General features: G+C 71.2%; 55 protein-coding genes and 5 pseudogenes (1 of these 60 cut by a window edge). 26 read left to right on the top strand and 34 right to left on the bottom strand.

What is annotated here, in order from left to right; all coding sequences use genetic code 11:
- Positions 1-173: the 3' portion of a hypothetical protein gene (locus ABZ937_RS38915; RefSeq protein WP_361699418.1), read on the top strand. 886 nt of this gene lie to the left of the window's left edge; only the last 173 of its 1,059 coding nucleotides appear in the window; its start codon lies beyond the left edge, outside the window; it ends in the stop codon at positions 171-173.
- Between the two features lie 48 nt (positions 174-221).
- Here the strand turns inward: ABZ937_RS38915 and ABZ937_RS38910 are convergent, their stop codons facing one another.
- From ABZ937_RS38910 to tuf, 3 genes are all read right to left on the bottom strand, one after another.
- On the bottom strand, positions 222-401 hold the full coding sequence (locus tag ABZ937_RS38910; RefSeq protein ID WP_361699416.1) for a hypothetical protein: 180 nt from the start codon (positions 399-401) through the stop codon (positions 222-224).
- 111 nt (positions 402-512) lie between these two features.
- The gene (locus ABZ937_RS38905) at positions 513-1,358 is read right to left on the bottom strand and encodes a fused MFS/spermidine synthase (RefSeq protein WP_361699414.1); all 846 of its coding nucleotides are present in this window, start codon (positions 1,356-1,358) and stop codon (positions 513-515) included.
- Between the two features lie 24 nt (positions 1,359-1,382).
- A complete protein-coding gene (tuf, locus tag ABZ937_RS38900; protein WP_361699412.1) occupies positions 1,383-2,552 on the bottom strand; it encodes an elongation factor Tu in 1,170 nt (389 codons plus the stop codon).
- 316 nt (positions 2,553-2,868) lie between these two features.
- On the opposite strand from tuf, the gene ABZ937_RS38895 reads away from it, so the two are divergent.
- Both ABZ937_RS38895 and ABZ937_RS38890 read left to right on the top strand, forming a co-directional pair.
- Positions 2,869-3,636 (top strand): VTT domain-containing protein, encoded by a 768-nt coding sequence (locus ABZ937_RS38895; RefSeq protein WP_361699410.1) that lies wholly within the window; start codon positions 2,869-2,871, stop codon positions 3,634-3,636.
- A gap of 33 nt (positions 3,637-3,669) precedes the next feature.
- A complete protein-coding gene (locus ABZ937_RS38890) occupies positions 3,670-4,113 on the top strand; it encodes a protein kilB (protein WP_361699408.1) in 444 nt (147 codons plus the stop codon).
- Positions 4,114-4,150: 37 nt separating this feature from the next.
- Here the strand turns inward: ABZ937_RS38890 and ABZ937_RS38885 are convergent, their stop codons facing one another.
- Positions 4,151-5,320, bottom strand: a complete 1,170-nt coding sequence (locus ABZ937_RS38885; protein ID WP_361699406.1) for a thiolase family protein — start codon at positions 5,318-5,320, stop codon at positions 4,151-4,153.
- Between the two features lie 116 nt (positions 5,321-5,436).
- On the opposite strand from ABZ937_RS38885, the gene ABZ937_RS38880 reads away from it, so the two are divergent.
- From ABZ937_RS38880 to ABZ937_RS38870, 3 genes are all read left to right on the top strand, one after another.
- Positions 5,437-5,907 (top strand): helix-turn-helix domain-containing protein, encoded by a 471-nt coding sequence (locus ABZ937_RS38880; protein ID WP_361699404.1) that lies wholly within the window; start codon positions 5,437-5,439, stop codon positions 5,905-5,907.
- Between the two features lie 786 nt (positions 5,908-6,693).
- Positions 6,694-7,569, top strand: coding sequence for an undecaprenyl-diphosphate phosphatase (locus ABZ937_RS38875; RefSeq protein WP_361699402.1), 876 nt, complete (start codon positions 6,694-6,696; stop codon positions 7,567-7,569).
- A 194-nt stretch (positions 7,570-7,763) separates the two neighbouring features.
- Positions 7,764-7,943: a hypothetical protein gene (locus ABZ937_RS38870; protein ID WP_361699400.1), complete on the top strand. Its 180-nt coding sequence runs from the start codon at positions 7,764-7,766 to the stop codon at positions 7,941-7,943.
- 41 nt (positions 7,944-7,984) lie between these two features.
- On the opposite strand, the pseudogene ABZ937_RS38865 reads toward ABZ937_RS38870, so the two are convergent.
- Together ABZ937_RS38865 and ABZ937_RS38860 are read right to left on the bottom strand one after the other, a co-directional pair.
- Positions 7,985-8,443 (bottom strand): annotated as a pseudogene (locus tag ABZ937_RS38865) (DUF4291 domain-containing protein); the annotation flags it as partial.
- 814 nt (positions 8,444-9,257) lie between these two features.
- Positions 9,258-10,781 carry a restriction endonuclease gene (locus ABZ937_RS38860; protein WP_361699398.1) on the bottom strand — a complete coding sequence of 508 codons (1,524 nt, stop codon included), beginning with the start codon at positions 10,779-10,781 and terminating at the stop codon, positions 9,258-9,260.
- Positions 10,782-11,112: 331 nt separating this feature from the next.
- On the opposite strand from ABZ937_RS38860, the gene ABZ937_RS38855 reads away from it, so the two are divergent.
- A complete protein-coding gene (locus tag ABZ937_RS38855; RefSeq protein WP_361699396.1) occupies positions 11,113-13,173 on the top strand; it encodes a restriction endonuclease in 2,061 nt (686 codons plus the stop codon).
- 111 nt (positions 13,174-13,284) lie between these two features.
- Here the strand turns inward: ABZ937_RS38855 and ABZ937_RS38850 are convergent, their stop codons facing one another.
- From ABZ937_RS38850 to ABZ937_RS38840, 3 genes and pseudogenes are all read right to left on the bottom strand, one after another.
- A complete protein-coding gene (locus tag ABZ937_RS38850; protein ID WP_361699394.1) occupies positions 13,285-13,851 on the bottom strand; it encodes a hypothetical protein in 567 nt (188 codons plus the stop codon).
- Between the two features lie 157 nt (positions 13,852-14,008).
- Entirely contained in the window at positions 14,009-14,794 is a 786-nt protein-coding gene (locus tag ABZ937_RS38845; protein WP_361699393.1) for a recombinase family protein, read from the bottom strand.
- 287 nt (positions 14,795-15,081) lie between these two features.
- Positions 15,082-15,249, bottom strand: a pseudogene (locus tag ABZ937_RS38840) (DUF4291 family protein); the annotation flags it as partial.
- Between the two features lie 92 nt (positions 15,250-15,341).
- On the opposite strand from ABZ937_RS38840, the gene ABZ937_RS38835 reads away from it, so the two are divergent.
- Both ABZ937_RS38835 and lnt read left to right on the top strand, forming a co-directional pair.
- The gene (locus ABZ937_RS38835; RefSeq protein ID WP_361699391.1) at positions 15,342-15,824 is read left to right on the top strand and encodes a nuclear transport factor 2 family protein; all 483 of its coding nucleotides are present in this window, start codon (positions 15,342-15,344) and stop codon (positions 15,822-15,824) included.
- A 71-nt stretch (positions 15,825-15,895) separates the two neighbouring features.
- Entirely contained in the window at positions 15,896-17,461 is a 1,566-nt protein-coding gene (gene lnt / locus ABZ937_RS38830) for an apolipoprotein N-acyltransferase (protein WP_361699390.1), read from the top strand.
- Here the strand turns inward: lnt and ABZ937_RS38825 are convergent.
- Positions 17,379-18,290 carry a Gfo/Idh/MocA family oxidoreductase gene (locus ABZ937_RS38825; RefSeq protein ID WP_361699389.1) on the bottom strand — a complete coding sequence of 304 codons (912 nt, stop codon included), beginning with the start codon at positions 18,288-18,290 and terminating at the stop codon, positions 17,379-17,381. The two genes, lnt and ABZ937_RS38825, sit on opposite strands and share 83 nt — an antisense overlap.
- A 10-nt stretch (positions 18,291-18,300) precedes the next feature.
- Entirely contained in the window at positions 18,301-19,476 is a 1,176-nt protein-coding gene (locus ABZ937_RS38820) for an FAD-dependent monooxygenase (RefSeq protein ID WP_361699388.1), read from the bottom strand.
- A gap of 74 nt (positions 19,477-19,550) precedes the next feature.
- Between ABZ937_RS38820 and ABZ937_RS38815 the strand changes: the two genes are divergently transcribed.
- Together ABZ937_RS38815 and ABZ937_RS38810 are read left to right on the top strand one after the other, a co-directional pair.
- On the top strand, positions 19,551-20,168 hold the full coding sequence (locus tag ABZ937_RS38815) for a TetR/AcrR family transcriptional regulator (protein WP_361699387.1): 618 nt from the start codon (positions 19,551-19,553) through the stop codon (positions 20,166-20,168).
- A 114-nt stretch (positions 20,169-20,282) separates the two neighbouring features.
- Positions 20,283-20,753, top strand: a complete 471-nt coding sequence (locus ABZ937_RS38810) for a hypothetical protein (protein ID WP_361699385.1) — start codon at positions 20,283-20,285, stop codon at positions 20,751-20,753.
- 42 nt (positions 20,754-20,795) lie between these two features.
- Here the strand turns inward: ABZ937_RS38810 and ABZ937_RS38805 are convergent, their stop codons facing one another.
- The 7 genes from ABZ937_RS38805 to ABZ937_RS38775 form a co-directional block, all read right to left on the bottom strand.
- Complete coding sequence (locus tag ABZ937_RS38805) at positions 20,796-21,311, bottom strand: hypothetical protein (RefSeq protein ID WP_361699383.1); 516 nt, start codon at positions 21,309-21,311, stop codon at positions 20,796-20,798.
- Between the two features lie 130 nt (positions 21,312-21,441).
- Positions 21,442-22,125 (bottom strand): uracil-DNA glycosylase, encoded by a 684-nt coding sequence (ung, locus tag ABZ937_RS38800; RefSeq protein ID WP_361699381.1) that lies wholly within the window; start codon positions 22,123-22,125, stop codon positions 21,442-21,444.
- Positions 22,126-22,245: 120 nt separating this feature from the next.
- The gene (locus ABZ937_RS38795; RefSeq protein WP_361699379.1) at positions 22,246-23,823 is read right to left on the bottom strand and encodes an ABC transporter substrate-binding protein; all 1,578 of its coding nucleotides are present in this window, start codon (positions 23,821-23,823) and stop codon (positions 22,246-22,248) included.
- A 195-nt stretch (positions 23,824-24,018) separates the two neighbouring features.
- Positions 24,019-24,780 carry an SDR family oxidoreductase gene (locus ABZ937_RS38790; RefSeq protein WP_361699377.1) on the bottom strand — a complete coding sequence of 254 codons (762 nt, stop codon included), beginning with the start codon at positions 24,778-24,780 and terminating at the stop codon, positions 24,019-24,021.
- 20 nt (positions 24,781-24,800) lie between these two features.
- On the bottom strand, positions 24,801-25,562 hold the full coding sequence (fabG, locus tag ABZ937_RS38785; protein WP_361699375.1) for a 3-oxoacyl-ACP reductase FabG: 762 nt from the start codon (positions 25,560-25,562) through the stop codon (positions 24,801-24,803).
- Between the two features lie 147 nt (positions 25,563-25,709).
- On the bottom strand, positions 25,710-26,159 hold the full coding sequence (locus ABZ937_RS38780; protein WP_361699373.1) for a DUF3037 domain-containing protein: 450 nt from the start codon (positions 26,157-26,159) through the stop codon (positions 25,710-25,712).
- Positions 26,156-26,932: a HipA family kinase gene (locus ABZ937_RS38775; protein WP_361699371.1), complete on the bottom strand. Its 777-nt coding sequence runs from the start codon at positions 26,930-26,932 to the stop codon at positions 26,156-26,158. The genes ABZ937_RS38780 and ABZ937_RS38775 overlap by 4 nt, the downstream gene beginning before the upstream one ends.
- A gap of 175 nt (positions 26,933-27,107) precedes the next feature.
- On the opposite strand from ABZ937_RS38775, the gene ABZ937_RS38770 reads away from it, so the two are divergent.
- Positions 27,108-27,545: a Rieske (2Fe-2S) protein gene (locus ABZ937_RS38770; RefSeq protein WP_361699369.1), complete on the top strand. Its 438-nt coding sequence runs from the start codon at positions 27,108-27,110 to the stop codon at positions 27,543-27,545.
- 6 nt (positions 27,546-27,551) lie between these two features.
- Here ABZ937_RS38770 and ABZ937_RS38765 read toward each other — a convergent pair whose 3' ends face one another.
- Positions 27,552-28,196, bottom strand: a complete 645-nt coding sequence (locus ABZ937_RS38765; protein ID WP_361699367.1) for a cysteine hydrolase — start codon at positions 28,194-28,196, stop codon at positions 27,552-27,554.
- Between the two features lie 97 nt (positions 28,197-28,293).
- Here ABZ937_RS38765 and ABZ937_RS38760 point away from each other — a divergent pair, with 97 nt between their 5' ends.
- Complete coding sequence (locus tag ABZ937_RS38760; RefSeq protein ID WP_361699365.1) at positions 28,294-28,764, top strand: pyridoxamine 5'-phosphate oxidase family protein; 471 nt, start codon at positions 28,294-28,296, stop codon at positions 28,762-28,764.
- A gap of 4 nt (positions 28,765-28,768) precedes the next feature.
- Here the strand turns inward: ABZ937_RS38760 and ABZ937_RS38755 are convergent, their stop codons facing one another.
- Complete coding sequence (locus ABZ937_RS38755; protein ID WP_361699363.1) at positions 28,769-29,671, bottom strand: LysR family transcriptional regulator; 903 nt, start codon at positions 29,669-29,671, stop codon at positions 28,769-28,771.
- Positions 29,672-29,745: 74 nt separating this feature from the next.
- Here ABZ937_RS38755 and ABZ937_RS38750 point away from each other — a divergent pair, with 74 nt between their 5' ends.
- Positions 29,746-30,687 (top strand): DMT family transporter, encoded by a 942-nt coding sequence (locus ABZ937_RS38750; RefSeq protein WP_361699361.1) that lies wholly within the window; start codon positions 29,746-29,748, stop codon positions 30,685-30,687.
- 85 nt (positions 30,688-30,772) lie between these two features.
- Here ABZ937_RS38750 and ABZ937_RS38745 read toward each other — a convergent pair whose 3' ends face one another.
- Positions 30,773-32,104: an aminotransferase class I/II-fold pyridoxal phosphate-dependent enzyme gene (locus ABZ937_RS38745; RefSeq protein ID WP_361699359.1), complete on the bottom strand. Its 1,332-nt coding sequence runs from the start codon at positions 32,102-32,104 to the stop codon at positions 30,773-30,775.
- A 62-nt stretch (positions 32,105-32,166) separates the two neighbouring features.
- On the opposite strand from ABZ937_RS38745, the gene ABZ937_RS38740 reads away from it, so the two are divergent.
- Positions 32,167-32,847 carry a pyridoxamine 5'-phosphate oxidase family protein gene (locus ABZ937_RS38740; protein WP_361699357.1) on the top strand — a complete coding sequence of 227 codons (681 nt, stop codon included), beginning with the start codon at positions 32,167-32,169 and terminating at the stop codon, positions 32,845-32,847.
- Positions 32,848-32,854: 7 nt separating this feature from the next.
- Here the strand turns inward: ABZ937_RS38740 and ABZ937_RS38735 are convergent, their stop codons facing one another.
- The 3 genes from ABZ937_RS38735 to ABZ937_RS38725 form a co-directional block, all read right to left on the bottom strand.
- Positions 32,855-33,805: an EamA family transporter gene (locus ABZ937_RS38735; RefSeq protein ID WP_361699355.1), complete on the bottom strand. Its 951-nt coding sequence runs from the start codon at positions 33,803-33,805 to the stop codon at positions 32,855-32,857.
- 193 nt (positions 33,806-33,998) lie between these two features.
- Complete coding sequence (locus ABZ937_RS38730) at positions 33,999-35,003, bottom strand: EamA family transporter (protein WP_361699353.1); 1,005 nt, start codon at positions 35,001-35,003, stop codon at positions 33,999-34,001.
- A gap of 69 nt (positions 35,004-35,072) precedes the next feature.
- Positions 35,073-35,672 carry a Clp protease N-terminal domain-containing protein gene (locus ABZ937_RS38725; RefSeq protein ID WP_361699442.1) on the bottom strand — a complete coding sequence of 200 codons (600 nt, stop codon included), beginning with the start codon at positions 35,670-35,672 and terminating at the stop codon, positions 35,073-35,075.
- 304 nt (positions 35,673-35,976) lie between these two features.
- Between ABZ937_RS38725 and ABZ937_RS38720 the strand changes: the two genes are divergently transcribed.
- Positions 35,977-36,405 (top strand): SRPBCC family protein, encoded by a 429-nt coding sequence (locus ABZ937_RS38720; protein WP_361699351.1) that lies wholly within the window; start codon positions 35,977-35,979, stop codon positions 36,403-36,405.
- A gap of 64 nt (positions 36,406-36,469) precedes the next feature.
- On the opposite strand, the gene ABZ937_RS38715 is transcribed toward ABZ937_RS38720, so the two are convergent.
- Both ABZ937_RS38715 and ABZ937_RS38710 read right to left on the bottom strand, forming a co-directional pair.
- On the bottom strand, positions 36,470-37,093 hold the full coding sequence (locus ABZ937_RS38715) for a PadR family transcriptional regulator (RefSeq protein ID WP_361699349.1): 624 nt from the start codon (positions 37,091-37,093) through the stop codon (positions 36,470-36,472).
- A 180-nt stretch (positions 37,094-37,273) separates the two neighbouring features.
- Positions 37,274-37,456: pseudogene (locus tag ABZ937_RS38710) on the bottom strand (MerR family transcriptional regulator); the annotation flags it as partial.
- Positions 37,457-37,546: 90 nt separating this feature from the next.
- On the opposite strand from ABZ937_RS38710, the gene ABZ937_RS38705 reads away from it, so the two are divergent.
- Positions 37,547-37,861 (top strand): hypothetical protein, encoded by a 315-nt coding sequence (locus ABZ937_RS38705; RefSeq protein WP_361699347.1) that lies wholly within the window; start codon positions 37,547-37,549, stop codon positions 37,859-37,861.
- Positions 37,862-37,906: 45 nt separating this feature from the next.
- A complete protein-coding gene (locus tag ABZ937_RS38700; RefSeq protein ID WP_361699345.1) occupies positions 37,907-38,719 on the top strand; it encodes a PhzF family phenazine biosynthesis protein in 813 nt (270 codons plus the stop codon).
- Between the two features lie 8 nt (positions 38,720-38,727).
- Here the strand turns inward: ABZ937_RS38700 and ABZ937_RS38695 are convergent, their stop codons facing one another.
- The gene (locus ABZ937_RS38695; RefSeq protein ID WP_361699440.1) at positions 38,728-39,528 is read right to left on the bottom strand and encodes a type II CAAX endopeptidase family protein; all 801 of its coding nucleotides are present in this window, start codon (positions 39,526-39,528) and stop codon (positions 38,728-38,730) included.
- Positions 39,529-39,716: 188 nt separating this feature from the next.
- A complete protein-coding gene (locus ABZ937_RS38690) occupies positions 39,717-41,234 on the bottom strand; it encodes a glutamate--cysteine ligase (RefSeq protein WP_361699343.1) in 1,518 nt (505 codons plus the stop codon).
- A 571-nt stretch (positions 41,235-41,805) separates the two neighbouring features.
- On the opposite strand from ABZ937_RS38690, the gene ABZ937_RS38685 reads away from it, so the two are divergent.
- Both ABZ937_RS38685 and ABZ937_RS38680 read left to right on the top strand, forming a co-directional pair.
- On the top strand, positions 41,806-42,390 hold the full coding sequence (locus ABZ937_RS38685) for a hypothetical protein (RefSeq protein WP_361699341.1): 585 nt from the start codon (positions 41,806-41,808) through the stop codon (positions 42,388-42,390).
- A gap of 280 nt (positions 42,391-42,670) precedes the next feature.
- Complete coding sequence (locus tag ABZ937_RS38680; protein WP_361699339.1) at positions 42,671-42,877, top strand: DUF5999 family protein; 207 nt, start codon at positions 42,671-42,673, stop codon at positions 42,875-42,877.
- Positions 42,878-42,975: 98 nt separating this feature from the next.
- On the opposite strand, the gene ABZ937_RS38675 is transcribed toward ABZ937_RS38680, so the two are convergent.
- The 5 genes and pseudogenes from ABZ937_RS38675 to ABZ937_RS38655 form a co-directional block, all read right to left on the bottom strand.
- Positions 42,976-44,019 carry an endo-1,4-beta-xylanase gene (locus ABZ937_RS38675; RefSeq protein ID WP_361699337.1) on the bottom strand — a complete coding sequence of 348 codons (1,044 nt, stop codon included), beginning with the start codon at positions 44,017-44,019 and terminating at the stop codon, positions 42,976-42,978.
- Between the two features lie 31 nt (positions 44,020-44,050).
- Positions 44,051-44,815, bottom strand: a complete 765-nt coding sequence (locus tag ABZ937_RS38670; RefSeq protein ID WP_361699438.1) for a carbohydrate ABC transporter permease — start codon at positions 44,813-44,815, stop codon at positions 44,051-44,053.
- Between the two features lie 53 nt (positions 44,816-44,868).
- Positions 44,869-45,867 carry a sugar ABC transporter permease gene (locus tag ABZ937_RS38665; protein WP_361699335.1) on the bottom strand — a complete coding sequence of 333 codons (999 nt, stop codon included), beginning with the start codon at positions 45,865-45,867 and terminating at the stop codon, positions 44,869-44,871.
- A gap of 6 nt (positions 45,868-45,873) precedes the next feature.
- A complete protein-coding gene (locus tag ABZ937_RS38660) occupies positions 45,874-47,169 on the bottom strand; it encodes an extracellular solute-binding protein (RefSeq protein WP_361699436.1) in 1,296 nt (431 codons plus the stop codon).
- Positions 47,170-47,559: 390 nt separating this feature from the next.
- Positions 47,560-48,069, bottom strand: a pseudogene (locus ABZ937_RS38655) (hypothetical protein); the annotation flags it as partial.
- Positions 48,070-48,101: 32 nt separating this feature from the next.
- On the opposite strand from ABZ937_RS38655, the gene ABZ937_RS38650 reads away from it, so the two are divergent.
- From ABZ937_RS38650 to ABZ937_RS38630, 5 genes and pseudogenes are all read left to right on the top strand, one after another.
- Positions 48,102-48,632 (top strand): universal stress protein, encoded by a 531-nt coding sequence (locus ABZ937_RS38650; protein ID WP_361699333.1) that lies wholly within the window; start codon positions 48,102-48,104, stop codon positions 48,630-48,632.
- A gap of 111 nt (positions 48,633-48,743) precedes the next feature.
- Entirely contained in the window at positions 48,744-49,301 is a 558-nt protein-coding gene (locus ABZ937_RS38645; RefSeq protein ID WP_361699331.1) for a hypothetical protein, read from the top strand.
- Between the two features lie 322 nt (positions 49,302-49,623).
- The gene (locus tag ABZ937_RS38640) at positions 49,624-51,573 is read left to right on the top strand and encodes an amino acid transporter (RefSeq protein ID WP_361699328.1); all 1,950 of its coding nucleotides are present in this window, start codon (positions 49,624-49,626) and stop codon (positions 51,571-51,573) included.
- A 107-nt stretch (positions 51,574-51,680) separates the two neighbouring features.
- Complete coding sequence (locus ABZ937_RS38635; RefSeq protein ID WP_361699326.1) at positions 51,681-52,076, top strand: helix-turn-helix transcriptional regulator; 396 nt, start codon at positions 51,681-51,683, stop codon at positions 52,074-52,076.
- 379 nt (positions 52,077-52,455) lie between these two features.
- Positions 52,456-52,937, top strand: a pseudogene (locus ABZ937_RS38630) (molybdopterin cofactor-binding domain-containing protein); the annotation flags it as partial.
- Here the strand turns inward: ABZ937_RS38630 and ABZ937_RS38625 are convergent.
- Positions 52,852-53,340, bottom strand: a complete 489-nt coding sequence (locus tag ABZ937_RS38625) for a molybdopterin-dependent oxidoreductase (protein ID WP_361699324.1) — start codon at positions 53,338-53,340, stop codon at positions 52,852-52,854. The pseudogene ABZ937_RS38630 and the gene ABZ937_RS38625 sit on opposite strands and share 86 nt — an antisense overlap.
- Positions 53,341-53,543: 203 nt before the next feature.
- Between ABZ937_RS38625 and modA the strand changes: the two genes are divergently transcribed.
- Complete coding sequence (gene modA, locus ABZ937_RS38620) at positions 53,544-54,362, top strand: molybdate ABC transporter substrate-binding protein (protein WP_361699322.1); 819 nt, start codon at positions 53,544-53,546, stop codon at positions 54,360-54,362.
- The last annotated feature ends 110 nt before the right edge of the window (positions 54,363-54,472 follow it).

The following is a 54,472-nucleotide window of genomic DNA, read 5'->3' as shown; positions in this document are numbered from 1 at the left end:
ACAAGTGTGACACCGACGGCAAGGCCACCACGTTCGCCTTCAAGAACTCCACGGGCAGCTTCGTCTCGTGGACGTTCTACGGCGCCAAGGGCGTCAAGGACGAAGTGCCGGACGCGACCGTCGACAAGATCCTCAGCACGGTGCGGCTGCACGGCGACCCGACCGTGCAGTGACCGGCTCCCGGTCCCGGCCGCCGGAGCGCGGGCCGGGGCCGGGGCCGGCTACAGGCTCACCGGGGCGCCCACCAGGCCTCGGACGTCTTCCAGGACGCCGGGATCGGCGTCGAGAGCGCGGGCCTGTTCCCCATGGCCGATGTTCCGGGCGTGGGCAGCGGTCGGCGTGACCGCCAGCAGTAGACCGACAGCCACACCTGTCGCCATCGTTCGCAGCACCTTGATCATGCTCCTCTCCCCGACTCGCAGGTTGCACCTGGATCAAGGTTCGGTGCCGAGCAATGGCGGGGCGAGTCCGGCGGGCTGAATGGCTGACGGCCGCTCGGCGAACCGCCCGCGTCAGCCGATGCCGAAAGCCCCGTCGGGGGGCTCGGGTGACGGTACGGCGTCGGCCTCCTCGACCGGCCGGGCCGAGCCGATGAACTCCCGTACCGCCGCGCCGTGTTCGACTCGCGCCGGAAACGCGTCCGACGCGGTGCGCCGGGCCAGCGCGGCGATGTCCGGCGGCCGGTGCGCGGCCACGACCACCGCGTTGCCGAACCGCCGCCCGCGCAGCACCGCCGGCTCCGCGATCAGCGTCACCTCCGCGAACACCGCCGCGAGCGTGGCCAGTTGGGACCGCAGGAAGCCGAACGGCGCCGCGTCGGCGAGGTTCGCCAGGTAGACCCCGCCGGGCCGCAGCACCCGCTCGGCCGTGCGGACGTAGTCGAGCGTGGTGAGGTGCGCGGGCACCCGGGACCCGCCGAACACGTCGGCGATCAGCACATCGGCATGGTCGTCCGGCGCGTCCTCCAGCCAGGCCCGGGCATCGGCCGCGTGCAGCGCGATGCCCGAGCCCGCCGGCAGCGGCAGCTGCTCGGTGACGAGTTCCAGCAGCCCCCGGTCGGCCTCGACGACGTCCTGCCGGGAGCCGGGCCGGGTGGCCGCCACGTACCGGGGCAGCGTCAGCGCTCCCCCGCCGAGGTGCACCACGTCCAGCGCCCGCCCGGCCTCGGCCACGGTGTCCAGCACGTACCCCAGCCGCCGCGCGTACTCGAACTCCAGGTACGCGGGGTCGTCCAGGTCGACGTACGACTGCGGCGCCCCGTCGACCGTGAGCAGCCAGGCCCGCTCCCGGTCGACATCGGGCATCAGCTTGGCCGTGCCGTGATCGGTGGTACGGGAAACGGGTATCTGCTCTGTCACCCGTTCATTGTGACGCGCCCCGCCTCACTCCACCGACGTCACCGTCCCCGCTCCCACGGTCCGCCCGCCCTCGCGGATGGCGAAGCCGAGCCCCGGCTCCAGCGGCACGTCCCGCCCCAGTTCGACGGTCATCTCCACCGTCTCACCGGGCCGCACGACCGCCGCCTCCCCGAGGTCGACGTCCCCGACCACATCCGCGGTGCGGATGTAGAACTGCGGCCGGTACCCCGTCGACACCGGTGTCGTACGACCGCCCTCGCGCCCGGACAGCACGTACACCCGCGCGGTGAAGCGACGACGGGGCACGACACTGCCCGGCGCGGCCACCACGTGCCCGCGCCGTACGGCGTCCCGTGGCACGCCCCGCAACAGCAGCGCCACGTTGTCCCCGGCCTGCGCCTCCGTCATCGGCCTGCCGAAGGTCTCCAGCCCGGTGACCACGGTCTCGGTCTCCGCGCCGAGCACCGACACCCGGTCCCCGACGCGGATCGTGCCCCGCTCCACGGCGCCCGTGACGACCGTGCCCCGCCCAGTGATGGTGAGCACGTTCTCGACGGGCAGCAGGAACGGCGCGTCCAGATACCGCTCCGGCATCGGCACGTAGGTGTCCACCGCGTCGAGCAGCGCCTCGACGGACGCCGTCCAGCGCGGGTCGCCCTCCAGCGCCTTCAGCCCGGAGACGCGTACGACGGGTACGGCGTCGCCCGGATACCCCTGGGCGGTGAGCAGGTCGCGGACCTCCAGCTCGACCAGGTCGGTCAGCTCCTCGTCCCCGGCGTCGGCCTTGTTCAGCGCGACCACGATGTGGTCGACGCCCACCTGCCGGGCGAGCAGCACGTGTTCGGCGGTCTGCGGCATGATCCCGTCGAGCGCGGAGACGACGAGGATCGCCCCGTCGAGCTGCGCGGCCCCGGTGACCATGTTCTTGACGTAGTCGGCGTGGCCCGGCATGTCGACGTGGGCGTAGTGCCGGGTGTCGGTCTCGTACTCGACGTGCGCGATGTTGATGGTGATGCCGCGGGCCGCCTCCTCCGGGGCGCGGTCGATGCGGTCGAACGGCACGAACGTGCCGGTGCCGCGCTCGGCGAGGACCTTGGTGATGGCGGCGGTCAGGGTGGTCTTGCCGTGGTCGACATGACCCATGGTGCCGATGTTCAGGTGCGGCTTGGTGCGCACGTAGGCGGTTTTGGACATGGCTGTACCTCGAAGCCTCTCCGGCCGTGCTGGAATGCGGGACCCCCGGGACCGGCCGACCCTCCCCCTGCGGGGTCCGCCGGACGATCCGGGGAGGGTCAGCTTCGGGCGCCGTCGACAGCGGCCACGAGGAGCGGTACGGCAGCCTTCGGGGCATCCGCGACCGCGGATGCTGCGAGGAGGAAGGCGTACCGGAACATGCGGTAGATCATCGCCGACGGTTTGCCCGGCGTCGAATGGTTTTTCGCGGTAAGCGAGTTCAGGACGAGTTCAGGACATACGGCGATCACACAAGGGTGTCGGTTACTGTCTTCGGATGCTCGATGCCAACCGCTCTGGCACCGCCACGGCCTCTCCCCGGGCCGCCGCCACACAGCTCGCCGTCCCCGTGTCCCCGCTGCGCGGCCGAGGGTTCACGTCCGCCTGCACCCGGGTGCTGCTCTCCCCGTACGCCCGGCTCTCCCTGCTGCTCGCGCTGCTGGCCGGCGCGGCCGGCTGCGTGCTGCTGTTCGAGCCGCAGCGGCTGCTGACGCACGGCGGGCCGGAGCAGCTCGGCGGGGCCGCGGCGGCCGTCGTGTTCGCGGCGGTGTACGGGCTGTGCACCGTGGCGTTCGTCCCGCGCCCCCTGCTGAACCTGGCCGCGGGCGCGCTGTTCGGCTCGCAGCTGGGGCTGGCGACGGCGCTCGCGGGCACGGTGCTCGGGGCCGGGGTGGCGTTCGGGCTGGGCCGGGTGCTCGGGCAGGAGGCGCTGCGCCCGCTGCTGCGGGGCCGCTGGCTGAAGGCGGCCGACGGGCAGCTCAGCCGGCACGGGTTCCGCTCCATGCTGGCCGTCCGGCTCTTCCCGGGGGTGCCGTTCTCGGCGGCGAACTACTGCGCGGCCGTCTCCCGCATGGGCTGGCTGCCCTTCCTGCTGGCCACCGGCCTCGGCTCGATCCCGAACACGGCCGCCTACGCGGTCGCCGGCGCCCGCGCCTCGGCACCGACGTCCCCCGCCTTCCTGATCGCGATGGCCTGCATCGCCGTACCGGCGCTGGCGGGCACCGTGGTGGCCTGGCGCAGGCGTCACCAGCTGCGCGGCCGGTGAGCGGGCGCGCCTACCGCCGAGGAGGGCTTTCCGATGTGGTCCAGCATCATCGCCGTGGCCGGCACCCTGCTCGGCGGCGCGCTCACCGGGCTGCTCCAGATCCGGCGCGAGCGGGCCGCCCGCGGCGAGCGGAGGGCGGAGGCGCTGCGCGTGGCGCTCGGCGAACTGGTGGCGGCCCTGGGTGACCATCGGCGGGCCCTGTGGCACCGCGAGGACCTCGTCCTGAACGGCGCGGGCCAGGACGCCGTGGAGGCGGCCCGGGCGGTGTCCCACGCCACCCGCTCCGCCGTGACCGCCCCCTTGGTCTCGGTCTCCGTCCTCGAACCGTCCCTGGCCGAACCGGCCCGCAGGGCCGCCCTGGCCGCGTTCGGCATCCGCGACGCCGGCGATCACACCGAGCTGGCCGCCCGCCGCGAAGCCGCCATCGCGGCGACCGACGAACTGGTCGCCGCCGCCGGACGGCTCATGGCCTGGTGACCGGTCCGCGGACCAGCGGTCCCGGGACTCCCGGGACTCAGACTCCTTCCAGGATCATCGCGTTGGCGAGACCGCCCGCCTCGCACATGGTCTGCAGGGCGTAGCGAGCACCGCGTTCGCGCATCGCGTGCACCAGGGTCGTGGTCAGCCGGGTGCCGCTCGCGCCGAGCGGGTGGCCGAGTGCGATGGCGCCGCCGTGCACGTTGACCTTGGCGAGGTCGGCGCCGGTCTCCTGCTGCCAGGCGAGCACCACGCTGGAGAAGGCCTCGTTGATCTCGAACAGGTCGATGTCGTCGAGGGTCAGCCCGGCCCGGCGCAGCACCTTCTCGGTGGCCGGTATGACCCCGGTGAGCATGAGCAGCGGGTCGGAGCCGGTCACGGCGAAGCTGTGCAGCCGGGCCAGCGGGCGCAGGCCGAGCCGGGCCGCGGTCTCGCTGGAGGTGATCAGCACGGCGGAGGCGCCGTCGTTGACCGGGCTCGCGTTGCCCGCGGTGACGTTCCACTCGATCTGCGGGAAGCGCTCGGCGAAGCCGGGGTCGTAGTAGGCGGGCTTGAGGCCGGCGAGGATCTCCGGGGTGCTGCCGGGCCGTACGCACTCGTCGCGGGTGACGCCGTCCAGCGGCGCGACCTCCGCGTCGAACAAGCCGGCCTCCCACGCGGCGGCGGCCTTGTGGTGCGAGGAGACCGCGAACTCGTCCATCCGCGCGCGCGTGAGGGACCACTTGGCGGCGATGAGTTCGGCGCTGATCCCCTGCGGGACCAGGCCCTCCGGGTAGCGCTCGGCGACACCGGGCCCGAACGGGTCCTTGCCGGCGGGCACGTTGGACCACATCGGCACCCGGCTCATCGACTCGACACCGCAGGCGACGACGAGGTCGTACGCGCCCGAGATGACGCCCTGCGCGGCGAAGTGCACGGCCTGCTGGGAGGAGCCGCACTGGCGGTCCACGGTGGTCGCCGGCACCGACTCGGGGAAGCCGGCGGAGAGGACGGCGTACCGGGTGGTGTTCATGGCCTGCTCGCCGACCTGGTCGACGGTGCCGCCGATCACGTCGTCGATCAGCGTGGGGTCGACGCCGGAGCGCTCGACCAGGGTGCGCAGGGTGTGCGCGAGGAGTTGCACGGGGTGGACGTGGGCGAGGGAGCCGTTCGGCTTGCCCTTGCCGACGGGAGTGCGTACGGCTTCGACGATGACTGCGTCTCGCATGGTGCGGGCCTCCTTGGCCGCCCTGGCTTCCCATGGGGAGCTACCGGTGAGTAGGAAATCCAAACTCACCATAGCCGGGTGGGTTGGAAAATCAAACCCTCCTCTAGACTGACCGCATGGCTGCCACCAAGCACCCGCGCCCCTGCTCCATCGCCGACGCCCTCGCGCTGGTCGGCGAGAAGTACTCGCTGCTCGTCCTGCGGGAGGTGTTTCTGGGCAACGGCCGCTTCGACCAGCTCGTGCGCAACGTCGGCGCCCCGCGCGACATCCTGGCCGCCCGCCTGCGCCGGCTCGTGGAGGCCGGCATCCTCACCAAGCGGGTCTACAGCGAGCGCCCGCAGCGCTTCGAGTACCGGCCCACGCAGGCGGGTCTGGAACTGGAGCCGGTCCTGATGACCCTCAAGGACTGGGGCGACCGCCACCTCCGCAAGGGCACCGACCTCCCCATGGCGGTCGAGCACGCCTGCGGCAACGAACTGGTACCGGTGGTCACCTGCCAGGCCTGCGGCGACCCCGTACGCCACGAGGACCTCACGGCCCACCCCCAGGCCCCGGGCTGGACGCTCACGGGACCTACGGCTGCGTGAACAGGCGGGAAGCGGGACCGACTGCTGCGTGAGCGGGCCGGGCCGATGGCGGACCGATGGCCCGCACGAACGAGCCGATGACGGGACCGACAGCCGCGCGAGCCGACCGACGACGAGCGGGACGGCCGCCCAGGCAGGCCCATGACGAGACCGCCAGCCTCGCCGGCGGACCGGAAGCGAAACAGACAGCCACCTGAGCGGGCCGGAGGCGGGAGTGACCTCGCGAAGGGGCCGGGCCAAGGACGGGACCGACAGCCGCGCAGCCCCGGGCCGATGAGGGGAGCGGGCCGGAGGCGGGGGTGACGGCCGCGTGGACGGGTCGGTGGGGGCCGATGACGGGACCGACAGCCCCGCGAGCCGACCGACGACGAGCGGGACGGCCGCCCAGGCGGGTCGATGACGCGACCGACAGCCGCGCGACCGGACCGAAACCGGAACAGACGGCCGCCTGAGGGGACCGGTGACGGGGCGAGCCGGAGGCGAGTGCGGACCGGAAGCGAGTGCGGACCGGAAGCCGCACAAGCCGGAGTCAGGCGCGAGCCGGAGTCAGGCGCGAGCCGAAGCGGCACAAGCCGGACGCGGCCGCGAGCCGAAGCGGTACGAGCCGGAAGCAGGCGCGAGGCGGGGGCGAGCCGGAAGCAAGCGCATGCCGGGAGCCGCACAAGGTCGCGGGAGCTGGTGTGCCGGCGTCCGGCCCCTGTTGCCGGGCTGTCAGCGGGGCCCGCTACTCTTCCCTCGTCACATGATCACCTCTTCACCGCCTCAGCGCTTGGACGCCACACCTTCATGTCTTGGTTTGAATCCCTCGTCCTCGGACTCGTCCAGGGGCTGACCGAGTTCCTGCCCGTCTCCTCCAGTGCCCACCTGCGGCTGACCGCCGCGTTCTCGGGCTGGAAGGACCCCGGGGCGGCCTTCACCGCGATCACGCAGATCGGCACGGAGACCGCCGTCCTGATCTACTTCCGCAAGGACATCGGCAGGATCATCACGTCCTGGTTCCGCTCGCTGTTCGACAAGGCGATGCGGCACAACCACGACGCGCAGATGGGCTGGCTGGTGATCGTCGGCTCCATCCCGATCGGCGTGCTGGGCGTGACGCTGAAGGACCAGATCGAGGGACCGTTCCGCGATCTGCGGATCACCGCCACCATGCTCATCGTCATCGGCGTGATCATCGGCATCGCCGACCGGATGGCGGCCCGCGACGAGACCGGCGGCCGGCACCGCGCACCCAAGCAGCGCAAGACGCTGGAGAACCTCGGCATCAAGGACGGCCTGATCTTCGGCCTCTGCCAGGCGTGCGCCCTCGTCCCCGGCGTCTCCCGCTCCGGCGCGACCATCAGCGGCGGCCTGTTCATGGGCTACAGGCGTGAGGCCGCGGCCCGCTACTCCTTCCTGCTCGCCATCCCGGCCGTCCTCGCCTCCGGCGCCTTCGAGGTGAAGGACTCACTGGGCGAGGGCCACGTGGACTGGCCACCCACCCTCTTCGCCACGGTGATCGCCTTCGCCTCCGGCTACGCGGTCATCGCATGGTTCATGAAGTGGATCTCCAACAAGAGCTTCATGCCGTTCGTCTGGTACCGCATAGCCCTCGGCATCCTGATCATCGCCCTGGTCGGCGCGGGCGTACTGAGCCCGCACGCGGCGGAGTCGGCGGGCTGACGGCCCGTCCCACCGCCCCTGTTTCGGACATCTTCCGCACTCCGGCGGACCGCCCGCGACCTGGGCAACACCCCATGGGCGCACGGCACTTCGCGGCTACGAACGCATGACGGCCCGGCGACGGTGACCAACCCCATACCTTCTGCGTAGCCACGCGGTAGCGCACGGTCAGTTCTTCCCCCTACTCTGTCGGCATGTCCCCCGATTCCCTGCCCCCTGGTTCCGTGCGGTCTGCTGCCGAGGTGAACGAGCAGATCCGGGCGCTGTGGCTGCGCGCGGGCGGCACCCTGTCGGCCCAGGAGCGCACGGAGTACGAGCTGTTGGTGATCGAGTGGGCCGCGGCGATCCGCGAGCAGGTCATCGAGGCGGCCTGACGGGTTCACCGGCACCCCACCCAAGCGGGCACAGGCCCTGCCTAGGCCCGCAGATGCGCCAGCACCTCGTCGGCCACCGGATACGGCGTCTCCTCGGGCAACAGCCCGCTCGCCCGCTCCAGTTCACCCGCCCGCACCAGCGCGTGGATCTCCGTCGCCAGCGGAGTGACGTCCTCGATGCCGACGATCCACTCGTCCGCGTACCGGGCCGCCGCCTCCCCGGCGAGGCCGAGCTGCAAGGACCGGTACGGCAGCGGGTTGTGGTGCAGATCCCGCTCCGGGTCCCACTGGACACTGGCCGGGCTGCGCCGCAACTCCCGCTTCCAGGCGGCCTGGTCCGCGTGCAGGGCCGGCACGTAGTGGGACAGACAGGCGTGCCTCAGGGCCCATTCGAAGCCCGCACGGTCGATATCGACGGCGAGGACGGTCTCCTGGCCCTCCTTGGTGCCCCAGCCGCAGCGGTACATCATCCACAGGAAGGACGGCTTGATCCAGGTCAAACAGCGTTCACAACCCTTTCCGCGACAGATCGACCTGCTCGCCTCACCCTGGCGTGAACACACAAGCGCGTGGGGGCGGCTCATGTAGAACCGCCCCCACGCAGCGCTAGTTACTCTGCTTCTTCACGTAAGCCACGGCCGTCATGCAGAGCCCAAACGCCCCGGCGAAGACCGCAGCCCCAGTCCCTACCACCGACACCGGCGACATGCCAAGAGCGGCCCAGAGGAGGCCGGCCACCAGACCCGCGACCACGGATACGAGAAAGACGATCACGACTTCATAGACCCGGTGGTTACACACCGGAACCTGACCTGACAACGATGATCCTTCCGAGTTCTGTCAGAACATCGGTGTCCGGATCTTGCAGGGTTCAATACACATGCCAGCCGGACGACCAATGCCTACGCACTGAGGTCGTAGCCAAAGCGCATCGCCTGTGCGGCACACGCCTGGCAACCACGGGGTGGAACCCTCGTGGCCTAAGCACTGCATGTGCATCCCCCTGCTCTCGTCTCCAACCGTCGGCAGTCACCGAGCAGCTAGAGCACTTTACCGCCCCAACGCACACAACAGCCCCTACATGCAAGCGAGTTGATGTCCTGATTGCGACCGTAGAGGCAGGCGGCCCACTCCACCCCCCGCTCTCTCTGGAATCGAGAAGCCATGCGTAGCGGCTCGCCGCCCATCGCTTGCCCGTCCCGAGAACCCTCCCGAGCATCACGCAGGCGTCCATGCCGACCGTCAGAAATGGCTGGAATCACACATACGCCCGCCACAGGCCCCGTCGGCAGACGCGGGCCTGGCGTAAGTGGCTCAGCGGTCAGCGCTAATCACGGATCCCCAGCCGGGCGGAGTCTTGGGCAGGCTGATGAGCGCATCGATTCCCAGATGCTCCAGGAGGAGAGCTTTGAGCCCACGGCCGTCGATAAGTTCCATGCGACCGGTGCGGTAGGCGAAGTCCTTGCTGGCCTTACCGAACCACGCCGTGGTGACGATGATGCCCTTGGCTGCGGCTTTGTCATGCATGACACCGGCGAGAGCGCGCACGGTGTCGGCAGGCACGGCGTTGCGCGTGCGCTTGGCCTGGATGATGCAGAGTCCCCCGACGATGGGGTCCTCGTTCGTGGCGACAGCGTCAATACCGTCGTCGCGGGACGCTTGGGTCACCCAGGCCTTGAGGCCGATGGCCTCGAACAGGCGCCGAACGAGGTGCTCAAATTCGATCGGGTCGAGTTCCATGAGGTCGGGGCGGTGGTCGAGCCCGGCAACGACGTCGATGTCTGGCCCCCACTTGTACTTCGTGAGGTCGAAGGTGACGACAGGGCGGACGGGTTCAAGGTCGTAGGGGTGCTGTGAGACGACAGCATTGAGGTGCCGTAGACATGCGACCGGGTCGAGCTCAGGCTCGTCCAGAACAAGGTCACGCACCGTCTCTCTGGACGCGCGCACGCTGACGAGGCAAGGGCGGATCGCTTTGCCAGTGGCGCGGTTCTTTGCGTTCACATGGCCGTTGAAGGCCACCACGTCCACCAAGGCTGCCGGAGTCAGCGTGAGCACTTCATTGATCGCGCGTAGAGACAGGCGAGCGACCAGCAGCCGATACATCTGCTTGATCTCAGCTTCCTTGCGCGGCTGGACGGTCACAGCCGGCGGGGTCGACGCCTTGTACCGGTACGCAGCCGCGGTCGGTATGACCGACTGTCCCGGTAGGTCCACCTCCAAGAGCAACTCCCGTGTCTCCGGGACGAACGCGCATCGCCACTCGTCACGCAAGCCCTCAAGGTAGGCAGCGTCGGCCAGAGCAGCCTCCACAGCACTGGTGAGTGCCTCGGGATCGCCCTGAGCGAGTGCCGTTTCCACCTGCTCCCGCCGAGCGGGTGACGGAGCGTACGGGACAGACAGAACAGAGTTCAGCTCTCCGACCCTCTGCTGCACCTCCGCCGTTCGGCGCTCGGCCTGGGTCCGCATCTCCTGGGCAGCCTGTTGCTTGGCAAGACGCTCCTGTCCAGCCGCTTGCCGCTGTGCGGCCTTCTTCTTCGCCTCAGTCTGCCGGGCCCGTGCTGCTTCGCGTTTGGCCAAGTCACGCTCAACCTGCTCAACTGCCCGAGCTTGCGCCAGGCGCTCCCGCTCCGCGGCCTTCTGGGTTCGAGCCCACTCCTGAGCCTGCTCCCGCTCTTGGCGCGCACGGTCCCGTTCCTGGCGCTTCCGCTCCTGCTCAGCGGCCCGAACCGCCCGCTTCCGTAGCTGCTGCTGGCGCTTGGCTTCGGCTTCCTTGGCCTTCTGTGCATCGCGGTACGCCTGGACCAACTGAGCCGTCAGAGACTTCTTGCGCGCCATCGTCCCCCCAATCCCGGTGCTGGCAGGGACTAGGCCCAAGCGCCTGGCCTGCCAAGTCGTAGGCACGCAGGTTGGCTCGATATGCGCCCAACCTGCGCGGTCTGAGCACTCGGCGGCTGCATCCCAGCCACAGTCGGATCGCCGCACTCAGGCATGAGCGGCGCGGCGGAGGGCACGTCCGCGGTTACTCCTCAGTCAGGTTGACCGGCGCAGACAGATGAGTGGGTTCTCTTGCCGAGTGGATATGCGAGACGGTCATCGCTGGCTAGAGTCGTTCCGTTACAACTGGTTGTGGGGACAACCAGAGCGCCTTGGGGAGGGCCTGCAGCACATGAGTCGTCGTTCTAGTGGGTTGGTCGGCGTCTGGGCTGAGATGCAGCGGCAGCAGCAGCGACAGATGGAGGCCGAAGCCAGACGACGGAGACAGGATGAACAGCAAGCACGGGCCTACCAACGGCGAGCTGCCCAGAGTCACCGCGAATACAGGCAGGCAGAGGCACTACGTCGCACTGAGGAGCTGGACGCACAGGTTGCGTCGCTGCAAGGTCTTCTCGCCTCGGGCTGTCAGGCTCCGGCTTTCAGGGCCACCTCGCTCATGCGCTCTGAAGCAGTCCAGCCGTTCGCCCCAGGACCACTGGCGCAGCCCGTGCCCATGCCAAACTTTGATCATTATCAGACGCAGAGCGGGTGGACTGCCGGTCGCCGAGCGCAGGCCCAGGCCGAAGTTCGGGCGCGCTTCGAGCGGGACTGGCACGCGGCCCAGGCGGCGGAGACACAGCGGCAGCAACAGTTGGCGTCGTACCAGCGGGAGTACCAGCAGTGGGCCGACGCCCAGGTCGCCGATGTGCGCCGACACAACGCCGGCGTCGTCGAACTGACCGAAGGAGTGAGGCGCCGCGATCCCGATGCTGTGGTCGAGTACTTCTCCGCTGCCCTCTACGCGTCGACTGCGTGGCCGGAGGGATTCCCACGCCAGGTGGCAGCGGCCTATGACTCGAGAGCCGGACAGTTGGTGCTGGACTGGGAGCTGCCCGCCTACGGCGTCGCCCCTGAGGTCAAGTCTGTTCGGTACATGCCCAGCCTGGATCAGGACAAGGAGACTCCCCGGCCAGTAGGTCAGCGCCGGACTCTTTACCGGGAGGTCCTCGCGCAGTGCATGCTGCTCGTCCTTCACGAACTCTTCGCCGCGGATGAGCTGGGCGCACTCAAGTCGGTGACCTTGAACGGGTTTGTGGATGGGCATGACCCTACGACGGGCCGACCGGGCCACATCTACCTGGCGACCGTCATGGCACCGCGCTCGACGTTCCGCGACCTGCACTTGGCACAGGTGGACTCCTGCAGTTGCCTGGCTGATGCTCTGCGGGGGCAACTCTCGGCTCGTCCCGACCAACTCACTCCGGTGCGGCCGAGTCGCCGACCGCAGGAGGTCGGGAACCGTGTCGTCACGCATGGCAGCGCCGAGGACCCTGACCTGTACGAGATGGATCCGATCGCCTTCGAGAATCTCGTTGCCGGTCTCTTCCGGGCCATGGGAATGCAGGCAGTCACCACCCGACGCTCGAACGACGGAGGGGTGGACGTCGACGCGCTGGACCCGACACCGATCCGAGGCGGAAAGATCGTCGTGCAGGTGAAGCGCTACCGCCACACGGTGCCACCCACCGCTGTACGTGACTTGTACGGGACCATGCAGGACGCTGGCGCCAACAAGGGTGTGCTCGTGACGACGTCAGGGTTCGGCCCTGGCTCACACACCTTCGCCAACGGCAAACCGCTGGAACTGATCTCAGGAACGGAGCTCGTCGACCTGCTGCATCGCCATGGGCTCCCCGGGCGCCTGGGCAGTGGTGCCCACCCTGAAGGAGCGCAGTCGGCGTCGTCCGTTCCGGAGCCTCGACTTCCCGACGACTACAACGTCCTGGGCATGTCGTGGACCGGAAGTGTTGCCTTGGATGTGTGTGCTCTCGTCTGCCGTGGCAACCGGGTCCTCAGTGATGATCACTTCGTCTTCTTCAACAACCCGCAGACGCCGGACGGTACCGTGCGCGCTCGTCCCGCCGATGCACCCGACAAGGCCGCGATCTCCGTCTCCTTCGACTCGTTGCCGACTGAGGCTGACCGATTCGTTCTCGTGGCCGCCATCGACCCAGAGGTCAACCCGGACGCCGACCTCTCCGGCTTCACAAACGCATGTATCCGGCTTCTCGATCCTGGGATGACCGAACTCGGAAGACTTGAGGTCTCCGACGGCAGATCCCGCGAGACCGCCCTGGTACTCGGCTCCTTCCGCCGCAGGCCCAACGGGGACTGGGACTTCGTCCTCGGCGGTAAGGGCTACACGGGCGGCCTGGAGGAACTCGTCAAGGACTACGGCATCGAGGTGGAGTAGGCCATCCGCGCTTGAGTCCGGAGACTGCGGTGATCCGGAAGAGGTTCGTGAACGCGGCTTGATGATCATGTCAAGCCGTGCTCACAAACCCATTGTGGGGCCAGGCCGGGATCAGACCGGCCTGCGTGTCCACAGAGACAGATCGCTGCTCGTCGCAACGGCAATCGTCTGACCTGAGGGAGAAAAGCCGGCAGCTCGGAACTCGGAGTAGCTGGCGTGGAAGATGTGCCACCACCCCTCTCCATGCGGACCCGCGTGAGGCAATCCTCCGTCCCGGGACAGCAGTACCCGGGCATTGGGCCAGGCCGGAGTGACGACCTCCAGGGTCCAACTGTCCGCGGTAACGGTATGAAATCCTCCACCGAAGAGCCCGGCTATGCGCACCCTGCTGCCGGCGATCGGACCAAGCCCAGGGCATGACAGGTCAGTGGATGCGTCCGGAGTGTGCTCGTCCGGGTCGGGGTCACGGTCCCGGGCAATCTTTTCCCCCGTAACGGCGTCGAAGAGGCCGTGACCGTCATGCGAGACAACCATCACAAGGTCGTGGCCGCTGTCCGGGTGGGTCGCGAAGCCGATTCCGAGCAGTCCACCGACGGGGACGCCGTACTCGTACTCGAAGACGGGCCGCCAGGGTTCGGGCGCCGGCACCACAGGGGCAGCGAGGAGCCGGTCCCGCATGGCTTGTTGGTACGGGGGGAGCCCTGGAGCACGCCTCCGTTGTTCCACTGGGGCCGCCTCATTGGTCGACTTCTTCACCCCTCCATGATCCACGCTTCGAGCCTCTTGCCCCAAGTACCTCCTCGCCGGCCGACAGCGAACCTCTTCTCGGCGAAGACTAGGCCTGGCTTGGCCGTACACCTGTTGGTGCCTCGAAAATCGACCCGACCGGCGAGAAGCTGCTGCCTCTGACGGTCAAGAACGCTGGTCGCGGGTCTGGGGTCGCACCAGCTTTTGCACCGATCGTAGGTGCAATCTCAGGTTTGATCACTGCCATTGCCAGCTTGATCACGGCGCTGGTGGCACGGCAGGCCACGAGGTCCAACGCAAGGTCCGAGACCCGCCCCCCAGCTCGGGCCCCGGAGGCGCAGCCAGTGACGATGACGTTAGAGCTAGAACTTCCCAGCCATATGGGCGTTTCCGCTGATCTGCCAGCCAGGCAGTGAACGCGCCTTCGAGTGATCTCCTCGCCCCGAAAGACACGGATGCCGGCGACGTGGCGGCTGTCGAGGTAGCGAGTGAAGATCTCGCGCACGATGGCCGCCTCTTCGGGGATGATCTCCATGCCGGTCTTGTCGTACCCGTGGCGGCGCCTGCCGGTGTGCGGCCTTCCCTCCTGAGCGCGGTCGACCATGGAATCGCGCGAGGTGTCGTCGCTGGAGCGGCACGCATGCGCCACCTCGATGCGAAGGAATAACCGGTCATCAGGATCCGCGAGATTGTGTCGGTTCGCCTGGCCGTACAACGTGATGTCGTGGTCGTCGGCGATCTGCATCACCTCTTCGAGATCGCGTGGCTGACGCATGAACCGGTCGGGGTGGTCCGTGAGGACGTGGCGGATGCGGCCTTGGTCAACCTCGGCGAGAAGGGCGTCCCATCCCGGGCGCTTGCGCTTGCCTGCCACGCCGACCGGTGGTTCTGCACGAAGATCTGGTCTCCGGCGACGGTCAGCACCAGGCGCTCGGCCACGTCACGGCAGATGCGCTCCTGGCGCTCCACGCCGGTCTGGTCGTCGTCGTTCACATGAGAGACACGGCAGTAGGTCGCCGCGGACTCCCCAGACCAGTCGGACTGGTGCCTCTTGGTCCGCTGCGTGCCGACTGTTTGTCCGGCCCGGAGGGCTCGCCGTAACTGGGCGTCCGTCGGCTGGTTCCCGTCGTCTTCAGCCATGGCAAAAGGCTATGAGCACCGCTTGATCCAGGTCATCCGGTCCCGCTTCCAGGCGGACGGGAAGCGTCCGGTGCGGGCCGCGGGGCCGCCGATCTGCGGGCGGTAGGCCTGGTACACGGTGACCGTGGCGTCCGTGTGCCGGGCGCGGACGCGGAACGTGGGTTCGGTTGCGATGGACTGATCGTTCACAGGGACAGGTTCGGCTGCCGGGACGGGCCCGCACCACCGAATATTCACCCGGACCTCTTGGCTCCGCGACCGTCGTGCCCAAGACTGTGCCGATGACGCAGCGTGCGGAGTTCGCGACGGTGAGGGACCGGCTGGCCGTGGACGACCTGGTCACCGCGTACGCGGTGGCGGTGGACGACGGCGACTGGGCGGCGTACCGGAGGCTGTTCACGGCGGACGGGCGGGCCGACTACCGTTCGGCGGGCGGCATCGAGGGCGACGCCGAGCGGGTCGTCGCCTGGCTCGCCGAGAGCCTGGCCCTGTTCGCCATGCGCCAGCATCTGATCGTCAACCGCCAGGTGCGGTTCGGGATCCTGGAGCACGACACCGGGGACACCGCCCGGGTGCGGGCCGACTACGTCAATCCGATGTGCTTCGCCGGCCCCGGCGGCTCCGCGGCGCCGGACCTCGTGTGCGGCGGCCGGTACGACTTCGGGCTGCTGCGCACCGGTGACGGCTGGCGGCTGCGCGAGGTCGTCGTCCAGGAGAAGTGGCGGCGGCTGTCCGAGCGCGGTCCGGCCACCGTGGGCGACTGAACCGGCCTCCTGTGCGGGAGATCGCCTCCGGCGCGCACACTGGAGGCAGGGCCTGGGTAGGGAGGGCCAGTATGAGGACGATCGAACGCTGGCTGACCTCCCCCTGGCGCCGCTCGGGCATCGCCGCCCTCGCGGGCGCCCTGCCCGTGCTCACGTTCCCGGCGCCGTCGCTGTGGTGGTTCGCGTACGTCGCCCTGGTGCCGTGGATCCTGCTGGCCCGCTCGGCACCGACCGCCCGGCGGGCCGGGTACGACGGCTGGTTCGGCGGCATCGGCTTCCTGGTGGCCGTCCACCACTGGCTGCTGCCGAGCCTGCACGTGTTCATCTTCCTGATCGCCGCGCTGCTGGGCCTGCTCTGGGCGCCCTGGGGCCGGCTGGTGCGCCGGTTCCTGGGCGGGGTGTCGTCGCCGCTCCGGAGTGCCGCCGCGCTGCTGGTGCTGCCGTCGGCCTGGCTGGCGGTGGAGCTGGTCCGGTCCTGGCAGGGCCTCGGCGGGCCCTGGGGCATGCTGGGGGCCAGCCAGTGGCAGGTGGAACCGGCGCTGCGGCTGGCCTCGGTGGGCGGGGTGTGGCTGCTCAGCTTCCTGGTGGTGGCCGTCAACGTGGCGGTGGCCGTGCTGCTCTCGGTCCGCGCGTCGCGGGTGCCCGCCCTGGCCTCGCTGGTCGCCACGGCCGCCGCGACCTCGGCCGCGTGGGTCTGGGCACCGCGCCCGGACGTAGACGCACACGTGCGGGTCGCCGTCGTACAGCCGGGTGTCGTGGCCGGCGGAGACAGCCGGTTCGACCGGGAGGAACAGCTGACCCGGCGGCTCGCCGGGCAGGGCGTCGACCTGGTGGTGTGGGGCGAGTCCAGCGTCGGCTTCGACCTGGACGACCGCCCCGACCTGGCCCGCCGGCTGGCCGCGCTGTCCCGCGAGACCGGCGCCGACGTCCTGGTGAACGTGGACGCCCGCCGCTTCGACCGGCCCGGGATCTACAAGAGTTCGGTGCCGGTCGGCCCCGACGGCCTGACCGGTGAGCGGTACGACAAGATGCGGCTGGTCCCCTTCGGCGAGTACATACCGGCCCGTTCGCTGCTCGGCTGGGCCACCTCGGTGGGCCGGGCCGCCGGGGAGGACCGGCACCGCGGCACCGAGCAGACCGTGATGAACGTCGGGCACGGGCTGCGGGTCGGCCCGCTGATCTGCTTCGAGACCGCGTTCCCCGACATGAGCCGGAACCTCGCCGAGGACGGCGCGGACCTCCTCCTCGGCCAGTCGTCCACCTCGTCCTTCCAGCACAGCTGGGCGCCGGAGCAGCACGCGTCACTGGCCGCGCTGCGCGCCGCCGAGACCGGCCGCCCGATGGTGCACGCCACGCTCACGGGCGTCTCGGCGGTGTACGGGCCGGACGGCCGGCGCCTCGGTCCGTGGCTCGGCACCGGCGCGAGCACCGCGCGCGTCTACGACGTACCGCTCGCGCACGGCGTCACGCCGTACGTCCGCTACGGCGACTGGCCGGTGCACGGCGCGCTGCTGGTGCTGGCCGCGCTGGGCGTCACCGAGGGGACGCGGGCGCTCAGGCTGCGCCGGAGCGCTCCTGAACCGCTCGGACCACCCGCTCGCACAGTTCATGGGTCGCCAGCGCGTCCCTGGCGCTGAGCACCTTCCCGGCCCGTACGGCGTCGAGGAAGGCGAGGACCGCCTGCTCGATGCCGCGCTGCCGGGCCACCGGCACCCAGTCGCCGCGCCGGCGCACGGTCGGCTGCCCCTTGTGGTCGATCACCTCCGCGAGGTTGACGACCTGGCGCTTGGTGTCCTGCCCGGACACCTCCAGGATCTCCTCGGTGGAGCCGCTGAGCCGGTTCATGACGCCGAGCGCGGTGAAGCCGTCGCCGCCGAGCTGGAGCACCACGTGGTGCAGCAGCCCGTCCTCGACGCGGGCGCGGACCGTCACGTCGTCGACCGGGCCCGGCACCAGGAACCGCAGGGTGTCGACGACATGGATGAAGTCGTCCAGGATCATCGACCGCGGTTCCTCGGGCAGCCCGATCCGGTTCTTCTGCAGGATGATCAGCTCGCGCGGGTGGTCCAGGCACTGCGCGTACCCGGGGGCGTACCGGCGGTTGAAGCCCACGGACAGCGAGACGCCGCGCCGTTCGGCGAGGTCGACCAGCCGCTCGGAGTCGGCGAGTTCGTAGGCGAGCGGCTTGTCCACGTATGTCGGGACGCCGGCTTCCAGCAGCCGGGTGACGATCTCGGGGTGGACGACGGTGGGCGCGTGCACGAAGGCCGCGTCGAGGCCCACGGCGAGCAGCGAGTCCAGAGTGGTGTGCCGCTGCTCCCGGGGCAGGCGCAGACTGTCCCCGACCCGGTCCAGGGTGGCGGGCGTGCGGGTCTGCAGATGCAGGTCGAGCCCCGGCTGGGCGCCCAGCACCGGCAGGTACGCCTTCTGTGCGATGTCCCCGAGTCCGATGCAGCCGACCTTCACGTGCTCTCCTCTACCGCTGGGCCGCGTGTTCCCTGCCGGAAGCATACGGGGGCCGCCAGTCGGCGATGCCGTCGAAAGCGCGCAGGAAGAGCGCCGGCCCGGCCGCCGAGAGGGCCGCGACGGCCGTGTTCCGTACGGCTACGACGGCTCGGTTGCCGGCCATGTTGAGGTGGGCGACCCGGACGGCCTGGCGGGCGATCGCCGTTGTCCGCGGGAGGCGGGCGGCGGTGTACGCGGCCGGATCCGCACGGTGGTGGGCGAGGACGACCGCGTCCTCGACGGCCTGGTTGCCGCCCTGGCCGAGGGTGGGGGGCATGGCGTGCGCGGCGTCGCCGAGGAGGACGGTCCGGCCCGAGTGGTAGGCCGGCAGGGGCCGGGCGAGGTGGTGGACGTCGTTCCGGAGCACGTCCTCGGGGCGGGCGGCGGCGAGCACGGCGGGGACGGGGTCGTGCCAGTCGCCGTAGCGGCGCAGGAGTTCGGCCTTCTCGTCGTCCGGGGCGCGCTCCCCCGCCGGGACCACGGCCGCCGCGTAGGCGTAGACCCGGCCGTCCTTGAGGGGGTGGGTGCCCCAGATGTGGCCGCGGCCCCACGTCTCGTGCGAGGCGAACTCCGTGCCGGGCACCGGGATCAGCACCCGCCAGGTGGTGAATCCCGCGTACGCGGGTCCGGGGTGGCCGGGGAACAGGGCGGTGCGGACCCTGGAGTTGATGCCGTCCGAGCCGACGACGAGCTCGGCCTCCAGCTCCTCCCCGCCGGTGGTCACCCGGGCGGGCCGGGCTCCCTCGCCGGGGTCGGCGAGGGACGCGGGGGCCGCGGTGCGGACGGCGCCGGGCGGGAGCAGGGCGGCCAGCCGGTCGACGAGGACGGCCCGGGGCAGCAGCACCAGGGGGCCGCCGAAGCGGGCGGCGGCGGCCCCGGCATCGGAGCGGGACAGCCAGCGCCCGCCCGGGGTCCGCAACCCGCCGTCCCCCTGCCAGGCGGCCAGGTCGCGGATCTCGTCACCGATGCCGAGGACGTCCAGGGCGCGCAGGGCGTTCGGGGCGAGGGAGATGGCGGCGCCGACCGGCTCCAGCGAGGGGGCGCGCTCCAGCACGGTGACGGCCCAGCCCTTCTGGTGCAGGGCCGCCGCCGCGGCCAGCCCTCCGATTCCGCCGCCGATGACGATCACACGCGTCGGCTGTGCCATGACCCCTCCTCGCGACTACACCTGTAGTGCATGCGACTCTACTACAGCCGTAGTGAGCTGGGTAGGGTCGGCTCATGTCCGTAGAAACCCCCGGTTCTCCCGGTTCCCCGAGCCCCCCGAGCCCCTCCCGTGCCGATCTCGTCGCCGACGCCGCCCTCGCCCTGCTCGCCGAGCGCGGCATGCGCGGGCTGACGCACCGGGCGGTGGACGAGGCGGCCGGACTGCCGCCGGGCTCGACGTCGAACGTGGCGCGCACCCGGCAGGCCCTGCTGGAACTCGCGGTACGGCGGCACGCGGAGCGGGAGGCACGGGTGCTGGCACTGGCGGAGATGCCGGACCCGAGCGGCGGACTCGACGCGCTGACCGAGGGCCTGGCCCTCGCGGTGCACCGCTCGCTGACCCGGAACCGCGAACTGCTGATCGCCCGGTACGAACTGGCCCTGGAGGCCACCCGCCGCCCCGAACTGCGCGCCTTCTACGACCGGACCGGCGCCGTCTTCAAGGACCAGCTGACCGCGATGCTCACCGCCGTGGGATCGGCGGACCCGGACCGCCATGTGCTGTCCCTGGTCGCCTGGGCGGACGGGCTGATGTTCTCCTGCGCGGCCGGTTCCTTCAGCAGCCGGACACCGGACCTGGCGGAGATCCGCACCGGACTCGGGGAACTGCTCCGGGGCCTGCTGGGACGCTGACGTCAGCTTGCGTACCGCGGATCCCTCCGCACGGGGCATGCGATCACCCGTGCGGGGGTATTCGACTCGGCGCCCTGGTGGCAAGACGGGTGCCGACCCAGCAGAGTTGCGCGGGTGCATCGAACGACGACCACCGCAGCGCTTCTGGTCACCGTGGCCGTCTCGGCCCTCACCGGCTGTGTGACGGTGCGGAACCCGGCGACCCCCGGGCCGCCGCCGGACACCGCGCCCTCGCAGCCGACGGCGCCCCGGCCGGACGGCAGCGCGCAGCCACGGGTGGTGCAGGCGCCGGCCGTCGAGGCACTGGAGATGGCCGGCCCGTCCCGCCACCCGGAGCGCTCCCGGCCGCCCGCCCGGCACCGGGCCCCGGCCGCGCCCGAGGTCACACACCGCCCGCCGGCGCCGCCCGGGCCCCCGAGTCCCCGCCCGCACCCGGACCACCCACGGAGCCCGCGCCTCGACGTACCGGTCCCGGTCCCGTCGGTGCCCGTCTCCTCCGAAATCTGTGCCTTGGGCAAGACGTACGGCGGCTGGCGCAAGGACAGCCCCGAGGCGAGGATCTGCGAGCAGACGTACGGGCATTGAACGGACCGCACCTGCGGACCCGCCGGACCGCCCCTGCGACGGCTAGCTGGGCCGCTGGCGGGGCGGTCCCCAGCCGCCGCCCGGGGTGCCGTCCTCCCCCAGCCGCAGCGCCAGGCGGCTGATCGCGGACCGGACGCCCTCGCCGTAGCCGTCGTGGGCCAGTGAGTCCGCGGCGCCGCGGGCCCGGCGCAGATGGCTGCGGGCGTCCTCGGCGCGGCCCAGCTTGACGTAGTCGGCGGCCAGGTTGAGGTGCAGGGAGGGGAAGAAGCCCTGGACGCTGGACGGGTCCCCGCCCGTGCGGCCGTCGGCCAGCTCCTCGGCGGCCGACAATGCCCGCAGGTCCCAGGCGAGTTCGTCCGCCGGGTCGTCCTGGGTGTCGGCCAGGTAGTGGGCGAGGGTGCAGCGGTGCAGAGGGTCGCCGTCCTCGCCGATCTCGGCCCACAGGTCCAGGAAGCGGCTGCGGGCCTCCTCGCGGTCGCCGCCGTGGTGCAGCATCACGACCTGCCCGATCCGCGTCAGCACGGCGTCCGGCGCCGCCTGCTCCTGTCGCTCCGCCACGGGTGCCCTCCGGGCCGTTGGCAATAGTTCGGTCCCGACGCTAACCGGCGCCGTGAGGATTCCCGGTCAGGCGGAGCCGCATGTCGATACGGCCCCGCGCCCCCCGGGGAACTGCACCGCCGCCGGCCCGTCAGCCCAGGTTCGGGATCCGCCAGTCGACCGGCTCGTGGCCCTGCCGGGCGATCGCCTCGTTGATCTGGGTGAACGGGCGGGAGCCGAAGAACTTCTTCGCGGACAGCGGCGAGGGGTGCGCCCCCTTGACCACCACGTGCCGGGTCTCGTCGATCAGCGGGAGCTTCTTCTGCGCGTAGTTGCCCCACAGGACGAAGACCGCCGGGTCGGGGCGGGAGGCCACCGCGCGGATCACCGCGTCGGTGAACTTCTCCCAGCCCTTGCCCTTGTGCGAGTTGGCCTCGCCGGCCCGGACCGTGAGGACCGCGTTGAGCAGCAGCACGCCCTGCTGGGCCCACGGCATCAGATAGCCGTTGTCCGGGACGGGCAGGCCCAGCTCCTCCTGCATCTCCTTGTAGATGTTCCGGAGGGAGGGCGGGGTCTTCACACCGGGGCGGACCGAGAAGCACAGGCCGTGGCCCTGGCCCTCGCCGTGGTACGGGTCCTGGCCCAGGACGAGGACCTTCACCCGCTCGTACGGCGTGGCGTCCAGCGCGGCGAAGACCTCCTCGCGCGGCGGGTAGACGGGACCCTTCGCCCGCTCCTCCTCGACGAACTCGGTCAGCTCCTTGAAGTAGGGCTGCTGCAGCTCGTCGCCCAGAACCCCGCGCCAGGACTCGGGCAGCATGGCGATGTCGGTCACGTCAACGTCCTCACGGTGTCGATCAACTACGGTCGTGCGGTCACTTGCAGGATTCAGAACCTACAGGCGACCACTGACAACCGGTGCCGCGAGGCCGTTCGCCGAGCCCGACAGCCGGGCTCACCAGCTGGTCTTGCGGTGCAGTGTCCACATCATCATGATCGTCGACGGGTCCAGGGCCTGCTCGCCGCCGGATATGTCGTCGCTGGCCGCCACGAACTGCCGGCCCTGCCACAGCGGGATCAGCCGGGTGTCGTCGACCATGATCTGCTGGGCGGCCTGCACGTCCTTGACGGTCCGGGCGCGGTCGCTCTCCGCGCGCGAGTGGGGCAGCAGCCGGTCGGTGATCTCCTTGGACGGGTAGGGCGTGCCGAGGGCGTTGTGCTCGCCGACGAACGGGGCGATGAAGTTGTCCGCGTCGGGGAAGTCAGGGAACCAGCCGCGCCCGAACACCGGGTACTCGCCCTTCTGGTAGCCGACCACATAGCTCTTCCAGGGGCGGCTCTTGAGGGTGATGGTGAACAGGCCGGAGCCGTCCAGCTGCCGCTTCAGCTCCTGGAACATCAGAGCCGTCTCGGAGCCGTAGCGGTCGGTGGTGTACCAGAGGGTGAGCGGGACGGGCTGGGTGATGCCGGCGTCGGAGAGGATCTTGCGGGCCTTGGAGACGCTCGGGTCGCCGTAGTCGTCGAAGAACGGCGTCTTGTGGCCGGTGAGGCCCTTGGGGACCATCGAGTACAGCGGGTCGACGGTGTCCTTGTAGACCTTGTGCGCGATCGCGCCGCGGTCCACGATCTGGGCGATGGCCTTGCGCACGGCGGGTTGCTTGGCCCAGGGGTCCTTGGGATTGAACACCAGGTAGCTGATGTCGGTGCCGGCGCCGTCGACGAGTTGCAGGTCCTCGTTGTCGTGCTGCTGCAGGGCGAGGATGTCGTCGGCGGCGAGCCCTCGGTAGGTGACGTCGATCTGCTTGTCCCGCAGCGCCTTGACCATGCCGGCGGAGTCCTTGAAGTAGCGGATGGTCACCGCGTCGTTCTGCCGCTTGGCGAAGCCCTCGTAGTGGTCGTTGCGGACCAGGACGGCCTCGGTGTCGTCCTCGTAGGACTTCAGCTCGTACGGCCCGGAGCCGTGGACCGAGGTGTCCTTGCGCAGCGAGTCGGCGGGGTAGTCGTCCGGGTCGACGATCGACATGGCGGGGGTGGCCAGCACGAACGGGAAGGTGGCGTCGGGCTGGTTGAGGTGGAAGACGATCTCACGGTCGCCGGAGGTCTCGACGCGGTCCAGGCTGCCGAGCAGCCCGGCGGGGCCGCCGGGGGCGTCGATGGCGCGGATGCGCTCGATCGAGTGCCGCACGGCCTTGGCGGTCAGCGGGTCGCCGTCGGCGAACTTCAGGCCGTCGCGCAGCTTGCAGCGGTAGGTGCGGCTCGTGGAGTCGGTGAAGGCGCAGCTCTCGGCGGCGTCGGGCTGGGGGGCGGTGGCGCCGTTCGGGTAGGCGAGGAGCGTCTGGAAGATGTTCCGGTACAGCTCCCAGGAGCCGTCCCAGGCGCCGGCCGGGTCGAGCGTGCTGGGGACGCTGGTGGTCCCCACGACGATCGGCCCCTGACTGTCGGGGTCGCCGTCGGACAGCAGACTGCATCCGGCCACCAGCGACAGGGACGCGACGGCCGCGACTCTCCGCATGAATCGGTTCCGGTTGAACACGCGCACGCTCCTCGATCTGCCGTACCAAGGGTCGGCAGACCATACCGCAGCGTTCGGTCCTCTGAACCTGCCCCGGAACCGCCCTTCTTGATCGACTGAGCTGTGACGACGTTGTCATTCCGATGTGCGGATCCCGTACGGCGTTCCGGGCGCCGATCCGTCCGAAAATCGGCGCCCGGAACAAGATGCCCGGCGTCAGTGGACGCCGGCGTTGAGGAAGATCCCGCCGTCCACGACGAGCGTCTGACCGGTGATCCAGTCGGACTGCTCGGAGGTGAGGAAGGCGGCCGCCCCGCCGATGTCGGAGGGCACGCCGAGCCGGCCGAGCGGGTAGGCGGCTGCCGCCTCCTCCTCCCGGCCCTCGTACAGGGCCTGCGCGAACTTCGTCTTGATCACGGCCGGGGCGATCGCGTTGACCCGTACCTTCGGCGCGAACTCGTGCGCCAGCTGCTGGGTCAGGTTGATCATCGCGGCCTTGCTGACGCCGTAGGCGCCGATGAACGGCGAGGGCGCGAGGCCGGCGACCGAGGCGATGTTGACGATCGCGCCGCCGTTGTCCTTCTGCCAGGCGTGCCAGGTCTTCTGGGCGAAGCCGAGCGCGGAGATCACGTTGGTCTCGAAGACCTTGCGGGCGACGCCCAGGTCGAGGTCCGCGATCGGGCCGAAGACCGGGTTGGTGCCCGCGTTGTTGACCAGGAAGTCGACCCGGCCGAAGGCCTCCATGGTGCGCTCGACGACCTCGGTCTGGTGCTCCAGGTCGTGGGCCTTGCCGGCGACGCCGATGACCCGCTCGGCGCCGAGCTGCTCGACGGCCTCCTTGAGGGCGTCCTCGTTGCGGCCGGTGATGCACACGCGGTCGCCGCGCGCGACGAGCGCCTCGACGACGCCGTAGCCGATGCCCCGGCTCGCGCCGGTGACGATCGCGACCTTGCCGGAGAGCTCCGGGAGTTCAGTCATGTCCGTGCTACCTCTGCGTCCTAGTCGAGCGGTCCGCCGGCGACGTACAGCACCTGGCCGGAGACGAAGCCGGCCGCCTCGCCGGTGAAGAAGGCGATGGCGTTGGCGATGTCCTCCGGCTCGCCGACGCGCTGCACCGGGATCTGGGTGGCGGCGGCCTTCTTGAAGTCGTCGAAGCCCATGCCGACGCGGTCGGCGGTGGCCTTGGTCATCTCGGTGGCGATGAAGCCGGGGGCGACGGCGTTGGCGGTGATGCCGAACTTGCCCAGCTCGATGGCGAGGGTCTTGGTGAAGCCCTGCAGACCGGCCTTGGCGGCCGAGTAGTTGGCCTGGCCGCGGTTGCCGAGGGCCGAGGAGGAGGAGAGGTTGACGACCCGGCCGAAGCCCGCGTCGACCATGTGCTTCTGGACGGCCTTGGTCATCAGGAACGAGCCGCGCAGATGCACGTTCAGGACGGTGTCCCAGTCGGAGACGCTCATCTTGAACAGCAGGTTGTCGCGCAGCACGCCCGCGTTGTTCACCAGGATCGTCGGGGCGCCCAGCTCCTCGACGATCCGGGCGACGGCCGCCTCGACCTGCGCCTCGTCGGAGACGTCCGCGCCGACCGCGATGGCCTTGCCGCCGGCCGCGGTGATCTTCTCGACGGTGTCCTTGCAGGCGGCCTCGTCCAGATCGATCACGGCGACCGCGCGGCCCTCGGCGGCCAGCCGTACGGCGGTGGCGGCGCCGATGCCGCGTGCCGCGCCGGTGACCACAGCGACCCGCTGTTCAGTGGTGGACATTGCTGCTTCTCCTCGCCCTTGAGAGAACCTGTAGGGCCCTCGGAGAGGACCCCTCATGCGGTGAGCGACCGCTTAGTACCTTCAGCACCCGTGACGCTAGAAGCCCTGGCACCCGGTGTCAACGGCACATTCGGCCGGTGTGATCCATTACCTCACCAGGAGGTCCAGCAACCGCTCCGTCTCGGCGGCCGGGTCGGCCGTCAGGCCGGTGTGCACGGGACCGGGCTGGACCACGGTGGAGCGGGGCGCGATCAGCCAGCGGTAGCGGCGCCCCGCGTCGTCGCCGGCCGCCTGCCCGGCCTCCTCGCCGCCCGCGCAGTGCCGCTCGATCGCCCGGAGCGCGGCGCGCACCCCGGCGACGTCGGCGGCCGGGTCCAGCGCGAGCAGCCGCGCCTCGTCCAGATGGGTACGGGCACCGACGTACGCCTGGGCGCGGCAGTACACCACCACGCCCGCGTTGATGCACTCGCCGCGCTCCACCCGCGGTACGACCCGCAGCAGCGCGTACTCGAACACGTCCCGGTCGCCGCCCTGGCCCGCCCGGGTGATGTGCCGCTCGGTCACATGGCCGGCCATGTGGATGTGACGCTCGCTCACTTGCCCTCCTCCTGTCCGGAGCCGATGCCGGTGATCCGCCCGGCGATGACGGCCGCCCGCGCGAGCAGGGGCCGCGCGTAGGCCCGGCGCAGGTCGTCCGGGGTGTCGAAGCCGGGCTCGTCGGCGAGCCAGGCGTCCGGGATCTCGGCGGTGACCTCGGCGAGCAGGTCCTCGGTGACCCGGGGTGCCAGCTCGGCCGCGGCGGCCACGACATCCGGGGCGAAACGGGCAAGGGCGTGGTCGGAGGCGTCGTAGGGGCGGGCCGCGGAGGCCTCGACGGCGGGCCAGTTGTGGTGCCAGATCATCGTGGCGCCGTGGTCGATGAGCCACAGCTCGCCCTGGTGGACCAGCAGGTTGGGGTTGCGCCAGGAGCGGTCGACGTTGTTGATCAGCGCGTCGAACCAGACGATCCGGCCGGCCTCCTCGGGGCTCACCGCGAAGGCGAGCGGGTCGTAGCCGAGCGCACCGGACAGGAAGTCCATGCCGAGGTTGGTGCCGCCGCTGGCCCGGAGCAGGTCCTGCACCTGCTGCTCGGGCTCGCCGAGCCCGAGGACCGGGTCCAGCTGGACGGTGACCAGCCGGGGCATGCGGAATCCGAGGCGCCGGGCGAGTTCGCCGCACACCACCTCGGCGACCAGGGTCTTGCGGCCCTGTCCGGCGCCGGTGAACTTCATGACGTAGGTCCCGAAGTCGTCTGCCTCGACGAGCCCCGGCAGCGAGCCCCCCTCACGCAGGGGCGTGATGTAGCGGGTCGCGGTGACTTCCTTGAGCATCGCCCCAGGTTACTGGGGTACGGCCCGGCGTCCGGCCGACAGCTGACCGACAGCGTCGGCTTACGGCCCGCTCATCATCGGGCGGCGAGGATCTGGGTGCCCGTCTGAACGGCCGCCGCCCGGGGGCCGTACCCCATGACGGATGACGAGAAGCTCCGCGGAAGGGAAGCCTCACATGACCAGCGCATCGCTCCAGCCCGCAGCGGGACCGGCCCGCCGTACCGTCATGGCGGCGGCCGGCGCGGCGGGGCTCGCCGCCGCGCTGACCGCCTGCGGTTCGGGCGACGACTCCTCCGAGACCGTCACCACCGGATCCGGGTCCGGCGGCTCCGCGCTCGCCAAGACCTCGGACATCCCCGAGGGCGGCGGCAAGATCTTCAAGGATCAGGGTGTCGTGGTCACCCAGCCGTCGGCGGGCACCTACAAGGCGTTCTCGTCCAAGTGCACCCACCAGGGCTGTGCGGTGGGCAGCGTGGCGGACGGCGTGATCGTCTGCCCGTGCCACAACAGCCAGTTCTCCGCGGAGGACGGCAGCGTGAAGAAGGGGCCCGCGACGCAGCCGCTGGCCGCGGCGAAGATCACGGTCTCCGGTGACGAGATCACGCTGGCCTGAGCCGGCTCAGCGCCGTCCGTGCGCCCGCTTGAGGCTGCCGAGCACCTCGTCGGTGGTCGCGACCGTGGCGACCAGCGCGAGGGTGTTGCGGATCATCGCGGGGGTGTAGTCGGCGGGCACCCCCGCGACGGCGTCGGCCGGGACGACGGCGGTGTAGCCGAGGTTCACGGCGTCGAACACCGCGTTGGGTATGGCCACGTTGGCCGAGACCCCGGTGACGACCAGCGTGCGGCAGCCGAGGTTGCGCAGCAGGGCGTCGACCTCGGTGCCGTGGATCGGGGACAGCCCGTGCAGCCGCCGTACGACGATGTCCTCCTCGGCGACCTCGATCGGGGGCGCGACCCGGACCGCCGTGCTGCCGCTCAGCTGCCGCACGGGAAGCCGCTCGGCGGCCCGGAACAGGCGGGCGTTGCGGCTCGCGCCGCGGCCGTCGGGGCGGCGTTCGGCGATCGCGTGGATCACCTGCACGCCGGTCTCGTGGGCGGCGGCGACCAGCCGGGCCACATTGTGCAGGGCGCCGGAGGAGCGCGCCGCGCGGGCGAGTTCGGGCAGGGCGCTGTCCGGGCCGACGACGCCCTGTTGGCACTCCACGGTGAGCAGGACGGTGCTGACGGGATCGAGGAGGTCGTCGAGTCGCTCGTACGACGGCATGGCAGCGCCCCCTTGAAGACGACGGCTTCTCTTTTCTGACGTGATGTCAGAGGATCACCATAGTTTTCTGACACGACGTGGGAGAAGAGGGGGCCGCATGACCGTCACCGATCAGCGCCGGGGCCGGAAGATCATGATGACGCCCGGCGAGCTGGACGAGTTCCTCACCACCCAGCGCACCTGCCGGGTCGCGACCGTCTCGGCCGACGGCACGCCGCATGTGAGCGCGCTGTGGTTCGCCTGGGACGGCACCTCGCTGTGGCTGTACTCGGTGGTGCGCAGCCGGCGCTGGGCCCAGCTGCGCCGCGATCCACGGGTGGCCGTGGTGGTCGACTCCGGGGAGGAGTACGACCAGCTGCGCGGGGCGGAGCTGTCCGGCCGGGTGGAGTTCGTGGGCGAGATACCGCGCCGCGGTGAGCTGCGCGCCGAACTCGACACGGCCGAGACGCTGTTCGCGCGGAAGAACTTCGGCCTGGACGAGATGCCGCACGACGGCCGGCACGCCTGGGCCCGGCTGACGCCGGAGAAGATCGTGTCCTGGGACTTCCGGAAGCTGGGCGGGGTGTAGGGGGTCAGTCCGGCTGCCGTGCCGCCGCGCGCAGGGATTCCACCGCCGCGCGGATGGAGGGCCGGCGGTCGGCGTCCGCCCGCCAGACCACGTACACATGCCGGCGGACGCGCTGCCGGAGCGGCACCAGGACCACGCCCTCCGGCACCGGGTGCCGGCCCAGCAGCGGTGCGATGCACACGCCCAGCCCGGCCGCGACGAGCCCGAGCTGGGTGTGGGTCTCGCCCGCGCGGTGGCCGACGATCGGCTCGACGCCCTTGGACCGCAGGGTGAACATCAGCCACTCGTGGCAGAACTCGCCCTCGCCCCAGGTGATCCACTCGTCCTCGGCGAACTCGGTGAGATCGACCTCGTCGCGGTGCGCCAGCGGGTGCCCGACGGGCATCGCGACATCGGCCGGGTCGTCCAGCAGGGGCGCCTTGACCAGGCCGTCGGGCACGGGCATCGGCTTGTTGTACCAGTCCAGGACCACGGCGAGGTCGAGGTCACCGCGGACGACCCCGGCGATGCCCTGCTCCGGCTCCAGCTCGCTGGAGCGCACGCGCAGCCCCGGGTGCTGGGTGCGCAGCGCTCCGAGCGCGGCGGGGAAGAGGCCGCGGGCGGCGGTCGGGAACGCCGACAGCCGCAGTTCGCCGACGACCTGGCCGCGGTGCGCCTCCAGGTCGGACTCGGCCAGCTCGACCTGCGACAGGATGCGCGCCGCGTGCTCCGACAGCAGCCGGCCGGCGTCGGTGAGCCGTACGCCCCGGCCGTTCTTGGCGAGGAGCTGCTGACCGATCTCCCGCTCCAGCTTGCCCAGCTGCTGCGAGACGGCGGACGTGGTGACGTGCAGCGCGTCGGCGGCGGCACTGACCGAGCCGTGCCGGGCGAGGGCGTCCAGGGTGCGCAGGCGCTCCAGGTTCAACATGTAAGCGATTCTAAGAGGTACCAGGTGAGAAATCTCGATTGTGCTACGAGGTTGCCTCCAGCATCGTGGAGACCATGAGCACGGTCGCGACCACCTCCCGAACCCAGTCCCCCTCCTCCACCACCGCCGGCGCCCGCCCCCGCCTCGACTGGCGGCTCCGCTTCGGCGCCCTCTCCCTGATCTGGGGCTTCAGCTTCCTGTTGATCAAGGTGGGGACCGAGGGGTACGCGCCGTTCCAGGTCACCCTCGGACGGCTGGTGTTCGGTACGGCGGTCCTGGTGGCGGCGATGGCCGTGAAGCGGGAGCGGCTGCCGCGCGGAGCCCGGCTGTGGGGGCACATGGCGGTCGCCGCGTTCCTGCTGAACGCCCTGCCGTTCTCCCTCTTCGCCTACTCCGAGCTGACGATCCCGTCGACGCTGGCCGGCATCTGCAACGCCACCTCGCCCCTCTGGGGCATGCTCCTCTCCGTGGTCGCACTGTCCGAGGACCGGCCCACCCGGGTCCGGGTCGCCGGCCTCGGGCTCGGCTTCCTCGGCGTGCTGACCGTCCTGGGAGCCTGGCAGGGCTTCCACGGGCTGGACGCCACGGGTACGGCGATGGCGCTGCTGGCCTCGCTGAGCTACCCGGTGGGGTGGATCTACGTCCGGCGGACGCTGGCGGGCACGGGCAACTCCCATCTGTCCATGACGGGAGGGCAGCTGCTGCTGGCGACGGTGCAGCTGGCCGTCGTCACCCCGCTGTTCACCGGCGTGCCGGAGCACTTCTCGTTCGTTCCGCTGCTGGCCGTCGCCGCGCTGGGGGCGCTGGGGACGGGGCTCGCGGTGCTGATCCAGTACGGGCTGGTCGCCGAGGTCGGCCCCACCACCGCCCAGATGGTCACGTACTTCATCCCGGTCATCGCCACGGCCGCGGGGGTGGCGATCCTCGGGGAGTCGCTGCGGTGGAACACACCGGTGGGGGCGGTGATCGTGCTGGCGGGGGCCGCGCTTACTCAGATGCGGGGAAAGAACGCCTGAGGGGGTGGGGTGCGAGGGTGCGTACGCGGGTGCGGGTCCGTTGTGGCTTGTCGCGCAGTTCCCCGCGCCCCTTTCTCAGCCGCCGTCAGCCATAGACGCGGGCCGGAGACGGTCGTACCGCCGCAGCCACCGCGTCGGCCAGCGGAGTGATGTCCTCCTCCGTGAGCGGTGAGACCGTGATCCGGACCGCCTGCCGGGAGGCGAGGCGGAACCGGGCGCCCGGGGCCGGGGCCCAGCCTCTCTGCAGCAGGCGGGCCACCGCACCGGTCTCGTCGGGGACCGGGACCCAGACGTTCATGCCGCTGCGGCCGTGGGCGGTGACCCCGCGTTCCGCCAGCGCGTCCACCAGCGCGTCCCGGCGGGCGCCGTACGCCCGTGCCACCGCCGACCGGTCCACCGCGCCGGACGTCCACAGGTGCGCCACGGTCCGCTGCAGGAGCAGGCTCACCCAGCCGGGCCCCAGGCGCTGGCGGCCACAGACCCGGTCGACCGTGACAGGGTCGCCGACGAGGATGGCGAGGCGCAGGTCGGGGCCGTAGGCCTTGGCGGCGGAGCGGACGAAGGCCCAGTGCCGGGTGACGCCCGCGAGGGGGTGCAGCGGCAGATCGACGATGCCGTGACCGTGGTCGTCCTCGATGAGCAGGGTCCCCGGGTGGTCCCGCAGCACCGCGCGCAGGGCACGCGCGCGCGTGGCGGTCACCGAGGCGCCGGTCGGGTTCTGGGCCCGGTCGGTGACGATCAGGGCGCGGGCCCCTGACTCCAGGGCGCGGCGCAGGTCGTCCGCGCGCGGCCCGTCGTCGTCCACGCCGACCGGGGCCACGTGCAGACCCAGGGCGGGGATGAGGTCGAGGGCGCTTCCCCAGCCGGGGTCCTCGACGGCGACCGTGTCGCCGGGCCTGAGGTGCGCGGTGAGGACGCGCTCGATGGCGTCGAGGGAGCCGGAGGTCACGGTCAGCGGGCCCGCGGGGACGCCGTCGGCGTCGAGTTCGGCGCGGGCGACGCGGGCGAGGTCCGCGTCCACGGGGTCGTCGCCGTAGAGGACGGGCCGGCGATCACCCCGCTCGGCCGCCGCGGCGAGGGCCGGGGCCAGCGGGGGCAGCAGGGCCGGGTCGGGGTTGCCCGAGGAGAGGTCACGGCCGCCGGGCGGCACCTCCACACGCAGATGCTCGCGGCCGGTGGTGGCCGGCTTGGGGCGGACACGGCTGCCGCGGCGGCCGGCCGTCTCGATCACCCCGCGTTCGCGCAGGATGCGGTAGGCGGCGGCGACCGTGTTCGGGTTCACCCCGAGCTGGGCCGCCAACTCCCGCATGGGCGGCAGGGGTTGACCCGGCTCCAGCTCACCGGAGCCGACCGCCTGCTCCACACCGGCCGCGATCTCGGCTGCACCGCTCCCCGTGATCCGATATTCTCCTAGCACAAAGCACATTATGCACTAGTGCAAAACCATCTCGCAAACGAACCGCCAGGGAGGGCTCCGACATGCCGGGCACCACCGAGGAAACGCAGGCCGCCGCCTACACGCCGACCGACCGAACCGTGCCCACGCGCTCCGCGGACCGCGCGTCGTACGACAAGGAGCAGGTGCACGCGATATTGGACGAGGGGTACGTCTGCCACCTCGGCTTCGTCCGGGACGGCGCCCCGGTGGTGCTGCCGACGCTGTACGGCCGGGTCGGCGAGCGGCTCTATGTGCACGGCTCGACCGGTTCCCGGCCGCTGCGGATGGCCGGCGAGCCCGACCCCGGTCTGGCGGTGTGCCTGACGGTGACCCACGTCGACGGGCTGGTGCTCGCGCGCTCCGCCTTCCACCACTCGATCAACTACCGCTCGGTCGTGGTGCACGGCATCGCGCACGAGGTCACCGACCCCGAGGAGCGGCGGCTGGCCCTGGACGCGCTGGTCGACCATGTCGTGCCGGGCCGGGCCGCCGACTCCCGGCCCGCGAACAAGAAGGAGCTGGCCGCCACCGCGGTGATCCGCCTGGACCTGGAGGAGGTCTCGGCCAAGGTCCGCACCGGCGGCGCCCACGACGAGCCGGCCGACCTCGCCCTGCCGTACTGGGCCGGGGTCGTCCCGCTCCGCAAGGGCTACGACGCCCCGGTCCCCAACGCCGACCTGACGCCCGGCATCGAGCTGCCGGACTACCTGGCGGCGCTGTAGCCCCGAGTCACGCGGGGGCGGGCTCCGGCCGGCGTCCGCCCCCGCGGGCCTCGCTCACGGCGAGACCCGCCACGGCACCGAGCATCAGCAGGGTGCCGGCCGCCGTGGTCGCCGTGAGCCGCTCGCCGAGCAGGAGGACGGCGAGCACGGCCGCGGTCACCGGCTCCAGCAGCATGATCACGGAAACGGTGGCGGACCGCACGACGGCGGCACCCGCGAAGTAGAACGCGTACGCGAGGGCCGTGGGCACGGCGGCGATGTAGAACAGCAGCCACAGCAGCGGGGCCGGGTGGGCGGTGTGCGGGACCAGCCCCTCGTGCACCGCGAACGGCAGCAGGCACAGGCTGGTCACCGCGAACGCCCCCACCGTGGTGTCGCCGGCGTCGGCACCGCCGTCCCTCCCCCACCAGCGGGTGAGCAGGGTCATGACCCCGTAGCCCGCCGCCGAGACCAGGGCCAGCAGCACCCCGGCCGGACGGACGGTCGCGGCCGAGCCGCCGAAGGTGAGCACGGCCAGTCCGGCGAGCGCGCCGGCGACCGCCGCGACACCGCCGGCGCCGAGCCGCTCGCCGAGCAGCAGCCGGGCGCCGAGCGCGATGAGCACGGGGCCCGCGCCGAGGGTCACGACGGTGGCCACGGCCAGCCCGGTCGACGCCACCGCCGCGAAGTACGCCGTCTGGAACACGGCGAGACCGAGTCCGGTGGCCAGGGCCCGCGCGACCGTGCGGCGCAGGGGCCGGGAGGCCGTGGCCGGGCGGACGCGCGGGCGCAGCCCGCGGCCGGCGAGCAGCAGGAGGAGCCCCAGCGCGCAGCGCCAGAAGGAGAGGGCGAAGGCGCCCAGGTCACTGGTCCGGTAGACCAGCGAGGCGGCGGCGCCCGCGGTGCCCCAGGCGGCACCGGTGATGATCAGATAGAGCAGGCCACGCCCGACGGGCAGGCCAGAAGCAGCGTTCGACAAGAGAGATTCTCCGCAGAAGCGCACTCATGAGGTGCGGAAGTTCGAAGGCGTCCCGCTTCGGCGGGGCGCGCGGACTTCATCTGCGGGCAGCACCGTCCAGCCCGGCGCGGTTGCGCGGGGCTTGTGTCCCGGAGGCCCGCCTCAGGCGGCCGGGGGCGGAAGGACGAGTGCGTTCGACGGCATGACGAGCACCCTATGCGGCGGTCCGGCGGGCGGACAACTCGCGTTCCGCGCCCCCCGCGGCGACCGGCTCCGCTGAGCCCTTGGCCGGGGCGGAGGACTGGGCGATGAACGCGCCGACCAGGACGATCGCGCCGCCGGCGACCTGCGGCGCGGACAGGTGCTCCCCGAGCAGCACCCAGGCCAGCACGGTCGCGATGACCGCCTCCAGGCAGGCGACGACCCCGGCGACCTGCGGCGACAGCCGCCGCACGGACAGCACGCCGGTGACGTACGCGATCACCGTGGCGACCAGCACGATCCAGGCGAGCAGGGCGACGGCCGGTACGGAGGTGCCGTTCAGGTCCGCGGAGCCCGCCAGGACCGGCCAGTCCATGGTCCAGGGGCGGGCCACGACCGTGAGCACGGCGGCGCCGACGAGCAGCCCGTAGGCGATGACGCCGAGCGGGTCCGGCGCCGCCTCGCCCGAGTCGCTGCCCTGGTCGGCCAGGACGAAGTACCCGACCTGGCAGCAGGCCGCGCCGAGGGCGAGCAGCAGGCCCAGCGCGTCGAAGCTCAGCCCGGACCAGACCTCCACCACACAGGCGAGGCCGCCCGCCGCGAGGACGACACCGAGCGCGGCGGCGCGCGTGACGGGCCGCCGCTGCACGAACCGCACCCAGCCCAGCACCAGGGCGGGCGCCAGGTACTCGATGAGCAGGGCCACGCCGACCGGTATGCGGGAGAGCGCGGCGAAGTAGCAGGCCTGGACACCGGCCACGGCGAGCAGCCCGAACCCGGCGAGCAGCGCGGGCCGGCGGCGCGGCAGGGCTCGGTGCCGTATCGCGACCGGCAGCATCACCAGGGCGGCGCCCGCCACCCGCAGCCACACCACGTGCAGCGGGTCGAGTCCCGCCTCGATCAGCGGCTTGGCCGCCACGCCGGACCCGCCGAAGGCCAGCGCGGAGGCGAGCGCGAGGCCGAGTCCGGCGCCCTTGCCGGGAGTGTCCTGACTGCTCACAGACGTATGCACCGGCACATGATGACAGGAGCCGACAGGAGCGTCACCCCTGTTGACCCCTGTCTCAGCAGGTGGACGGGCCGGCCGTCAGCGGACCGCCTCACCGTCCTCGGCGTACTCGCCGGCAGCGGCCTCGATCCGCGCGGCCAGCTCGCGGGCCGGGACACCGGCGCGTTCGAGGACCTCGGCGGCACGGGAGCGCGGGTCCGCGGCGAGTGCGGCGAGCAGGTCGGTGCCGGTGACACCGGGCCCGCCCCGCCGCCGGGCGCGTGCCCGGGCGTCCGCGAGCGCGGCGGACGCGGCGGGGGACCAGCCGCCGGCGTCCCTGGCCGCGCCGTCCCGACCGGCACCCGAAGCGACGGCGGCCCGGACCTGGACGGCTCCGGCCGGCTCGTCGGGCCCGGCGGGAGCGGGCACGCGGGGGATCGCGCCGGAGTCCTCCACACTGCCCTGCCAGCGCAGGCCGTAGCCGATGCTGCGCTGCACGAGGTAGCCGAGAAGCCGGGCGAGCCGCCGGGGCTCGCCCACGGTGGCGCGGACCTCGGGGTCGTGTTCCAGCAGGGCGTGGAGCAGATGGGCGGTGTCGGCCTGCCGGTCCCCGTCCCGGACGGCCCTCCGGCGGGCACCGGCGACCACCGCTGCCAGCTCGGCACCGAGCACGGCAGCGCCGTCCGGGTGCGGAGCCACTCCGTCGTGGGCGTTCCGGTGGGCTGTACGGGGTTGCACATCCCCACCTCATCAGCCTCAACGGGACGGGGCATCCACGAGGGGAACCATTTTCGCGTCCCACGCGGAGTGGACATCGCCGGGCTGGATTTCATCCTTACGGAGGAGATCTGGCCGACCTCGCGCAAGGGGCGCGCGCCGTCCTGCCCCGCGCCTGTTCCGAGCGCCTGAGACCTGACGGTTCATCAGTATTGAATGTTCGCGCCCCTGCGGCTACGGTCCGCGACACCGTAGCCCGATACGCCCGATCCGAAGGGGTGGTCGCATGGCCGAAGTCAGCGCGGAGGCACGCATCCAGGCGCCGGCCGAGAAGGTGTGGGCCCAGCTCACCGACTGGCCGTCGTACGGGGAGTGGAACGCGACCCACACCGCCTTCCCCCAGGGCGGCCCCGAGACGCTGGCCGTGGGCGGGACGTTCCAGGAGAACATGAAGCTGATGGGCTTTCCGGCGGAGGTCGACTGGACCATCGAGGAGCTGGAACCGGCACGGGTGTTCGCCATCCGCGGCAAGGGCCCGATGGCGGTGACCGTGGCCACCCGCTACACGCTGACCCCCGACGGGGACGCCACGACGGTCCGGATCGACGGGGAGTTCACCGGGGCCGCGGTGTCGCTGATGGCGGGCAAGCTCAAGGACTCGGCCACGGCGGCCCTGAACGAGTCGCTGCGCAAACTGGGCGGGCTGGTGGCCTGAGCCGGCACACGCGAAGGCGCCCCGCGCGGAGGTCGCACGGGGCGCCCGGCCCGCCGGACGGGACTCAGTGCTCGTCGGCGAGGATGAGGTACAGCTTCTTGCGGGCGTCGTTGATGACGGCCAGCGCCTTCTCGCGCTGCTCCTTGCTGCCGGTCTTCCAGACCTGCCCGAACGCCTCCATCAGGCCGAAGCCGGCCTGGCGGATCTCGGTGAGCGCCTCCCAGTCGACTCCGCGCGAGACCTCCTCCCAGGGGGCGTCCGGCCCCTCGTCGGCGGCGGCGCGCCCGCTCCCGGTCAGGGAGAACAGCTTCTTGCCGCCCTCGCTCGCGCTGGCGATCAGGCCCTCGTCCTCCAGCAGTTGGAGGGTGGGGTAGACCGAGCCGGGGCTGGGCTTCCAGGCGCCGCCGCTGCGTTCGGCGATCTCCTGGATCATCTCGTAGCCGTGCATGGGCCGGTCCTTGAGCAGGGCCAGGATCGAGGCGCGTACGTCACCGCGCCGCGCCCGCCCCCGCGGTCCGCCCCGTCCTCGCGGCCCCCAGCCCGGCCCGAAGCCGGGTCCGCCGGGACCGAATCCCGGGCCGCCCGGCCCGAAGGGCCCGAAAGCGGCCCGCCGGCCCTCGAAGCCGCCCATGCCACGGCAGTCGCGGCCCTCGTGCCGATGTCCACGCTCGAATCCGTGGGTACGCATCGCGACCACTCCATTCCATCGCTGATCAGTCACGTCTGCATCGCGTATCGTTCGCGATGCTTCAACGATATATCGGAACCGACCGACTGACAATCCTCTTCAAAGACAACGGGCGGAGAGCGGAGGTGGTGGACGGGGTCCGGGCCCGCGGTGGCCGCGCCGACTTCGTCCGGGCTCCGGTTATGCGGTCCGCTCGGCCGCCCGCAGTGGGCAGCCGGTGCCGGCGCGGGCCGTGAGGTCCGCGCGGAGTGCCGCCAGCGCCGCCATGCGCTCGTCGACGATCCGGATCTTGTCCTCGAACAGGGCGGACAGGGCCTCGGCGCTGTCCGGCGCGTCCCGCAGCTCCGCGCCGTGCCGGGCGATGCTCCCCCACCGCTCGGTCGACTTGACCTTGGAGCGTACTCCGCTGTCTAGCGTGGGCGGCGCCCGAGCGAGCCCTCCCGAGGAGCCCCGATGCGCCCTGATTCCCCCGCCTACCTGCGTGTTGTCCGTACCAGCGGCTGGTACGACCTGATCGTCACGGCCGGCTTCGCGACACCCTGGACGTACCGGCTGGTCCACCACCTACGACCGCTGCGGTCGCACGGCGTTCTCGACGGCGCCGCGCGTGTGCTGTTCTCCCTGTGGCTGGCGTACGCCCTGGCGCACGGCGGGCCGGCGGTGCTGTGGCCGTTCCTCGTCGTGGGGGTGTCGTTCGGTGTCGCCCAGCTCGCCCCGTGGCCGCGGGCACGCGCCACCGCCGGGCGGGAATCAGTCCGGCACTCGTGAATTGGACTTGGTCCGGCGGTTGTCGCAGCCGCTAGCGTCGGCGCCATGCGCATTCGAATCGTGGACGCCTTCACCGACCGCCCCTTCGCCGGCAACCCGGCCGGAGTCCTGCTCCTGGACGACGACTTCCCGGACGACGACTGGCTCCAGAACGTCGCCATGGAGGTCAACCACGCCGAGACGGCGTTCGCGCACCGGCTGCCCGAGGGCGGCGCGGCCGACTGGGCGCTGCGCTGGTTCACGCCCGTCGCCGAGGTCGCGATGTGCGGACACGCCACCCTCGCCACGGCCCACGTCCTGCACACCACCGGTGCCCACGAGGGACCGGTCCGCTTCGCCACGCGCAGCGGCGTGCTGATCGCCACGCCCGCCGCGGACGGCTCGATCACCCTCGACTTCCCGACCGCCCCGCTCACCCCGGTCGAGCTGCCGGCCGGGGTCGCCGAGGCGCTGGGCGCGGAGCCGGTCGCCGCCTTCGACACCGGGGAGAACATCGGCGACCTGCTGGTGGAGCTGGCCGACGAGAAGACCGTCCTCGGCCTCTCCCCCGACCACAAGGCCCTCGGCGCCTACTCCTCGCGCGGCATCATCGCCACCGCCCGCGCCGCGGACCCCGACGGCGGCTACGACTACATCTCCCGCTGCTTCTTCCCGAACGTCGGCATCGACGAGGACCCGGTGACCGGCAGCGCCCACACCGCGCTCGCCCCGCACTGGTCCGCCCGCCTCGGCCGCGACGACCTCACCGGGCTGCAGGCCTCCCGCCGCACCGGCCTGGTCCGCACCGCTCTGCGCGGCGAGCGCACCCTGCTCACCGGCCGCGCGGTGACGGTCGTCGAGGGCGAGCTGCACGCCTGACGGCCCGCTCAGGCGGTCGGCAGCCAGCCCACCTTGCCCGCGAGGAGGGCGTAACCGACGAACGCGCCGATGTCGAGCAGCGAGTGCGCGACGACCAGGGGTCCGACCCGGCCCCAGCGGCGGTACAGCCAGACGAACACCACGCCCATGACCATGTTGCCGAGGAAGCCGCCGATGCCCTGGTAGAGGTGGTACGAGCCGCGCAGGACCGCGCTGGCCACCAGCGCGGTCCCCGGGGTCCAGCCCAACTGGCCCAGCCTGCGCAGCAGATACCCGACGACGATCACCTCTTCGAGGATCGCGTTCTGCAGGGCCGAGAGGATCAGCACCGGATACTTCCACCACACGTCCGGCAGCGCCTCGGGTACGACGGTGAGGTTGAAGCCGAGGCCGCGGGCGGCCAGATAGAAGGCGATGCCGGTGCTGCCGATCACGGCCGCGATACCGGCGCCACGGGCCAGGTCGGGCCGGGGCCGGGTGCGGTCGAAGCCGAGGGCGCGCAGGCTCGTGCCCTCGCGCAGCAGCAGGTGGGCGACGAGGGCCACGGGGACCAGCGCGGTGGCGATGCCGAAGAGCTGCCAGGCCAGGTCCAGCCAGGGGCGGCCCGGTGCGGCCGAGGCGTTGAGGGTGGCGGCCTGGTCCTTGAGGCCGCCCGGTTTGGTGACCGAGCCGATGAAACTGATCAGCGCGGACACTCCGCTCGCGCCGAGCGAGAGGGCGAGCACGAGCAGGGTCTCGTCCCGCAGCATCCGCCGCGGATCGCGCCCCCGCGCCGAGGAATCGGCCACCGAGTCAGCCTCCACCTGCACCCCTGCCTCCAGCCGGCTCACGGGCCCCCTGGCCCACCTTCGCCTCGCAAGGATCGCAGAAGGAGCTGTGAGCACGACGCCCGGACCGAGCCCACGACGCCGGCACCGGCCGCACCACCCGGCCGACGAAGGCGGCACCCACCCGACAAGGCCCCGCTCACCCACAGCCCAGCCGCCGCAGCCCCCGGTCAGCCGAGGGGAGCCGGTTCCGGCAAGCCCACCGGCCACGTGTGCACCGGCTCTCCCCCATGCATCAGCTCGGCGTAGCGGCGTGTCGTTGCCGCCAGGGCCGCGTCGCGGGAGAGGCCCCGCTCCAGTGCCCGGTGGAACGTGGCCGCCTGCCAGGACGCGCCGTTGACCCGGCGCCGGCAGCGTTCCTCGATCACGCCGAGGTAGAGGTCCCGGTCGGCGGCCTCCACACCCCACGCGTCGAGCCCGGCCGAGGCGAGCGGCAGCAGCTCGTCGCGGACCAGGGTGACCGCGTCGACCTCGCCCGTGCCGCCGTACCGTCCCCGCCGGGGCCAGACGAAGCGCGCGTCGATGCCGTGCCGGCACGCCATGTCGAAGTTGGCCTCGGCCGTGGCGAAGGACATCCGCGTCCACACCGGCCGGGACTCCTCGGCGAGGGCGCGGACGAGGCCGTAGTAGAAGGCCGCGTTGGCGATCACGTCGGTGATGGTCGGCCCGGCCGGCAGTACCCGGTTCTCCACGCGCAGGTGCGGGACGCCGTCCGCGATGCCGTACACCGGCCGGTTCCAGCGGTAGATCGTGCCGTTGTGCAGGACGAGTTCCGCGAGTTTCGGTACCCCGCCCGCCTCGACGACCTCCAGCGGCTCCTCGTCGTCGCAGAGCGGCAGCAGCGCCGGGAAGTAGCGCAGGTTCTCCTCGAACAGGTCGTACGCGGAGGAGATCCACCGTTCGCCGAACCAGGTCCGCGGCCGTACGCCCTGCGCCTGCAGCTCGGGCGGCCGGGTGTCGGTGGACTGCAGGAACAGCGGGGGCCGGGACTCGCGCCACAGCTCGCGCCCGAAGAGGAACGGCGAGTTGGCACCGACGGCGATCTGCGCGGCGCAGGCCACCTGGGCCGCGTTCCACACGTCGGCGAACCGGGCCGGGGTGACCTGCAGATGCAGTTGGACGGAGGTGCACGCGGCCTCGGGCACGATCGACTTCGAGGTGCAGACGAGGTGCTCCACGCCCTCGATGTCGAGCCGGAAGTCCTCTCCGCGCGCGGCGACGATCTGGTCGTTGAGGAGGGTGTAGCGGTCGACCTCGGAGAGGTTGGAGGAGACCAGGTCGTCCCGGTCGAGGGTGGGCAGGATGCCGATCATCACGATGCCCGCGTCCACCTCGCCGGCCTTCCGGTCGGCATAGGCGAGCGAGGTGCGCAGTTCCTCGGCGAGCCGGTCGAATACCCGGCCGCCCAATCGGTGTGGGGCAATGTTGACTTCCAGGTTGAACATGGCGAGTTCTGTTTGGAAATCGCGACTCGCGATACGTTCGAGTACCTGTGCGTTCAACATTTTGGGCATGCCGTCGGGCCCGGCGAGATTCAATTCGATCTCGACTCCCATGAGGTTCTTGGGACGGTCGAATCGCTTCTCGCGCAGCAGCCGCTCCAGCCCCTGCAGACACTTCTGGAGCTTTTCGCGGTAGCGCTGGCGATCGGACAGGTCGAACTGCCCCGCCACGACCTTCTCCCCCATCGAAGTGTCCCTCCTCGGATGGGCGGGCCGGCGATCCGGCCGCCGGGCTCCCGGGTCAGGTGGGATGATGCCCAGCCGAAGCGATCGATAACGTCCCGCGCCGACCCGCCGCCCGCTACTCTGTCGGAATGTTCCCGGCGGCACATTCACGGGGCATGCCGCAGTCTGCTCCTTCGGGTGCCCCGAACACCTCGTGAAAAACGCCGACGACATTCGGCCGACCGCTACCGGTGCGTATTGCGAGGTCAGCCGCGAGGTCCCCGCCCGGAAATCGGGATGAGTTTCGCAAATCGACGGCTGAATTCCCCCTTTCCCGGTCGGTCGGAATGGGATAGACGAAACACCGGCCGAACACACGTCGTATAAACTTCGTCCACAAGGCAGAAGGTGGCGCCCTCCCGGTCCTGGTTTCCGCCGAGTTCCTGCCGTCCCGGTTGACGGGCGGCGGACCGAGCCGCACCCTCGTTCACACCGACCCGGGCCCCACCTCTCCAGCCTTCCGTGAGCAGACAGCGCCGTCCGCCCCACCCCTCCTCGCGCCGCCGCGCCTGTCAGATGAGAGGCGACCCACATGCCGCTTCACGTGCCCCCTGCCCCCGCGCCCGCCCTGCGCTCCGTCCTCACCGCCCTCGGTTCCCCCACCGCGGTCCGTGAGGCCCGTACCCCCTCCCTGCGTGCCGCGCAGGGGCCAGCGACACCGGAACTCCCGCTGCCCGTCCATGTGCTGGACCGGATCACCGCGCAAGGCCTGTCCGCGACCCGGCTGGCCGGCTGGCGCTTCCTGATCCGGTGCGGCGACCGCGCGGTGGCCGCGGCCGAGACCAGGCTCACCCCGGACGGCTGGGCCTTCTCGCACTTCTTCGAGGGCCCGTACGTCGCCTCCACCGAGCGCGCCCTGGAGCAGGCGGAGGCGCTGCAACAGCCGTACCAGGCGCGACTGCTGTCCGTGCCCGGTCTGTACATGCTCACCCTGTGGCTGCACGGCGACTGCTCCGGCGACGGCACCGAGGGCCATCCGGCGGCCACGGATCTGCTCGTCCCGCTGGCGCCGGCGCCGCCCGGGATCCCGGCGCACCGTCCGTTCGGGGTCGCCGAGTTGCTTCCGGTGCTGACGCTCCGGGCGACTCCTCTCCCGCTGCTCGGCTCCCCCGCCTGACCTGACCGACGTCCGCGTACCCCGCCGCCCGCAAGGGCAGCGGGGTACGACTGTCTCCGGCAGCCCGACCGATCGGACTAGTCCCATCCGGCCAGTGCGAACCATCCGAAGTGACAGTGCAGTTGGACTGAACCGTCCGCGCGGGTGACGCGTCATGAACCTGTGAGAAGCGGTGCCGTGAAATCCCTGCGGAATGACTCCCAGAGGACAACACTGGATTCAGACCGACTCATCATCACGGGGGACGGACATGATCACGACAGAGCGAAAGATCCCGCCCATGTGCCAGCACCAGCCGCCGTGCCCGACAGCCGAATCCGCCGACCGGGAGTCCGCCCGCCTCGTGGCGCACCACCCGGAGCAGGGGTGGAGCCTGCTGTGCAACGGCGTCCTGCTCTTCGAGGACACCGGTGAGCTGCTGCCCGACGGCCGCATCATCGCCCCGCACCGACCGCTCGGTGCGGACCAGGTGATGACAGCGGCCTGAGCTCGGCACAGTGACCTGAGGGGCCGGCCGCACGCACGCACCCGGTGCGCACCGGCCCCGACGCATGCCGGGGGACGGCTGCGCACGGTGGTCAGGCGCTAGCGCAGCGCTTCCCGCAGCGCCTGGTAGGCGGGCTTGGGCCGCAGCTCCTCGTCCCACGGCAGGGCCGCGCCCTCGCCGGGGAAGACCGCCGGGATCCACGAATATTGGTCCGTGTAGTCCCAGATGGTCACGCCGACGCAGCGGCGCACGGTCAGACAGGCCGTGGTGAGGTCCCGGTACCAGGTGGCCTGCTCGGCCAGCTTCTCGTCGGTCGCGGGCAGCTGCATCCGTACGTCGACCTCGGTGAGCGCGGTGTCGAGCCCGAGGCGGGAGAAGCGGCGGAGGTTGTCCTCCAGGCTGGTCGGATAGCCGTACTGGAGGGCCAGATGGGCCTGGAGGCCGATGCCGTCGAGCGGGACGCCCTGCGCCTTGAGGTCCTTGGCCAGCCGGTAGTAGGCGTCGCTCTTCGGGCCGACCGCCTCGATGTTGTAGTCGTTCAGGTAGAGCCGGGCGTGCGGGTCGGCCTGGTGGGCCCAGCGCAGCGCGTCGGCGATGTAGCCGGGGCCGAGGGTCTTGTACCAGATCGTCTCGCGGTAGCTGCCGTCCTCGTTGAACGCCTCGTTGACGACGTCCCAGGAGTAGACCTTGCCGCGGTAGTGCCGTACCTCGGTGGTGATGTGCTTCTTCAGCACGGCCCGCAGTTCGCTCGCCGTCCACTGCTTCGAGGTGAGCCAGTCGGGCAGCTGGCTGTGCCAGACGAGGGTGTGCGCGCGGACCTTCTGGTGGTTCTTCCGGGCCAGGTTCACGATCTGGTCGCCGTCGGTCCAGTCGAAGACGCCCTGCTGGGGCTCGGTGGCGTACCACTTCATGCCGTTGCCGGGCGTGATCATGTCGAACTCGTCGCCGAGGATCCCCGTGTAGGCGGTGTCGGTGAGTTCGGGGTTGTCGGTGGCGCTGCCGAAGTAGCGGCCGTGGCGTTCGGCGAGGTCGGCGAGGGTGGGCCGGCGGTCCTGGGCATGGGCCGCGGGACCGGTGGCCAGACCCGCGGTCACCAGGACGGCGGCGAGGGCACCGGCGAGTCTCAGACGTGCCTTGGGCATGGTGCGACTCCTGTCTGTCGAGACGAGATGGCTATCCCTTGGTGGCCCCGGCGGTGAGGCCGCCGACGAGCTGGCGCTCGGCGACCGAGTAGAAGGCGAGGGCGGGGACCATGGCGAGCACCAGATAGGCGAAGACGCGGGCGTACTCCGCCGAGTACTGGCCCTGGAACTGCTGGACGCCGATCGGCAGCGTCCACCAGGTGCTGTCGGTGAACACGAGCAGCGGCAGGAAGAAGTTGTTCCAGCTGGTGACGACGGCGAGGACCGAGACGGTGCCGAGCGCCGGCCGGGCCATGGGCAGCAGCACCCGCCAGAAGAAGCCGAAGGCGCTGCAGCCGTCGAGCGTGGCCGCCTCCTCCAGTTCGCCGGGGATCTCCCGGAAGAAGCCCCGCAGGATGATGATCGTCATCGGCAGCCCGAAGGCGGCCTGCGGGAGGATCACGCCCAGCGGGTTGTCGAGCAGACCCAGGTAGCGCAGCAGCAGGAACAGCGGCAGGGCGGCCACCGCGAAGGGGAACATCAGCCCCATCGTGAAGACGGTGAACAGGACCTCCCGCCCCCGGAACGCGAACCGCGCGAAGGAGAAGGCCGCGAGCGCGGACACGGCGACCACGAGCACGGTCGTACCCACCGCGATCAGCGTGCTGTTGCCGACCAGCCGCCAGAAGTCGCCCGAGCCGAGGATGCCGGTGTAGTTGCCGGTCAGCCAGTGCTCGGGCAGCCCGAAGGGGTTGCGGGAGAGTTCGTCGGTGGACTTGAAGCCCGACAGCACCGCGTAGACCAGGGGTACGACCATCACCGCGCCGACCGCGACGAGGATCAGGTGCAGCGGCAGCTTGCGTACGGTCTTCACGTGCCGTCCCCCCGCATGGTCGTGGTGGCTCCTTCGAGATCGCGGCGGAGCACGAACCGCTGGTAGGCGAGGGCGAAGACGAGGCAGATACCGAACATGACCACGCTGATCGCGCTGGCGTAGCCGACCTGGTAGCGCTTGAAGCCGAACTGGAACATGGTCACGGCCATCGTCTCGGAGTGGTGGTCGGGGCCGCCCTGCGTGATCACCCACACCAGGTCGAACAGCTGGATCGACCCGATGACGGACAGGAAGACGCTGATGCGCAGGGTGGGCGCGAGCAGCGGCAGGGTGACGTTGCGGAACCGCTGCCAGGGCCCGGCGCCGTCGATGAGGGCCGCCTCGGTCAACTCGGCCGGGATCGACTGGAGTCCGGCCAGGTAGAGCATCATGTGGAAGCCGAAGTACTTCCACATCATGACCAGGAAGACGGTGGCCATGACGTACGAGGGGTCGGCGAACCACTCACCGCCCAGGCCGTCCAGCCCGACGCTGCCGAGGACGTGGTCGGCGAGTCCGTCGTCCGGGGCGAAGATCATGGCGAACAGCACGCCGGTGATGGCCTCGGACAGGACGTACGGCGCGAAGAACAGCATCCGGTACACGGCCCGGCCGCGCAGCCGCTGGTTCAGCAGCACCGCCATGGCCAGCGCGAACGGCAGCTGGAGCGCGAGCGACAGCACGACCAGGACCAGGCAGCGCCACAGGTCGCCCAGGAAGACGTCGTCCTGGAAGAGTTGGGTGAAGTTGTCGCCGCCGACATAGTCGGAGGGCATGCCGAACCCGCCCCAGCGGAAGAAGGCGGCGTACAGCGCGAACAGCATCGGCAGCAGTACCAGGCCGATGAACAGCACCAGCGCGGGCAGCTGGAAACCGACCGCGGTGAGCCAGTTCAGCGTGCGCCGCCGGAACCGCCCGCGGGCCGCGGGCACGGCGGGGGGCGGCAGGCCGACGGCCGGGCCGCTGCGCTTGTCCGGGAGGAAGGTGGAGGTCATCGCCGGCTACTGCTCTTCCTTGGCGGTCTTGCTGATCGACTGCGCGACCTGCTCGGGGGACTTGGACCCGGCGATGAGCGCGGCCACGCTGTCGTTGATCTCCTGGCCGACTGCGGGCGCGTACGCCTGGTCGAGGTAGAGCTGGAATCCGGTGGCGGCCTTCAACTGGGTCTGGACGGCCTTGAGGTTGGGGTCGGTGAGGACCTTCTCGGCGGCGGGGACGACGGGCAGGACGCCGGTCTTCTTCACCAGTTGCCGGTCGGTGGTCTCGGCGGCGAAGAACTTCAGGAAGTCGACGGCGGCCTGGGGGGCTCCCCTGCGCAGGGCATGGCCACCGCCTCCGCCGAACACCTCGGTGATCTTCCCGTTCCCGCCCTCGACCGCGGGGAACGGGAAGAAGCCCAGGTCAGAGCCGAGGCCCTTGCCCGAGTCCGCCTCCACGACCGGGGCCCACTGACCCATCAGCTCCATCGCCGCCTTGCCGTTGCCGACGGTGGCGGCCTGGCCGGTCGGGGTGGAGTAGGCGGCGCCGAGGAAGCCCTTCTGGAACGGCTGGAGTTCGACCAGCTCCTTCAGGTGCTGTCCGGCCCGCACGAATCCGGTGCCGGTGAAGTCCTTGCTGTCGCTGGCCTTCCGGAGCGCGTCGACGCCGGCGGTGCGCATCGCCAGGTACGCCCAGTAGTACATGCCGGGCCACTTCTCCTTGCCCGCGAGGGCGAGCGGGGTGACGCCGGCGGACTTCAGCTTCCTGACGGCATCGAGGAATCCGCTCCAGGTGGTCGGGGGCGCGGCGATCCCGGCTCTCTTGAAGAGCGCCTTGTTGTACCAGAACCCGATCATGCCGATGTCGAACGGGATGCCGTACGCCTTGCCGTCGATGAGGTACGGCTCCTTCGCGACCGGCAGGAGCCCGTCGGCCCAGGGCTTGGTTCGGTCGGTGAGGTCCTCGACCAGACCCGCGTCGACCTGCTGCTTCAGTACGCCGCCGCCCCAGGTGTGGAAGATGTCGGGCAGTTTCCCGGAGGCGATCAGCGCGGTCATCTTCGACTTGTAGGCATCGTTCTCCAGTTGGACGATCTTGACCTTGACCTTGGGGTTCTCGGCCTCGAACTTCTTGGCGAGGCCGGCCCAGACGGTCTTGGTCGGTTCCGTGGTCGAGATGTTCCACCACTCGATGGTGGTCGTCCCCGAGGACGACCCTCCGTCCGAGTCGCCGCCGCAGCCGCTGAGTGCGGTCACACCGAGACCGGCGGCGACGGAGGCCGCCAGGAAACTGCGGCGGGACAGTGCGGGGTCGCCCATCATGCGCTCCTTCGAAACTTTCGGCCGTGCTTCGGGGAGAGAACTCCGAAACATTCGAGTGAAATCCCGAACGTTCCGAACCCGGACTCTAGAAACACGGGTGAGGGGCGTCAAGGTGTCGTGCACGAGGTAGCGGGTGCGCAGTCGAACCAGTCGAAGGCGGCGCGGCCCTCCGTGACGTACACGCCGATGGCACGGCCCGTGAATCCGGTGGCCGCTTGGGGGGACAGACAGCGGCCGTCGAGTTCGGCGAGCCGGACGGTTCCTTCGGAAGTTTCGACGGGGAAGGCGAGGACGTCGGGCCCTGGGGCATCTCCAGGTCTCGTCCGGGCGCACGGACAGCCCTGCCCGCGCCGCGCCGGGCTCCAGCAGCGCCGCGGCCCGGCAGTCGTGGTGCTGCCGGCGGCGGCCGACGAAGGTGTGCCCGGGCCGGTCGAGGCTGTCCCCGGTGGCGGTCAGGACGAGCCGGCCGGGCCGTTCGGTCAGCGACCGGCACCCCTCGGGCCTGCGGCGCGGCGATATCCTGTGCGGCGCGAGCACCGGTGCGGCGAAGTCGTCCCGCACCGGCGGCCGTTCGACGGGTGCCCGGGCGGCCGGCGCCGGGTGCCGCTCCCGCACCGGGCCCACCGGAGGCCGGTGCCGGACCACATCGGCAGCGGGCTTTCCAGCACCCGGCCGGTGCGCGGGTCGATCCGGGCGACGGTGACCCCGGCCATCGCGCACCAGCAGGTGCCGTGGTTGCCGTAGGTCCGCATGCGCGCCTCCCGGAGGCGGTCGAAAGTTTCGGCCTGGGCGCCGAATTTCAGTGGGCAGGTGCCGCCCGGCTGGTCGAATCGGCGGCGCGGGAGTGGGATGGAAGGAAGCGAGGACCTTGCAGGCGGGCACGCCCGCGGGTGTCATCCCGCCGGTGCCCGTGTGGAACGGGTGGAGTCATGTCCGGTTACGACGGCTCGGCGGTCGCGCGAGTGGTGGTCGGAGTGAGCGGATCCCTGGGCAGCGTCACGGCACTGCGGCGGGCCACCGCGCTGGCCCGCCGGCTGGGCGCCGAACTGTGGCCGGTGCTGGCCTGGGAACCACCGGGCGGTGACCCCGCCGCGCGGCGCTCCCCCGCCGACGGACTGCTGGTGGAGGAGTGGCAGCGGCTGGCCAAGCAGCGGCTGGCCTCGGTGCTCTACGAGATCTTCGGCGCGGAGGATCCCGGTGTGCCCCTGCACGCCGTCGTCGTCCGCGGCGCCCCGGGCCGGGCACTGGTGGCGACCGCGGACCGGGAGAGCGACGTCCTGGTCGTGGGCGCGGGACGACGCGGGTTGCAGCGGGCCTTCTCGGGCCGGGTCTCCCGGCACTGCCTGGCCCACGCGCTCTGCCCGGTCCTGGCGGTACCTCCGTCCCCGCTCCAGTCGGAGCTGCTGTCCGTCCACCGGCGCAACACATGGCATCTGCGCATCGACACGCGGGGGCTGTGAAGCGAGCGGAGGCGCGCCGGGCGCTGCCGTCCCGTCAAGAACCGGCCCCGCTCCGTCAGAGCACCGTCAAGGTGAGATGCGCCGGGCCGCCGACGTTCTACCGTCTCTCTCATGAAGCACCGCAACGACACCCGCCCCCAGGCGACCGGCTCGTACCCGCCCGGCGCCGGGACCGTGGTGCGGGACCGGAGCTGGACCGCGGACGTGCGCAGTTCGGTCCGCTGCGCCGCCGCACTGTTCGGGCTGCTGCTGTGCATCGACGGGGCGGCCGGCTCGCTGACCTGGTGGCGCGGTGCCCTGTGGCTCCTGCTGGCCCTGCTGCTGCTTCTCGTCCTGCTCCCCGCTCGGGTGTCGGCCGGCACGGGCTGGCTGGCCACGCGCCGGCTGCTGCGCACCCGCCGGGTCCGCACCGATCTGCTCGTCGCGGCGCGCCCGGTGGACGGCGTCGCCCAGCGCCTCGTGCTGCGCGACGCCCTCGGCAACCGCGTCGAGATCGACCCCGAGGTCCTGATCCGCAACCCCGACCTGTGGTACCGGCTCGCCGAGGGGGCCCGCGCCTCAGAGGCGGCCGGCACCCTGCTGTCCGGCACGACCGACCTGCACCGCCTGGCGCGCCGCCTGGACAGCGAGACGGCACGGGGCGTGTTCCGGGCGTCGGGCCTGGAGTGACCGGAACGAGGTCACCTCGGGACACGTGACCGAAGCGCACCGGTGGCCACGCCTCCGGCCTCGTACGCCATGACGCTCGGTGGCCGACGCCGAACCGCCGCCCGCCCCGCGCCCTGACAGCTCACCCGTTCGGTCCCGCCCCCGGAGACCGCCCCCGGCCTCCTCTTTTCATGCGGCTTCGTCCCCCTCAGGCCATTCTTAACGCAAGCTTGACGCCTCCCGCCCACTGATCCGTGGGCCCGGGCGTCACGCTCTGCTTACGCTGGTGCCGCCGTCCGCGTGATGGCCGGAAAGAGCTGAGCCGCACGTCAGGAGCACGCCGATGGCCACGACCGAACGCCCTCCCAGTACCAGCCGCCTGCGCGCCTGGATGCTGGAAGGGCTGTCCGACATGGGCAAGAGCGCCGGGCCGCACGCCCAACCGGAGCCCCCGCACCAGGGACAGCGCTGGTGGCGGGTGATGTGCCTGACCGGCGTCGACTACTTCTCCACCCTCGGCTACCAGCCCGGCATCGCGGCCCTCGCGGCCGGTCTGCTCTCGCCGGTGGCGACCATCGTGCTCGTCATCGTGACGCTGGCCGGCGCGCTGCCGGTCTACCGCCGGGTGGCCGAGGAGAGCCCCCGCGGCGAGGGCTCGATCGCGATGCTGGAGCGGCTCCTCTCCTTCTGGCAGGGCAAGCTCTTCGTGCTCACGCTGCTGGGCTTCGCGGCGACCGACTTCCTGATCACCATCACGCTCTCGGCCGCCGACGCCTCCACCCACCTGGTGGAGAACCCGCATCTGACGGAGGCCCTGCACGGCAAGCAGATGCTGATCACGCTGTTCCTCGTGGCGCTGCTCGGCGCGGTCTTCCTCAAGGGCTTCCTGGAGGCCATCGGGGTCGCGGTCGCCCTGGTGGGCATCTACCTCGCGCTCAACGTCGTCGTCGTCATCGTCGGCCTGTGGCACGTCGTCACCGCCGGGCATGTGATCACCGACTGGAGCAGCGCGCTGACCACGGAGCACGGGAACGTCTTCGTGATGATCGGCGTCGCCCTGATCGTCTTCCCGAAACTGGCCCTCGGCCTGTCGGGCTTCGAGACCGGCGTCGCCGTCATGCCCCACGTCCAGGGCGACGAGGACGACACCGAGGAGCGCCCGACCGGCCGGATCCGGGACACCAAGAAGCTGCTGACCACCGCCGCCCTGATCATGAGCTGCTTCCTGATCGCCACCAGCTTCATCACCACGCTGCTCATCCCCGAGAACGAGTTCAAGTCCGGCGGCCAGGCCAACGGCCGCGCGCTGGCCTACCTGGCGCACGAGTACCTCGGCAACGCCTTCGGCACGGTGTACGACGTCTCGACCATCGCGATCCTCTGGTTCGCCGGTGCCTCGGCGATGGCGGGTCTGCTCAACCTCATGCCGCGCTACCTGCCCCGCTACGGCATGGCCCCGCACTGGGCACGCGCCGTCCGCCCGATGGTCATCGTCTTCACGCTGATCGCCTTCCTGGTCACCTGGATCTTCGACGCCGACGTCGACGCACAGGGCGGCGCCTACGCCACCGGTGTGCTGGTGCTGATCAGCTCCGCGGCGATCGCGGTGACCATCGCCGCCCGCAAGGCGGCCCAGCGGGGCTGGACCATCACCTTCGCGATCATCTCCGTGGTGTTCCTGTACACGACCGTCGTGAACGTCATCGAGCGCCCCGACGGTGTGAAGATCGGTGCCTGCTTCATCGTCGGCATCATCCTGGTCTCGCTGCTGTCCCGGCTGGCCCGCGCCTTCGAGCTGCGCGTGACGCATCTGACGATGGACCCGATGGCGGAACGATTCGTCAGGGATATGGCCAGCCGCAAGATCCGGTTCATCGCCAACGAGCCCGACCGGCGCGACAAGGCCGAGTACCGCGACAAGATCGAGCAGATCCGGGCCGACAACGAGATGCCCGAGCAGGAGGACTTCGTCTTCGTCGAGGTCACGGTCACGGACCCGTCCGAGTTCGAGGCCGGACTGGTCGTGCGCGGCGAGGTCCTGCACAACCGCTACCGCGTCCTGACCCTGGAATCGGCCTCCATACCCAACGCCCTCGCCGCGCTCCTGCTGCACGTCCGGGACATGACGGGCTGCACCCCGCACATCTACTTCGAGTGGACCGAGGGCAACCCGTTCGCCAACTTCCTGCGCTTCTTCCTCTTCGGCCAGGGCGAGGTCGCCCCGGTCACCCGCGAGGTGCTGCGCGAGGCGGAACCGGACCGCGACCGCCGCCCCCGCGTCCACACCGGCTGAGGACCGCCGTCAAGGACGTGCACCGGCACTGAGGCCGTACCGCCTCACACCCGAACCGCCAACCCCACGGTCCGCGGTCCCTGGCGGATGGCCCTATCGTGACCGGCATGCAGTCCTACACCATCGGCCAGGCCGCACGGCTGCTCGGCGTCAGCCCGGACACCGCCCGGCGCTGGGCCGACGCCGGCCGCGTGGCCACCCACCGCGACGAGTCCGGGCGACGGCTCATCGACGGCCGGGCCCTCGCCGCGTTCTCGGTCGAACTGGCCAAGGGGGGCGGCGGTGAGGAGGACGCCTCCCACACCTCCGTCCGCAACGCCTTCCCCGGCATCGTCACCGCGATCAAGCTCGGCGATGTCGCCGCCCAGGTGGAGATCCAGGCGGGCCCGCACCGGCTCGTCTCCCTGCTGACCCGGGAGGCCGTGGAGGAACTGGGCCTGGAGGTCGGCATGGAGGCCACCGCGCGCGTGAAGTCCACCAACGTGCACATTGACCGCGTCTGACCCGGCGACCTCACCGGCACAGCAGCACCGCCCACAGATCGAGCCGGTCGCTACGTGCCCAGGAGCCGTCGCAGGCCAGAAAGGTCTCCAGGGTGTGCAGCGGGACGGCGACTGCGGGGCGGCCGGTCTCCTCCTCCAGCAGCAGGCCGAGGACCGTACGGCTGAAGGCGGCACCTCGGCGGGATCCCGGTGAGCAGGGCTGGGAGGGTGGTCAGGGACCGGGCGTCAGTGAGGAGCGAGGCGCCGGGCGCGCTCGTCCGGGCCGAGGCGAGCGCGTGACGGGCCTGCGTCAGCGCTCCGTCGAACCCTTCGGGTCCCGCGGCGGGCGCACCGGTGCCGCCGTGCAGTACGGCCGAGTTCGGCAACGGCACCCCCACCGCGTGCCGCCCGCGCCCTCGCCGACCAGCTGCTGGACTTCGCCGCCGCACACCTCGGCGTACCGCGCGCCGAGTGCCGGCTCACCAAGGAGGCGGTCCTGCACCCGGGCGGCCGGCTGCTGCGGTCGGCCTCGATCCGGCCGCCGACGGGCACTTCGGCGGCACCCCGCGCTCGGTCGCCTTCAACGCGCACCGGTTCCGGGTGGCGGTCGACCCCGGCACCGGCGAGATCCGCATCCTGCGCAGTGTGCACGCGGCGGACGCGGGCAAGGTGATGAACCCGATGCAGTGCAGGGGGCAGGTGGAGGGCGGGGGCGCCAAGTCGATGAGCGAGAGCCCCTTCAACCCGGTCGCCCCGGCCCTGGCCAACGCCCTGCGGGACGCGACGGGCATACGGTTCACGGAACTGCCACTGACGCGGGACCGGGTGTGGCCGGCGCTGGACCGCCGAAGCCGTAGCTCCCGTCGACCCGGATCGCGGTGATGCCGCTGATGTGCCGGCCCCCGCAGCGGTCCTGCGGGAGCACCAGCTGGGGGCCGACCGCATCGAGCGGGGTGCCGTCGACGGTCACGGCGAGCAGGACGGGCTCGTCCGCGAAGTCCGGGTCGATCTCGGCCCAGGACAGCAGGGCGTGGTGGCCGTCGGTTCCGGTGACCGCGATGAGGAACCGCAGCCGGTCCTTGCGCCGGGCCGGGTCGAAGCCGGGGCCGGCGTCGGCGAGCACGTCGTACAGGAGCGGGCCGGTGAACCGGTGGTGCTGCATGCCGCTGGTCGCGCACTCGAAGCTGACGTCCGCCGTGTGCTGCGGCCGGCGCAGCAGCTCCGGCACGGTCAGCCGGGCGGGTCGTAGCAGATCGCCGGTCAGGGTGAGTTCCGCGTACGTCACCGTCGACCACCTCCCGGAGCACCGTACCCGTCCGGGCCGGCCGTACAAACGCACATGCAAGCTACAAGTCACAAGTTCGCAGCTCATGCGATATGACAGGAGACTTCCTCCTGGCAGATGCGGCAGTATCATCGCCGCACGGCCGATGCCCGGTCGTGCCAGGGCGCGACAGCTGTTCCACAGAACCCGAGGAGTAGACCGTGATGACCCGTTCCGTGCGCCGGACCCGGATGCTGCAGCTGGCCGGTGCGGGAGCCGCCGCCCTGATGGCCCTCAGTGCCTGCTCCTCCTCCGACGACTCGTCGACCCCCGAGTCGGCCACGTCCGGCTCCGCCTCCCCGAAGCTGTCCGGCACGGTCACCGTGTTCGCGGCGGCTTCCCTGAAGGAGAGCTTCACGACCCTGGGCAAGGAGTTCGAGAGCGCGCACCCCGGCACCAGGGTCAGCTTCAACTTCGGCGGCAGCGACACCCTGGCCGCGAGCATCACCAGCGGTGCCCCGGCCGACGTCTTCGCCGCCGCCAGTCCCAAGACGATGAAGATCGTCACGGACAAGCAGGACGCGGCCGGCACCCCGGCCACGTTCGTCCGCAACCAGCTGGAGATCGCCACCCTGCCGGGCAACCCCGACAAGGTGGCCTCGCTGAAGGACCTGACCAAGTCCGGTCTGAAGGTCGTGCTGTGCGACAAGACGGTGCCGTGCGGTGCCGCCGCGCAGAAGGCCCTGGACGCCGGCAAGCTGAAGCTCACCCCGGTCTCCTACGAGGAGGACGTGAAGTCCGCTCTGAACAAGGTGGCGCTGAAGGAGGCCGACGCCGCGGTGGTCTACAAGACCGATGTGAAGGCGGCCGGTGACAAGGTGGAGGGCGTGGAGTTCCCCGAGTCGGCCAAGGCCGTCAACGACTACCCGATCGCCCTGCTGAAGAACGCCCAGAACGCCGCGGCGGCCAAGGCGTTCATCGCGCTGGTGCAGTCCGCCGAGGGCCAGAAGGTCCTGAGCGAGGCCGGGTTCCTCAAGCCGTGACCTCGCTCGACAAGCCCGGCGCCGCGACCGGCCCCCGCCTCCTCGCCCTGCAGACCGACGGTACGCAGAAGTCGTACAGCGGCCAGTACACCGTGGTCGACGGGACCATC

The sequence above is a fragment of the Streptomyces sp. NPDC046727 genome (genome assembly GCF_040645635.1).
GTDB lineage: Bacteria > Actinomycetota > Actinomycetes > Streptomycetales > Streptomycetaceae > Streptomyces.
This window is presented reverse-complemented; position numbering and strand designations above follow the sequence as displayed.

Bases quoted from the DNA above. Each gene is read 5' to 3' on its own strand.
- ABZ937_RS38820 (WP_361699388.1), bottom strand. From the start codon at position 19,476: ATGGCACAGCCGACGCGTGTGATCGTCATCGGCGGCGGAATCGGAGGG.
- ABZ937_RS38645 (WP_361699331.1), top strand. From the start codon at position 48,744: ATGAAGCACCGCAACGACACCCGCCCCCAGGCGACCGGCTCGTACCCG.
- ABZ937_RS38680 (WP_361699339.1), top strand. From the start codon at position 42,671: ATGTGCCAGCACCAGCCGCCGTGCCCGACAGCCGAATCCGCCGACCGG.
- ABZ937_RS38660 (WP_361699436.1), bottom strand. From the start codon at position 47,169: ATGGGCGACCCCGCACTGTCCCGCCGCAGTTTCCTGGCGGCCTCCGTC.
- ABZ937_RS38755 (WP_361699363.1), bottom strand. From the start codon at position 29,671: ATGTTGAACCTGGAGCGCCTGCGCACCCTGGACGCCCTCGCCCGGCAC.
- ABZ937_RS38885 (WP_361699406.1), bottom strand. From the start codon at position 5,320: ATGCGAGACGCAGTCATCGTCGAAGCCGTACGCACTCCCGTCGGCAAG.
- ABZ937_RS38910 (WP_361699416.1), bottom strand. From the start codon at position 401: ATGATCAAGGTGCTGCGAACGATGGCGACAGGTGTGGCTGTCGGTCTA.
- ABZ937_RS38700 (WP_361699345.1), top strand. From the start codon at position 37,907: ATGCGCATTCGAATCGTGGACGCCTTCACCGACCGCCCCTTCGCCGGC.
- ABZ937_RS38860 (WP_361699398.1), bottom strand. From the start codon at position 10,781: ATGGCGCGCAAGAAGTCTCTGACGGCTCAGTTGGTCCAGGCGTACCGC.
- ABZ937_RS38815 (WP_361699387.1), top strand. From the start codon at position 19,551: ATGTCCGTAGAAACCCCCGGTTCTCCCGGTTCCCCGAGCCCCCCGAGC.
- ABZ937_RS38750 (WP_361699361.1), top strand. From the start codon at position 29,746: ATGAGCACGGTCGCGACCACCTCCCGAACCCAGTCCCCCTCCTCCACC.
- ABZ937_RS38760 (WP_361699365.1), top strand. From the start codon at position 28,294: ATGACCGTCACCGATCAGCGCCGGGGCCGGAAGATCATGATGACGCCC.
- ABZ937_RS38895 (WP_361699410.1), top strand. From the start codon at position 2,869: ATGCTCGATGCCAACCGCTCTGGCACCGCCACGGCCTCTCCCCGGGCC.
- ABZ937_RS38835 (WP_361699391.1), top strand. From the start codon at position 15,342: ATGACGCAGCGTGCGGAGTTCGCGACGGTGAGGGACCGGCTGGCCGTG.
- ABZ937_RS38880 (WP_361699404.1), top strand. From the start codon at position 5,437: ATGGCTGCCACCAAGCACCCGCGCCCCTGCTCCATCGCCGACGCCCTC.
- ABZ937_RS38665 (WP_361699335.1), bottom strand. From the start codon at position 45,867: ATGACCTCCACCTTCCTCCCGGACAAGCGCAGCGGCCCGGCCGTCGGC.
- ABZ937_RS38775 (WP_361699371.1), bottom strand. From the start codon at position 26,932: ATGCTCAAGGAAGTCACCGCGACCCGCTACATCACGCCCCTGCGTGAG.
- ABZ937_RS38650 (WP_361699333.1), top strand. From the start codon at position 48,102: ATGTCCGGTTACGACGGCTCGGCGGTCGCGCGAGTGGTGGTCGGAGTG.
- ABZ937_RS38890 (WP_361699408.1), top strand. From the start codon at position 3,670: ATGTGGTCCAGCATCATCGCCGTGGCCGGCACCCTGCTCGGCGGCGCG.
- ABZ937_RS38640 (WP_361699328.1), top strand. From the start codon at position 49,624: ATGGCCACGACCGAACGCCCTCCCAGTACCAGCCGCCTGCGCGCCTGG.
- ABZ937_RS38670 (WP_361699438.1), bottom strand. From the start codon at position 44,815: ATGGTCGTACCCCTGGTCTACGCGGTGCTGTCGGGCTTCAAGTCCACC.
- ABZ937_RS38675 (WP_361699337.1), bottom strand. From the start codon at position 44,019: ATGCCCAAGGCACGTCTGAGACTCGCCGGTGCCCTCGCCGCCGTCCTG.
- tuf (WP_361699412.1), bottom strand. From the start codon at position 2,552: ATGTCCAAAACCGCCTACGTGCGCACCAAGCCGCACCTGAACATCGGC.
- ABZ937_RS38770 (WP_361699369.1), top strand. From the start codon at position 27,108: ATGACCAGCGCATCGCTCCAGCCCGCAGCGGGACCGGCCCGCCGTACC.
- ABZ937_RS38855 (WP_361699396.1), top strand. From the start codon at position 11,113: ATGAGTCGTCGTTCTAGTGGGTTGGTCGGCGTCTGGGCTGAGATGCAG.
- ABZ937_RS38705 (WP_361699347.1), top strand. From the start codon at position 37,547: ATGCGCCCTGATTCCCCCGCCTACCTGCGTGTTGTCCGTACCAGCGGC.
- ABZ937_RS38685 (WP_361699341.1), top strand. From the start codon at position 41,806: ATGCCGCTTCACGTGCCCCCTGCCCCCGCGCCCGCCCTGCGCTCCGTC.
- modA (WP_361699322.1), top strand. From the start codon at position 53,544: ATGACCCGTTCCGTGCGCCGGACCCGGATGCTGCAGCTGGCCGGTGCG.
- ABZ937_RS38715 (WP_361699349.1), bottom strand. From the start codon at position 37,093: ATGCGTACCCACGGATTCGAGCGTGGACATCGGCACGAGGGCCGCGAC.
- ABZ937_RS38870 (WP_361699400.1), top strand. From the start codon at position 7,764: ATGTCCCCCGATTCCCTGCCCCCTGGTTCCGTGCGGTCTGCTGCCGAG.
- ABZ937_RS38635 (WP_361699326.1), top strand. From the start codon at position 51,681: ATGCAGTCCTACACCATCGGCCAGGCCGCACGGCTGCTCGGCGTCAGC.
- lnt (WP_361699390.1), top strand. From the start codon at position 15,896: ATGAGGACGATCGAACGCTGGCTGACCTCCCCCTGGCGCCGCTCGGGC.
- ABZ937_RS38875 (WP_361699402.1), top strand. From the start codon at position 6,694: ATGTCTTGGTTTGAATCCCTCGTCCTCGGACTCGTCCAGGGGCTGACC.
- ABZ937_RS38740 (WP_361699357.1), top strand. From the start codon at position 32,167: ATGCCGGGCACCACCGAGGAAACGCAGGCCGCCGCCTACACGCCGACC.
- ABZ937_RS38765 (WP_361699367.1), bottom strand. From the start codon at position 28,196: ATGCCGTCGTACGAGCGACTCGACGACCTCCTCGATCCCGTCAGCACC.
- fabG (WP_361699375.1), bottom strand. From the start codon at position 25,562: ATGTCCACCACTGAACAGCGGGTCGCTGTGGTCACCGGCGCGGCACGC.
- ABZ937_RS38850 (WP_361699394.1), bottom strand. From the start codon at position 13,851: ATGCGGGACCGGCTCCTCGCTGCCCCTGTGGTGCCGGCGCCCGAACCC.
- ABZ937_RS38690 (WP_361699343.1), bottom strand. From the start codon at position 41,234: ATGGGGGAGAAGGTCGTGGCGGGGCAGTTCGACCTGTCCGATCGCCAG.
- ABZ937_RS38720 (WP_361699351.1), top strand. From the start codon at position 35,977: ATGGCCGAAGTCAGCGCGGAGGCACGCATCCAGGCGCCGGCCGAGAAG.
- ABZ937_RS38790 (WP_361699377.1), bottom strand. From the start codon at position 24,780: ATGACTGAACTCCCGGAGCTCTCCGGCAAGGTCGCGATCGTCACCGGC.